General features: G+C 43.5%; 77 protein-coding genes and 1 pseudogene (1 of these 78 cut by a window edge). 5 read left to right on the forward strand and 73 right to left on the reverse strand.

What is annotated here, in order from left to right; translation table 11 throughout:
• From pgsA to gpAD87_RS18130, 13 genes are all read right to left on the reverse strand, one after another.
• Window positions 1–34: the start of a CDP-diacylglycerol--glycerol-3-phosphate 3-phosphatidyltransferase gene (pgsA, locus tag gpAD87_RS18070; RefSeq protein ID WP_064639595.1), read on the reverse strand. 536 nt of this gene lie to the left of the window's left edge; only the first 34 of its 570 coding nucleotides appear in the window; its start codon is at window positions 32–34; its stop codon lies off the left edge, out of view.
• 155 nt (window positions 35–189) lie between these two features.
• Complete coding sequence (locus gpAD87_RS18075; RefSeq protein ID WP_064639597.1) at window positions 190–2,115, reverse strand: FtsX-like permease family protein; 1,926 nt, start codon at window positions 2,113–2,115, stop codon at window positions 190–192.
• A complete protein-coding gene (locus gpAD87_RS18080) occupies window positions 2,112–2,867 on the reverse strand; it encodes an ABC transporter ATP-binding protein (protein WP_064639598.1) in 756 nt (251 codons plus the stop codon). Before gpAD87_RS18080 ends, gpAD87_RS18075 begins: the two co-directional genes overlap by 4 nt.
• Window positions 2,868–2,967: 100 nt before the next feature.
• On the reverse strand, window positions 2,968–3,972 hold the full coding sequence (locus tag gpAD87_RS18085; protein ID WP_064639600.1) for a sensor histidine kinase: 1,005 nt from the start codon (window positions 3,970–3,972) through the stop codon (window positions 2,968–2,970).
• A complete protein-coding gene (locus gpAD87_RS18090; RefSeq protein ID WP_064639602.1) occupies window positions 3,969–4,658 on the reverse strand; it encodes a response regulator transcription factor in 690 nt (229 codons plus the stop codon). The genes gpAD87_RS18085 and gpAD87_RS18090 overlap by 4 nt, the downstream gene beginning before the upstream one ends.
• A gap of 302 nt (window positions 4,659–4,960) precedes the next feature.
• Window positions 4,961–5,701, reverse strand: a complete 741-nt coding sequence (locus gpAD87_RS18095; protein WP_064639604.1) for an SDR family NAD(P)-dependent oxidoreductase — start codon at window positions 5,699–5,701, stop codon at window positions 4,961–4,963.
• Between the two features lie 72 nt (window positions 5,702–5,773).
• Window positions 5,774–6,493, reverse strand: a complete 720-nt coding sequence (locus gpAD87_RS18100; protein WP_064639606.1) for a class I SAM-dependent methyltransferase — start codon at window positions 6,491–6,493, stop codon at window positions 5,774–5,776.
• A gap of 267 nt (window positions 6,494–6,760) precedes the next feature.
• A complete protein-coding gene (locus gpAD87_RS18105; protein ID WP_064639608.1) occupies window positions 6,761–7,267 on the reverse strand; it encodes a GNAT family N-acetyltransferase in 507 nt (168 codons plus the stop codon).
• Window positions 7,268–7,297: 30 nt separating this feature from the next.
• Entirely contained in the window at window positions 7,298–7,771 is a 474-nt protein-coding gene (locus gpAD87_RS18110) for an NUDIX domain-containing protein (protein ID WP_064639610.1), read from the reverse strand.
• A gap of 28 nt (window positions 7,772–7,799) precedes the next feature.
• On the reverse strand, window positions 7,800–8,324 hold the full coding sequence (locus gpAD87_RS18115) for a YfiT family bacillithiol transferase (protein ID WP_064639612.1): 525 nt from the start codon (window positions 8,322–8,324) through the stop codon (window positions 7,800–7,802).
• 47 nt (window positions 8,325–8,371) lie between these two features.
• Window positions 8,372–8,911, reverse strand: coding sequence for a GNAT family N-acetyltransferase (locus tag gpAD87_RS18120; protein ID WP_064639614.1), 540 nt, complete (start codon window positions 8,909–8,911; stop codon window positions 8,372–8,374).
• The gene (locus tag gpAD87_RS18125) at window positions 8,911–9,453 is read right to left on the reverse strand and encodes a hypothetical protein (RefSeq protein ID WP_064639616.1); all 543 of its coding nucleotides are present in this window, start codon (window positions 9,451–9,453) and stop codon (window positions 8,911–8,913) included. The genes gpAD87_RS18120 and gpAD87_RS18125 overlap by 1 nt, the downstream gene beginning before the upstream one ends.
• Window positions 9,454–9,473: 20 nt before the next feature.
• On the reverse strand, window positions 9,474–9,722 hold the full coding sequence (locus gpAD87_RS18130) for a hypothetical protein (RefSeq protein WP_064639619.1): 249 nt from the start codon (window positions 9,720–9,722) through the stop codon (window positions 9,474–9,476).
• A gap of 517 nt (window positions 9,723–10,239) precedes the next feature.
• Here gpAD87_RS18130 and gpAD87_RS18135 point away from each other — a divergent pair.
• Window positions 10,240–11,013, forward strand: a complete 774-nt coding sequence (locus gpAD87_RS18135; RefSeq protein WP_064639621.1) for a sporulation protein — start codon at window positions 10,240–10,242, stop codon at window positions 11,011–11,013.
• A 97-nt stretch (window positions 11,014–11,110) separates the two neighbouring features.
• On the opposite strand, the gene gpAD87_RS18140 is transcribed toward gpAD87_RS18135, so the two are convergent.
• From gpAD87_RS18140 to gpAD87_RS18150, 3 genes are read right to left on the reverse strand one after another with little or no spacing between them, the layout of a single operon-like run.
• On the reverse strand, window positions 11,111–11,401 hold the full coding sequence (locus gpAD87_RS18140; protein ID WP_064639623.1) for a hypothetical protein: 291 nt from the start codon (window positions 11,399–11,401) through the stop codon (window positions 11,111–11,113).
• A gap of 12 nt (window positions 11,402–11,413) precedes the next feature.
• A complete protein-coding gene (locus tag gpAD87_RS18145) occupies window positions 11,414–11,950 on the reverse strand; it encodes an AAA family ATPase (RefSeq protein ID WP_064639625.1) in 537 nt (178 codons plus the stop codon).
• Window positions 11,951–11,979: 29 nt separating this feature from the next.
• Window positions 11,980–12,546 (reverse strand): DMP19 family protein, encoded by a 567-nt coding sequence (locus gpAD87_RS18150; RefSeq protein WP_064639627.1) that lies wholly within the window; start codon window positions 12,544–12,546, stop codon window positions 11,980–11,982.
• A gap of 241 nt (window positions 12,547–12,787) precedes the next feature.
• Here gpAD87_RS18150 and gpAD87_RS18155 point away from each other — a divergent pair, with 241 nt between their 5' ends.
• Window positions 12,788–13,948: a glycosyltransferase family 4 protein gene (locus gpAD87_RS18155; RefSeq protein ID WP_064639630.1), complete on the forward strand. Its 1,161-nt coding sequence runs from the start codon at window positions 12,788–12,790 to the stop codon at window positions 13,946–13,948.
• A 241-nt stretch (window positions 13,949–14,189) separates the two neighbouring features.
• Here the strand turns inward: gpAD87_RS18155 and gpAD87_RS18160 are convergent, their stop codons facing one another.
• The 50 genes and pseudogenes from gpAD87_RS18160 to gpAD87_RS32980 all read right to left on the reverse strand — a co-directional run.
• Window positions 14,190–14,708, reverse strand: a complete 519-nt coding sequence (locus tag gpAD87_RS18160) for an NUDIX domain-containing protein (protein ID WP_231952621.1) — start codon at window positions 14,706–14,708, stop codon at window positions 14,190–14,192.
• Window positions 14,709–14,773: 65 nt separating this feature from the next.
• Window positions 14,774–15,436 carry an HAD family hydrolase gene (locus gpAD87_RS18165; RefSeq protein WP_064639632.1) on the reverse strand — a complete coding sequence of 221 codons (663 nt, stop codon included), beginning with the start codon at window positions 15,434–15,436 and terminating at the stop codon, window positions 14,774–14,776.
• Window positions 15,437–15,723: 287 nt separating this feature from the next.
• Window positions 15,724–15,894 (reverse strand): YHYH domain-containing protein, encoded by a 171-nt coding sequence (locus gpAD87_RS31880; protein WP_094030628.1) that lies wholly within the window; start codon window positions 15,892–15,894, stop codon window positions 15,724–15,726.
• A gap of 103 nt (window positions 15,895–15,997) precedes the next feature.
• Entirely contained in the window at window positions 15,998–16,777 is a 780-nt protein-coding gene (locus gpAD87_RS18170; protein WP_064639633.1) for a Cof-type HAD-IIB family hydrolase, read from the reverse strand.
• A gap of 287 nt (window positions 16,778–17,064) precedes the next feature.
• A complete protein-coding gene (locus gpAD87_RS18175; protein WP_064639635.1) occupies window positions 17,065–18,600 on the reverse strand; it encodes a PH domain-containing protein in 1,536 nt (511 codons plus the stop codon).
• The gene (locus gpAD87_RS18180) at window positions 18,597–19,094 is read right to left on the reverse strand and encodes a PH domain-containing protein (protein ID WP_064639637.1); all 498 of its coding nucleotides are present in this window, start codon (window positions 19,092–19,094) and stop codon (window positions 18,597–18,599) included. The genes gpAD87_RS18175 and gpAD87_RS18180 overlap by 4 nt, the downstream gene beginning before the upstream one ends.
• A 104-nt stretch (window positions 19,095–19,198) precedes the next feature.
• Window positions 19,199–19,765 carry a GNAT family N-acetyltransferase gene (locus gpAD87_RS18185; protein ID WP_064639640.1) on the reverse strand — a complete coding sequence of 189 codons (567 nt, stop codon included), beginning with the start codon at window positions 19,763–19,765 and terminating at the stop codon, window positions 19,199–19,201.
• A 298-nt stretch (window positions 19,766–20,063) separates the two neighbouring features.
• On the reverse strand, window positions 20,064–20,486 hold the full coding sequence (locus gpAD87_RS18190) for a hypothetical protein (RefSeq protein WP_157258487.1): 423 nt from the start codon (window positions 20,484–20,486) through the stop codon (window positions 20,064–20,066).
• Between the two features lie 202 nt (window positions 20,487–20,688).
• A complete protein-coding gene (locus gpAD87_RS18195) occupies window positions 20,689–21,465 on the reverse strand; it encodes a hypothetical protein (protein ID WP_064639644.1) in 777 nt (258 codons plus the stop codon).
• A gap of 109 nt (window positions 21,466–21,574) precedes the next feature.
• Window positions 21,575–21,730 carry a hypothetical protein gene (locus tag gpAD87_RS32205; RefSeq protein WP_162842428.1) on the reverse strand — a complete coding sequence of 52 codons (156 nt, stop codon included), beginning with the start codon at window positions 21,728–21,730 and terminating at the stop codon, window positions 21,575–21,577.
• 223 nt (window positions 21,731–21,953) lie between these two features.
• Entirely contained in the window at window positions 21,954–22,286 is a 333-nt protein-coding gene (locus gpAD87_RS18200) for an HIT domain-containing protein (protein ID WP_064639646.1), read from the reverse strand.
• 20 nt (window positions 22,287–22,306) lie between these two features.
• Window positions 22,307–22,756, reverse strand: coding sequence for an NUDIX hydrolase (locus tag gpAD87_RS18205; RefSeq protein ID WP_064639648.1), 450 nt, complete (start codon window positions 22,754–22,756; stop codon window positions 22,307–22,309).
• A 45-nt stretch (window positions 22,757–22,801) separates the two neighbouring features.
• A complete protein-coding gene (locus gpAD87_RS18210) occupies window positions 22,802–23,398 on the reverse strand; it encodes an HD domain-containing protein (RefSeq protein WP_064639650.1) in 597 nt (198 codons plus the stop codon).
• Window positions 23,399–23,434: 36 nt separating this feature from the next.
• The gene (locus gpAD87_RS18215; protein WP_064639652.1) at window positions 23,435–24,286 is read right to left on the reverse strand and encodes a GNAT family N-acetyltransferase; all 852 of its coding nucleotides are present in this window, start codon (window positions 24,284–24,286) and stop codon (window positions 23,435–23,437) included.
• Window positions 24,283–25,083, reverse strand: coding sequence for an inositol monophosphatase family protein (locus tag gpAD87_RS18220; protein ID WP_064641003.1), 801 nt, complete (start codon window positions 25,081–25,083; stop codon window positions 24,283–24,285). The genes gpAD87_RS18215 and gpAD87_RS18220 overlap by 4 nt, the downstream gene beginning before the upstream one ends.
• 174 nt (window positions 25,084–25,257) lie before the next feature.
• Entirely contained in the window at window positions 25,258–26,256 is a 999-nt protein-coding gene (locus tag gpAD87_RS18225; RefSeq protein ID WP_064639653.1) for a phosphotransferase, read from the reverse strand.
• On the reverse strand, window positions 26,240–26,695 hold the full coding sequence (locus gpAD87_RS18230) for a GNAT family N-acetyltransferase (protein ID WP_064639655.1): 456 nt from the start codon (window positions 26,693–26,695) through the stop codon (window positions 26,240–26,242). Before gpAD87_RS18230 ends, gpAD87_RS18225 begins: the two co-directional genes overlap by 17 nt.
• A gap of 18 nt (window positions 26,696–26,713) precedes the next feature.
• Window positions 26,714–27,148, reverse strand: a complete 435-nt coding sequence (locus gpAD87_RS18235) for a cytidine deaminase (protein ID WP_064639657.1) — start codon at window positions 27,146–27,148, stop codon at window positions 26,714–26,716.
• Between the two features lie 77 nt (window positions 27,149–27,225).
• Window positions 27,226–28,029, reverse strand: coding sequence for an aminoglycoside adenylyltransferase domain-containing protein (locus tag gpAD87_RS18240; RefSeq protein WP_064639659.1), 804 nt, complete (start codon window positions 28,027–28,029; stop codon window positions 27,226–27,228).
• A gap of 26 nt (window positions 28,030–28,055) precedes the next feature.
• The gene (locus tag gpAD87_RS18245) at window positions 28,056–28,949 is read right to left on the reverse strand and encodes a PhzF family phenazine biosynthesis protein (RefSeq protein ID WP_064639661.1); all 894 of its coding nucleotides are present in this window, start codon (window positions 28,947–28,949) and stop codon (window positions 28,056–28,058) included.
• A gap of 18 nt (window positions 28,950–28,967) precedes the next feature.
• Window positions 28,968–29,606 (reverse strand): Type 1 glutamine amidotransferase-like domain-containing protein, encoded by a 639-nt coding sequence (locus gpAD87_RS18250; protein ID WP_064639663.1) that lies wholly within the window; start codon window positions 29,604–29,606, stop codon window positions 28,968–28,970.
• Entirely contained in the window at window positions 29,581–30,162 is a 582-nt protein-coding gene (locus tag gpAD87_RS18255) for a GNAT family N-acetyltransferase (RefSeq protein ID WP_064639665.1), read from the reverse strand. Before gpAD87_RS18255 ends, gpAD87_RS18250 begins: the two co-directional genes overlap by 26 nt.
• Window positions 30,163–30,207: 45 nt before the next feature.
• A complete protein-coding gene (locus tag gpAD87_RS18260; protein ID WP_082935165.1) occupies window positions 30,208–30,585 on the reverse strand; it encodes a hypothetical protein in 378 nt (125 codons plus the stop codon).
• Window positions 30,582–31,094, reverse strand: coding sequence for a nucleoside deaminase (locus tag gpAD87_RS18265; RefSeq protein WP_064639667.1), 513 nt, complete (start codon window positions 31,092–31,094; stop codon window positions 30,582–30,584). The genes gpAD87_RS18260 and gpAD87_RS18265 overlap by 4 nt, the downstream gene beginning before the upstream one ends.
• A 37-nt stretch (window positions 31,095–31,131) precedes the next feature.
• Window positions 31,132–31,698, reverse strand: coding sequence for a histidine phosphatase family protein (locus gpAD87_RS18270; protein WP_064639669.1), 567 nt, complete (start codon window positions 31,696–31,698; stop codon window positions 31,132–31,134).
• A 379-nt stretch (window positions 31,699–32,077) separates the two neighbouring features.
• Complete coding sequence (locus gpAD87_RS18280) at window positions 32,078–32,926, reverse strand: adenylyl-sulfate kinase (RefSeq protein WP_064639673.1); 849 nt, start codon at window positions 32,924–32,926, stop codon at window positions 32,078–32,080.
• A 38-nt stretch (window positions 32,927–32,964) separates the two neighbouring features.
• Window positions 32,965–33,489 (reverse strand): hypothetical protein, encoded by a 525-nt coding sequence (locus tag gpAD87_RS18285; RefSeq protein ID WP_064639676.1) that lies wholly within the window; start codon window positions 33,487–33,489, stop codon window positions 32,965–32,967.
• Window positions 33,486–34,163 (reverse strand): HAD family hydrolase, encoded by a 678-nt coding sequence (locus tag gpAD87_RS18290; RefSeq protein WP_064639678.1) that lies wholly within the window; start codon window positions 34,161–34,163, stop codon window positions 33,486–33,488. Before gpAD87_RS18290 ends, gpAD87_RS18285 begins: the two co-directional genes overlap by 4 nt.
• A 49-nt stretch (window positions 34,164–34,212) precedes the next feature.
• Window positions 34,213–34,347 carry a hypothetical protein gene (locus gpAD87_RS32820; protein ID WP_269453517.1) on the reverse strand — a complete coding sequence of 45 codons (135 nt, stop codon included), beginning with the start codon at window positions 34,345–34,347 and terminating at the stop codon, window positions 34,213–34,215.
• Window positions 34,348–34,404: 57 nt separating this feature from the next.
• Entirely contained in the window at window positions 34,405–34,740 is a 336-nt protein-coding gene (locus gpAD87_RS18295; protein ID WP_064639681.1) for a hypothetical protein, read from the reverse strand.
• The gene (locus gpAD87_RS18300; RefSeq protein ID WP_064639683.1) at window positions 34,730–35,140 is read right to left on the reverse strand and encodes a hypothetical protein; all 411 of its coding nucleotides are present in this window, start codon (window positions 35,138–35,140) and stop codon (window positions 34,730–34,732) included. Before gpAD87_RS18300 ends, gpAD87_RS18295 begins: the two co-directional genes overlap by 11 nt.
• A 47-nt stretch (window positions 35,141–35,187) precedes the next feature.
• The gene (locus tag gpAD87_RS18305) at window positions 35,188–35,544 is read right to left on the reverse strand and encodes an immunity protein Imm33 domain-containing protein (protein ID WP_231952623.1); all 357 of its coding nucleotides are present in this window, start codon (window positions 35,542–35,544) and stop codon (window positions 35,188–35,190) included.
• A 32-nt stretch (window positions 35,545–35,576) separates the two neighbouring features.
• Complete coding sequence (locus gpAD87_RS18310; RefSeq protein WP_064639687.1) at window positions 35,577–35,978, reverse strand: hypothetical protein; 402 nt, start codon at window positions 35,976–35,978, stop codon at window positions 35,577–35,579.
• Between the two features lie 15 nt (window positions 35,979–35,993).
• Window positions 35,994–36,404: a hypothetical protein gene (locus gpAD87_RS18315; protein WP_064639689.1), complete on the reverse strand. Its 411-nt coding sequence runs from the start codon at window positions 36,402–36,404 to the stop codon at window positions 35,994–35,996.
• Window positions 36,401–36,847, reverse strand: coding sequence for a LytTR family DNA-binding domain-containing protein (locus gpAD87_RS18320; protein WP_064639691.1), 447 nt, complete (start codon window positions 36,845–36,847; stop codon window positions 36,401–36,403). The genes gpAD87_RS18315 and gpAD87_RS18320 overlap by 4 nt, the downstream gene beginning before the upstream one ends.
• Before the next feature lie 187 nt (window positions 36,848–37,034).
• Complete coding sequence (locus gpAD87_RS18325) at window positions 37,035–37,544, reverse strand: hypothetical protein (RefSeq protein ID WP_064639693.1); 510 nt, start codon at window positions 37,542–37,544, stop codon at window positions 37,035–37,037.
• Between the two features lie 56 nt (window positions 37,545–37,600).
• Window positions 37,601–38,104 carry a DUF4188 domain-containing protein gene (locus tag gpAD87_RS18330; protein WP_064639695.1) on the reverse strand — a complete coding sequence of 168 codons (504 nt, stop codon included), beginning with the start codon at window positions 38,102–38,104 and terminating at the stop codon, window positions 37,601–37,603.
• 52 nt (window positions 38,105–38,156) lie between these two features.
• Window positions 38,157–38,639 (reverse strand): GNAT family N-acetyltransferase, encoded by a 483-nt coding sequence (locus tag gpAD87_RS18335; RefSeq protein WP_064639698.1) that lies wholly within the window; start codon window positions 38,637–38,639, stop codon window positions 38,157–38,159.
• Between the two features lie 64 nt (window positions 38,640–38,703).
• Window positions 38,704–39,012, reverse strand: a complete 309-nt coding sequence (locus gpAD87_RS18340; protein ID WP_064639700.1) for a hypothetical protein — start codon at window positions 39,010–39,012, stop codon at window positions 38,704–38,706.
• 16 nt (window positions 39,013–39,028) lie between these two features.
• Window positions 39,029–39,712, reverse strand: coding sequence for a hypothetical protein (locus gpAD87_RS18345; RefSeq protein ID WP_157258488.1), 684 nt, complete (start codon window positions 39,710–39,712; stop codon window positions 39,029–39,031).
• Between the two features lie 52 nt (window positions 39,713–39,764).
• On the reverse strand, window positions 39,765–40,226 hold the full coding sequence (locus gpAD87_RS18350) for an NUDIX domain-containing protein (protein ID WP_064639704.1): 462 nt from the start codon (window positions 40,224–40,226) through the stop codon (window positions 39,765–39,767).
• Window positions 40,227–40,310: 84 nt separating this feature from the next.
• A complete protein-coding gene (locus gpAD87_RS18355; RefSeq protein WP_064639706.1) occupies window positions 40,311–40,718 on the reverse strand; it encodes a hypothetical protein in 408 nt (135 codons plus the stop codon).
• A 34-nt stretch (window positions 40,719–40,752) separates the two neighbouring features.
• Window positions 40,753–41,274: a GNAT family N-acetyltransferase gene (locus tag gpAD87_RS18360; protein ID WP_231952625.1), complete on the reverse strand. Its 522-nt coding sequence runs from the start codon at window positions 41,272–41,274 to the stop codon at window positions 40,753–40,755.
• A gap of 470 nt (window positions 41,275–41,744) precedes the next feature.
• Window positions 41,745–42,233 (reverse strand): cysteine hydrolase family protein, encoded by a 489-nt coding sequence (locus gpAD87_RS18370; RefSeq protein ID WP_064639710.1) that lies wholly within the window; start codon window positions 42,231–42,233, stop codon window positions 41,745–41,747.
• The gene (locus gpAD87_RS18375; protein WP_064639712.1) at window positions 42,230–42,715 is read right to left on the reverse strand and encodes a DinB family protein; all 486 of its coding nucleotides are present in this window, start codon (window positions 42,713–42,715) and stop codon (window positions 42,230–42,232) included. The genes gpAD87_RS18370 and gpAD87_RS18375 overlap by 4 nt, the downstream gene beginning before the upstream one ends.
• On the reverse strand, window positions 42,712–43,716 hold the full coding sequence (locus tag gpAD87_RS18380; RefSeq protein ID WP_064639714.1) for a hypothetical protein: 1,005 nt from the start codon (window positions 43,714–43,716) through the stop codon (window positions 42,712–42,714). Before gpAD87_RS18380 ends, gpAD87_RS18375 begins: the two co-directional genes overlap by 4 nt.
• Window positions 43,717–43,732: 16 nt before the next feature.
• A complete protein-coding gene (locus gpAD87_RS18385; protein ID WP_064639716.1) occupies window positions 43,733–44,446 on the reverse strand; it encodes an AAA family ATPase in 714 nt (237 codons plus the stop codon).
• A 40-nt stretch (window positions 44,447–44,486) separates the two neighbouring features.
• Window positions 44,487–44,813 carry a DUF962 domain-containing protein gene (locus gpAD87_RS18390; RefSeq protein ID WP_064639718.1) on the reverse strand — a complete coding sequence of 109 codons (327 nt, stop codon included), beginning with the start codon at window positions 44,811–44,813 and terminating at the stop codon, window positions 44,487–44,489.
• Between the two features lie 20 nt (window positions 44,814–44,833).
• Window positions 44,834–45,262, reverse strand: coding sequence for a VOC family protein (locus gpAD87_RS18395; RefSeq protein WP_064639720.1), 429 nt, complete (start codon window positions 45,260–45,262; stop codon window positions 44,834–44,836).
• Between the two features lie 116 nt (window positions 45,263–45,378).
• Window positions 45,379–45,534, reverse strand: a pseudogene (locus tag gpAD87_RS32980) (IS1380 family transposase); the annotation flags it as partial.
• A 279-nt stretch (window positions 45,535–45,813) separates the two neighbouring features.
• Between gpAD87_RS32980 and gpAD87_RS18405 the strand changes: the two are divergent.
• Genes gpAD87_RS18405 through gpAD87_RS18415 form a run of 3 tightly spaced genes read left to right on the forward strand, consistent with a single transcriptional unit; the run spans window position 45,814 to window position 48,689 of the window.
• Window positions 45,814–46,698: a BglG family transcription antiterminator gene (locus tag gpAD87_RS18405; RefSeq protein ID WP_231952627.1), complete on the forward strand. Its 885-nt coding sequence runs from the start codon at window positions 45,814–45,816 to the stop codon at window positions 46,696–46,698.
• Window positions 46,695–47,201 carry a PTS sugar transporter subunit IIA gene (locus tag gpAD87_RS18410; RefSeq protein WP_064639724.1) on the forward strand — a complete coding sequence of 169 codons (507 nt, stop codon included), beginning with the start codon at window positions 46,695–46,697 and terminating at the stop codon, window positions 47,199–47,201. Before gpAD87_RS18405 ends, gpAD87_RS18410 begins: the two co-directional genes overlap by 4 nt.
• Window positions 47,202–47,231: 30 nt before the next feature.
• Window positions 47,232–48,689, forward strand: a complete 1,458-nt coding sequence (locus gpAD87_RS18415; RefSeq protein ID WP_064639726.1) for a PTS transporter subunit EIIC — start codon at window positions 47,232–47,234, stop codon at window positions 48,687–48,689.
• A gap of 142 nt (window positions 48,690–48,831) precedes the next feature.
• Here gpAD87_RS18415 and gpAD87_RS18420 read toward each other — a convergent pair whose 3' ends face one another.
• The 7 genes from gpAD87_RS18420 to gpAD87_RS18450 all read right to left on the reverse strand — a co-directional run bounded on the left by gpAD87_RS18420 (window position 48,832) and on the right by gpAD87_RS18450 (window position 54,415).
• Window positions 48,832–49,845 (reverse strand): bifunctional glycosyltransferase family 2/GtrA family protein, encoded by a 1,014-nt coding sequence (locus tag gpAD87_RS18420; protein ID WP_064639728.1) that lies wholly within the window; start codon window positions 49,843–49,845, stop codon window positions 48,832–48,834.
• 2 nt (window positions 49,846–49,847) lie between these two features.
• Window positions 49,848–50,834, reverse strand: a complete 987-nt coding sequence (locus gpAD87_RS18425) for a phosphodiester glycosidase family protein (RefSeq protein WP_064639730.1) — start codon at window positions 50,832–50,834, stop codon at window positions 49,848–49,850.
• Window positions 50,835–51,049: 215 nt separating this feature from the next.
• Entirely contained in the window at window positions 51,050–52,006 is a 957-nt protein-coding gene (locus gpAD87_RS18430; protein ID WP_064639732.1) for a radical SAM protein, read from the reverse strand.
• Between the two features lie 125 nt (window positions 52,007–52,131).
• A complete protein-coding gene (locus tag gpAD87_RS18435) occupies window positions 52,132–52,776 on the reverse strand; it encodes a hypothetical protein (protein ID WP_231952628.1) in 645 nt (214 codons plus the stop codon).
• A 14-nt stretch (window positions 52,777–52,790) separates the two neighbouring features.
• Window positions 52,791–53,360, reverse strand: a complete 570-nt coding sequence (locus tag gpAD87_RS18440) for a GNAT family N-acetyltransferase (RefSeq protein ID WP_064639735.1) — start codon at window positions 53,358–53,360, stop codon at window positions 52,791–52,793.
• Window positions 53,361–53,428: 68 nt separating this feature from the next.
• The gene (locus gpAD87_RS18445) at window positions 53,429–53,737 is read right to left on the reverse strand and encodes a hypothetical protein (RefSeq protein ID WP_064639737.1); all 309 of its coding nucleotides are present in this window, start codon (window positions 53,735–53,737) and stop codon (window positions 53,429–53,431) included.
• Between the two features lie 21 nt (window positions 53,738–53,758).
• Complete coding sequence (locus gpAD87_RS18450; RefSeq protein WP_064639739.1) at window positions 53,759–54,415, reverse strand: pyridoxine/pyridoxamine 5'-phosphate oxidase; 657 nt, start codon at window positions 54,413–54,415, stop codon at window positions 53,759–53,761.
• Window positions 54,416–54,657 lie beyond the last annotated feature (242 nt).

The raw sequence follows: 54,657 nt of genomic DNA on the forward strand, positions 1-54,657 counted from the left end.
TTCTTGCCAGGGTAATTTTGTTAGCCAGGTTCATGGAAAACCTCCCTCTACTTCACTCCAGTATGTTGTGATTTCTCCACCCTTGCACCATCCTCCTTTTTTTCACAAAAAAAGAAAGGACAGACTGTATATCATACAGCTGCCCTTCTTCCGATTTCTTTAATATATTCCTCTGTTGCCATCCTCTGTCTACAATGATTCCTTAATCACTCGCTTGTAATACCATATGGACAACAGGCCGAAGATGGAATACAACAACGTATACACTATCATAACGATTACAGTCGGTGTGGCAAGTTCTGTACCGAAGAAAAACCAGCCTGATTTCACGGCAAAATAACTATGGCTCAGTCCCACAACAAGGGGAATGCCGAAATTAAAAAACTGCTTGAACTGAATTCCGCGTAACAGATTGCTTTGCGTAAACCCGAGTTTGCGCAGAATCGTATAGTTTGATTTCTCTTCTTCGCTCTCATTCATTTGTTTGAAATAGAGGATACACCCGGATGTAATCAAGAAGGTGAGTCCCAGGAAACCAACAATGAACATAATCAGGCCCATACTGGTACGTTGATTATTTCTGAACTCGATCTGGGAGAAGCTTGGGGCCTTCAATTGCAGATCTGCAAAAATAGCATATGCATTCTCGTCTTGCCTCGAATCTGTAATTTGCACACCGTAATAATCGGTCGCTTGCCCTTTTTGAAGTTTTGGATCAAGATCCTGCGCAAGCTCCGCATAAACCGATTCATCCACAACCGCTACAGGCGTTCCTTTGGTGTAATACACGGGAAGCACGCCCTGTTTCGTGGTTCCGGTTAGCTGCTGGTCAATCGTTTTCTTCAACCCGTGAAGAACAACGGGACCTTCATCCTTAATAGAAAAGAATTGCTGAATCACATTGCCATATCCCATGAAAATAACTTCGCCTGGTTTCAGGTCGATGTTATCCACCATGCTGTCACTTAACACACTGCTGAACAATCGATCTTCCGACAGGGAGTCATTCATGACCTTCGATGCATCAATCTCAATATATAAAGGTTGTCTGTGCTTTTCTTCATACGGAATTTGTTTGTTATCCAGCTCAGCTACAAAACGATCCTTTACCTCAGCCTGAGCAAATGAAAAATCTTCCGGCAAGCTTTCCTTAGCTTGTGCCTCTGCCGAATAATAGGAAATGTAACTGAGCGACAACAAACCTATGGCGAGTGCCGATACGGTAGTAATAATGGTCAGCAGCAAGGCATTCGACCTCATGCGAAACATGATGGAGGATAACGACAATACCTCATTAATGGAGAGATAGCCTTTTTTACTTTTGCGAATCAGATTAAAGAGAAAACTGACGGAACCTTTATAGAACAGATATGTCCCCAGAATAACCGAGAACAAAATCAAAATCATGGTGTACATTAACTGCTGCATATCCAATTTCTCGACGCTGAACAGCCGTGCAGACAGGATGTAACCGAACACGATGAGAGCAATACCCAAGATGCCCATCAGAATCTGCCCCACAGATAACTTCTGTACCTGGTGCTCCGTTGTAGAAGATACTCGGAAGAGCGAAAGAATGCTTTGAGCTCGGATAAACGTGTAATTCATCAGCATGATGAGCAAATACATGACAGCAAAGACAATCAGCGTTTGCAACAGCGCCAGCGGTGAGAAGTATAGTTTCGTTATCGCATCAACGCCAATAATTTTGAACAAAATCATCAATATCAGCTTGGAACCCAGAAACCCGATTAGAATGCCTATTACCATGGAACCAAAGTAGAGAATGCAATTTTCCGCACTCAAGATGCCAAATATTCTCCCCTTCGTCAGTCCGATCAGTTGAAACAAGCCGATCTCCTTACTGCGCCGCTTGATAAAAATTGTATTGGCATAGAGCAGAAAAATGCCCACAATGACAATCAGTAACACGGACGAGGCCCCTATCGCGGCAGCCCCTTTCGTTGATTCAGCAACCTCATTCATGGAGGGATCATACTGCAATGTCACAAAGGAAAAATACAGCGCCACACTAAAGATCAGGGCGAAGACGTAAAGATAATAATTCTTTAGGTTTTTCCTCAGATTGCGAAAAATGATGTAGTTCAGACTCATGGCTGCACACCACCCAATACGCCCTGAGTTTTGATAATATCGTTGAAGAAGGATTGCCGGGACTCGTCTCCTTTATTTAATTGAGTGTAGATCTGACCGTCCCGAATGAAAATCACCCTGCTGCAATAACTTGCGGCAAACGGATCATGTGTAACCATAATAATCGTAGCCTGATGTTTCCTGTTCATATCACTCATTTTGCCAAGCAGGTCCGAAGCCGATTTGGAATCGAGTGCACCTGTCGGCTCGTCAGCGAAAATAATGCTCGGATCATGCACAAACGCACGCGCAGCCGACGTCCGCTGCTTTTGTCCACCCGAAATTTCGGACGGATATTTGTCTTTCAACTCGTATATGCCCAGTTCACGAGCGATTTGTTCGAACTTCAGGTGTGCCTCATGCTTCGGAATACTCGTAATCGAGAGCGGCAGCAATACATTTTCCTTCACCGTGAGGGTATCCAGCAGATTATAATCCTGAAAAATAAAGCCGAGATGATGTTTGCGGAATTCAGCAAGCTGTTTCTCCTTCATACCGGTGAACTCCTGACCCTCAATGTCGATCGTGCCCTGGCTTACCCGATCGATCGAAGAAAGAACATTCAGCAGCGTCGTTTTCCCCGAACCCGAAGGCCCCATAATCCCAACAAATTCGCCTTTACTTACCCCGAGATCAATCCCCTTGAGGACTTCCTGTTTATTTAGTTTGTTGCCATAGACTTTATGAATTTTTTTGGCTTCCAGTATCCACATATCCCACTCACTCCTCTTTGGTATATCTCCATCATAGGCGGGATGCTCCGATTTATCGTGCGATTCACCGAACAAAACCAAAAAGCATGTGACAATGTTGTCACACGCCTGCTAGGTGGATCATGTCATTTTTTCTCGGGAAGGTTAGTTTGACACTAGTGCCCTCTCCGGGAGCAGACTGTACTTTAACGTCTATACGAAGTGCTTGTGCCACCTGTCGGGTCAAATACAAGCCCATTCCCGTTGCCGTTCCTTCCAGTCTACCCTGAGTTGAAGTGAAGCCTTTATCAAAGATACGTGATAAATCCTGCGCTTCGATCCCTCGTCCATAATCCTGAATGGTCAATATAAAGTGCCCATCCTGTTCCTTGCTTTCAATGACAATGTCAGAGGAATGACTATATTTCACCGCATTGCTAAGCAGCTGCCGTATGATAAAACCTAACCATTTGCTGTCGGTCAGCACCTTTGTCACATCTAATGACACGTCGAAGCCAATCCGTTTGGATATACACCATGACTTCAAAGCTCTAATCTCGCCAATCAAAATCGGTTCAAGCTCTGTTTCTTCCACAAACAAATCATTATGCATAAATGGAATACGCTTCTGGTGAAGCTGCTGATCGAGCAGTTGGTGAATTCGCAGCCATTCATACGTCATCTGACCCTGCAGCTTGTCATCATGCATTCGCTCAATCATTAATTGCAGCGCGGTTAAGGGCGTCTTCACCTCATGAATCCAGGACAGCATCTCATCCTTTTCTTGCTCCAGCAAAATAAAATGAGATGAGGACTCCTTCCGATAACGTTCGGTCTGGGAAGTCACGGCATCGTGCACAATCCGTTCATAAGGACTTTCAGCGATATCCAAATCCCCTGGATCATAGGTATGATCCCAGGCAGTTAATCTTTTGTAGAAACGAGTCTCTCTTGGATATCTCGCCCAGATAAAAACGATGCATACCACCACATTCAGCACGACGATATAGGATACGGATCGGAATGGAATGGACGTGTCGATATAGGCTACAAATAAAAAGATGAGCTGCATGCTTATAAGCAACACTAACCAGCTTAGCTTTTCCCGTATGTACTTACCAATCATGTTTCCGCCTCTTCTGTTGCCATATAGCCCTGACCAACTTTCGTTTCGATATAGCCATCCAGATTTAGCGGCTCCAACTTCTTGCGAAGGCGATTCACGTTGACCGTGAGTGTGTTGTCACTCACAAAATGTTCATGATCCCACAGACTGCGAATCAGGTCTTCCCGGGTCACAATCTGATTTTTGTGCTCCACTAGCACTTTGAGAATGAACATTTCATTTTTGGTCAAAAGGACAGATTCATTGTTACAGGTAAGTGTATTTTTCACATATTCAATGGTAGCCCCACGCCATGTGCGCAGCTCAATCCGCTCTGTATTGTAGTTATATACCCTACGCAGGATCGCCTGGATCTTGGCAATCAGCACATCGAAATGGAAGGGCTTCTGGATAAAATCATCTGCGCCCAGATGCATCGACATGACCATATCCGTAGGATGATCACGTGAGGACAGAAAGATAATCGGTACATTGGAATGGGCTCGGATCATGCGACACCAATGAAATCCGTCATACTGGGGAAGCTGGATATCAATGATGACCAGCTGTGGCTGAATGGCACTGTATTCCTGCATCACTTTGCCAAAATCCTGCACGCCATACACGTCATACGACCACTGGGATAACCGTTCTTTGATTTCACTGAATAACGATTCATCGTCTTCAATGAGCATAATTTTAAACATATTTTCACCACGTTTCTGTTCTTCTTGGGTATTGCCCGAAGCATATTGTTTGACAATCTACGGGGGACCGTTCCAGATACGGATCGTTCTTCCGATCGCTGTTGTCTCCAAATTTCCTTTATTAAATTTATTTAATGTAGAAATTAGGTGACAAAGGCGAACGCTACCGCTTCTTCAGAATCGATTCCGTCTCTTCCACTCCTGCCGCTATTACATAGAACAATACAAATTGTCGAGGCAAAGTAAAATCCATAGTCTCTTACCAATTTAGATGAATCTAAACGTTTATAACTTTTAATCTGTTATCCCTCCATAGTATGGAGGACCATGCTTGGATCACTGATTTCTTCCATCCGTTCTATCAATTGCTTTGCGACTTTTTGTGGTGATCTTAATTGGCCTGCTTCATAGACCTGACCGAATACCTCAGACAGTGCAAATTCCTCTGCACTTTTGCCTCTTGCCACAGCCTGTAGCTCAGTATCTACCATCCCTGGATCGAATGCAATCACTTCAACGGGATTGGGTTGCCCGGATTGTTCCATCGCTACGCACTGGGTGAACATGTTTATTCCAGCTTTGGAGGCACAGTAAGATGCCATTGAAGGTGCCGGATAACTGCCTGACCCGGACGATACATTGACTATTTTTCTGCGTGTCGTCAGGTGGTTGGTATGTTGTATAAAAGATGAAGTCAGAATCATAGGCGCTGCCAAACTGATGTTCAGATTAAGACTGATCTCCTCTGCACTGCACCGATCTATCGATTTCAACGGTTCCAGCATCGCTGCATTGTTTATGAGCCCGATGAATTCAACTTCTTGCGGTAGAATCTGTTTCAATATGTGTGAGACAAGATCGTCGATGCTATGAATATCTGTCAGATCAAACTGAACATGCTGGTAACGCTCGTAAGCTTCCTCCAAGTCAGACGTTCCGCGTGCAATACCGTAGACGTGATCTCCCTTTTCCAATAACAATTCCGCAAGCTGTTTGCCGATTCCTTTGGATGTACCTGTAATGATAAAATACCTTTGTCCCATATTCTCCCCGCCTTTCTCTCACTCTTTGCAATATTGGTTAAACACGTCAAATCTATGATCCTTCATCTATGACTACACGTTTGGTTTTCTCCACAATGTCACCCATAAGATGGGCAAGCCAAAACAATCTTCATCCTGATCCATCGCCTTCATCGGTCGCAGCTCCACGCATTCAAAAGGATCTTCCAGCAAATAGCGAAGCTTTTCCTCCGTAAAAGCCAGACCACCTTTCATCGACTTCTCACGGTATACCTCCCAATCGTCCATAACGCTCTCCGGTCCACCCTGACCGCCAAATCCTGGAGCAAAGCAGGTCATTCCAAAATACCCTCCAGGTTTAAGTCCGTTCTGAATCTTCTGTATGTAGGGAATTCGCTGATGTGGCAGCAGATGGTGAAGACAGCCCGAATCATAGACGAGATCGTACTCTTCATGTGGCGTGAGTTCTAATGCTGATTTGCATTTGAAATTCACTTCAAGCTGTTCCTCCACAGCTCTTTCCTTGGCCCAGGCAATGGCTGTCTCTGAAAGATCATAAGCATCTACTTTATAACCCTGACGTGTTAGATATATTGCATTTCTTCCCGGGCCACAACCGAGCTCCAATGCTTTGCCCCCAGGTAATATTCCTGAGTTTACATGTGCTACCAGATTTTCATCCGGTTTGTTTGAAAAAAAGGGAATCGGCCGGTCTCGATCCTCGTAAAAAGGTTCCCAAAATTGCTTCGCTGATCTGAATTCTGAGTCAAGCATGTCATATAGATCCTGGACATTTTTAATCGTCTTCTCCATAACCACATTCCTCCTCAAATCCATATAAATTATCCTTCATATCCCCTCTTATGTTTCGCTCTCTGTGCTCACCATTTGCCCGCTTCATCACGGTTTATACCCTAAATCAACTACCCTCTATTATAACATTTTCACCCAATCCAACTCTATTTTTCTTGTAAGATTCGAGCCGAAAACAGTCTGATTATATGTAAAAAAACGCTGTTTAGAAGAAAGTAATTCCCTGTCCTCTCAACAGCGTTATAATCCTTTTTATTCAGAATTCGATCAGCTTAACTTCTTCGTTAAATAGAGCACTACATCGTCGTCGATGATCGTTTCATCGCCCCATTTTAGATAACGATCATGCTTGTGAATGCCCTGTCCATCTGGTATATATCCACGACGGGCATACAGAATTTGAGCTTTGCCATAATCGGAGAACACCCCGACACCAATCCCGGCAGTTTCGGTTCGCTCATGAATGACTTCTTCAGCCCGGTCCATCAAACGTGATCCAATTCCCTGACGCTGATACTTGATCAGCACATTGAAATCATTAATTTCCGGAATACCCTGTTCCCTGAACGAAGGGTAATACGAATTCCACAATACATTCACGTAACCGGCAAAAGCTCCATCCAATTCCGCTACCAAAGTCACCCGCTCACCATTCTGCTGTTCTGCAAGATATTGAATGTACTGCTCCGCCGATTTCGCCCAACCCTGTTCCTGGAATGCCTGCGAAATTACGACCGGATCGCTCTCATCCAAAAGTCTGATATGTATATTCATCGATGTAATCTCCTTAATATTATTAGATACTTAAATGTTATATTTACAAAAAGTCAGATCTACAAAGTGTTCGCGTGTCCCTTTGGCAGAATATATTGACCATCGGTGTAAAAAAGAATAAAACATGTCGCCAAAATTCATGCCCTCTGGTAGTGTATCTACCATTTTCATTGCACCTATTTCGGAGTTAGGTTCCAGCGATAGAGCACGGAATTTAGTAATATTCGCATAATAAACCATGCCGAATCTTCCATTCATTTGATAGATTCCGAAGGGTTCCAGGGTGAACTTCAGTGCCCCTGTCTCTTCGTACAATTCTCTTTCTGCAGCCCTAAGAACTGACTCGTCAGATTCACGATTACCTCCGGGGAATTCCCAGCCTCTGCGTTTAAGGTTATGAATAATGACGTATTTTCCCTGAAACTGAGTAACCATGATGACATACTGAATCTCTTGTTCCAATTCATGAAATCCACTTAGATCCAGCCACTGTTTCTCTATCATCAGAAATCACACCTCACATATTTCACTGCTAGATTCCCAACCTGCTTCTAAGCGACGTTATATGGGTAACGTGGTGTCTGCCATGCCATGCATATACGCCCAAATTATAGTCCAGTCTGGTCGTTTCTTTGGATGCAGGGTGATAAAAGGTTTTGGCATAGTCTGCATCCGTTAATGTGTTTAATAGCGCTACCCAACGTCGATGCATCGCATCTAGGATTTGCAGAGAAAACTCGACATCCAGTTCCCGTGAATCACTCAGTTCAGCCCATCGTTCCTCGTAATATGGTCTTATCGTAGGGTTATCCTCCGTCAGTGCCAGCTTGAAACGAACCAAGCTATTCATATGGCTATCTGCCATATGGTGTATGACCTGTTTGAGCATCCAGCCACCTTCCCGGTAGGGTAACCTCAATTGTTCTTCACTCAATCGGTTAACCGCTTTGCGGGCGCGCTCCGGCAACTCCGCAATATCCTGAATCCACTGCTTCCGCTGCTCTGATGTAACCTCGCCTGTATGTTCAAATGTTCCAATCGGGTACCTCAAATCCATCAATCATTCCTCCTTGGTTAAATGGTTTAAATATACACATTGCACTCCTATGGGGCATACTCCATCAGCCAGCAGTCTCTCATTTTCCCTTCGTGCAGCTCATGTTCTGGTAACAGTCTGACCTTCCTGAAGCCACACTTCTCGTAACAGGATATGGCTCGTTCGTTCCATGATTGCGGGTCCATGACCACTTTCCGAGCTTGCTTATCATTGACCAGATAGGTCATCATGGATTGTACTAGTTGTGTGCCAATACCGCGGTTCCAATAATCAGCTTCTCCAATAAACTGATCTGTTCCATAGATGATTTCATCGGTGTCTCCATAACCATACTCATTCCGTTCTTCCTCCTCCAGTTCATAGAACTGGATATAGCCGATCGGTTTACCTTCGTGTTCAACCATACAACGATTTGCCGTATCCTCTTGTCTATAAAAGTGATCTCTGACCAAATTCAGATCATGTGGCTGATCACGGCCTTCGTAATATTGAAGCACTACTGGGTCAGACAACCATTGAACAAGGAACTGCTCATCTTTTTCATCCAGTAAACGTACCGTAATCTCATTCCATTGATAGATTAGCATCACTCTGCGTACTCCTTAATGATTTCCAGAGGCTCTCCTGAGACCCAGCTCAGGTCTTTGCCCAGTAATTTTTCCTGATGAACATAATAGATCATCGGTTGCCGAATCAGTTCTGCCTCATCACCCAAAGGATGAATGGTAAAACGCACCTTGTACGTGCCCACCGCATCAGGTATGGAGAACCCTGCAAATTCAGTAATCGCTGTTGATGACTGCCTCTGTAACACTTGACGAAGAATCTCTTCCATTGCACCTGTGCTGCCGACGGAAGTAGGTCGAATAAATCGGTTGTCCTGTTTGTCATAAAAAGATATTGAACCCCAGCCAGCTACAAGGGGATATATAGTGTGCTGACCTTTATCTTCTTTTGTGCGTGTAATGGCTAATTGCACCTCGTATTCATCCGTAGCTGTCTGCCGAATCGTGCCCTTCATGTTAACATCCTGCGCTGTAATGCTTGGAGCCAGATTATTATATACAAGAAACACTGCTACAATAATAATTGCAATACCAGTTAGCCAAAATATCGTACTTTTTCGCATGTTTTTAACCCCCAAGCTGGTTAAGCGTAAGTCTGAATTAATTCACTCTCCATTAGCTTCTGTGTAACGCTGTCCAGTTCCGGAGAAGCAGACCAATCACTATCTGTATTCAAACCATATTTAATCGTATGGATAACGCTATTAGCTGACATATATAAATTATGGTGTACTCCTGGTTGCACAATGATGTGATTTCCTTCGCCCATAACTCTGATTTCAAGCGTCTGATCATTCGTAAAATTTGCATAAGCGATCCAACCAGACTGCACAACATAGAACTCGGTTATATGGTTATGGAAATGGCTATTTTGCCATGCTCCCTGAGATGAAGCTATCGTTCTGCAATATTAACTACCATCCTCTGAAACCATTTTGTATTTCCGTTCTCCATTAGCCATCTGCTCGAAGGTGGTAATCACGTTATCTGGTCCTAAATTTCGTTCTAAAGTTTCTCTATCCAAAACACAACCTCCAGATCTGAAATACGAAGTCAGGCATTCATATTTTATAATCTTTCTTTAACGCCTTACGGCCTTCCAGATATATTTGTGCTCACGCACAGCAAGTCTCCCATCCCCCGAGAAGAAAATCCCATATTAAACAACATTCGACACAGACAAGTCGATTTTCCTGTCCATAGGTTAACTTTTTTCTCACTTAAAGAGTTTTATCTATCCTCATCTTGTGCTTGTTAAAATTTGAAACGCTTCTCTCGTAGGCGCCGTATTATGCTCGAAGTCGTATTTTGCCACTTGGATAAACCAATAGGATGTGGAGGTTGAATGAATGTCTTTTTTTAAGAAAATGTTAGCCAGTGTAGGTGTTGGAGCAGCCAAAGTAAATACAGAATTACATACACCTGAGGTTACGCCTGGAGGAGTCATCTCTGGGATCGTGTACATCGAGGGTGGAGACGTGGAACAGAATGTAGACCGAATCTACCTTACGATCAAAACCCATTACATACGGGAGCACAATGATCGAAAAGTAAATGAAACTGCCGTTGTAGCCAAATACTTGCTTACAGAAGGTTTTATTTTACAGCCTGGCGCCAAACTGGAGAAATCCTTCTCCTTTGATCTACCTGAAAATCTCCCAATTACACTGCATCGTGCAGAGGTATGGGTTGAAACGGGCCTCGATATCTCAAGCGCCATGGACCCCTCAGACCGGGACAGACTCCATGTAGTTCCTACAAAAGATATGAACACTGTGCTTGATGCGATTGATCTCCTTGGTTTCAAGCTGCGTGAAGTGACCAACGACTATGCTCCAAAGCTTGGTGGTAATCTTCCATTTGTACAAGAATTTGAATTCGTGCCAACGAGCAAGTTCCGTGGTTATTTGGATGAGCTGGAAGTACTGTTCTACCCGATGGGAGATTCACTGGAACTGTTGCTTCAGATCGACCGCCGCGCACGTGGACTCGGTGGCATTTTCTCGGAGGCGATGGGGACGGATGAGAGCTTTGTCCAACTGCATCTCTACGAGAGACACCTTGCACGGGGGGCGCATTCGGTTGCCCAAGGTCTGGAAGAGGTCATCTCTAAGCATCTATAATCTATTAAAAATAGACCCAAAAACAAAAAACAGTTCTCCTACCAACTTTCATTGGTGTAGAACTGTTTTTTGAATATGTTCTTCTTTTAATAAACAATCAGGAACGCTGTGTCCAGCGCTGTATCCCCGATCGAAGTCCGTAGTATGCAGCAGCAAGCAAGAGAAATCCAACAGCAGCGACCAGAATCGAAGTAGTATCCCAACGGGCAATGGAGCCAAAATCAACCTTCGACTCCAACGATGTGACGGATGAAGCGTTGTTCAGCATTTCAGGTGTATGATTCAGCGTCATTAACATTCCTTGAATGACATTCCAAACCATAAAACCCAGTGTGAATAGCAAAGTTACCAACAGGGACTCCATACCTAATCGTTTGTTGATACTCATTATTTTGCCTCCTCATTTACGGTTTGACAACACTTTGGAAGTTATAAAATTCACTACATCATCTGTTGTTTGGCCATCCGTCTGAATGTGCTCTTCAAAGCGTGCTCCATGGAATGCTTCGACACACTTAACCGCTTGTTGAAAAGTCCATCCATCAGGCTTATCCCCGCGCTTCAACAATCTCTCATGTAATGTTTCCATAGATGTCATCAGGGTAAAATGAAAAAGGTCGGCGTCGAGCTCTTTCAGACCCCGATGGATATAACTGAACTGCTCGGACTTGTAGATGGTCATCGGAACAATCAGATGTTTGTTATACTTCTGCCTGATTTCACGGGCGACTTTCACGGTAAGGACTTTCCACAGCTCCATATCCTGAAAATCGTCCGTTTTCTCCACTTCCATTCGAACGTCATCCGCGATCACGTTTCTTAACATGTATCCAATCTCTTCAGGATCGTAGATCATACTGTTCGGAATTAACGGCTGCAGCTTGGTTGCAGCAGAGGTTTTACCTGAGCCAAATGCCCCATTAATCATCACAATCATAGTGACGTCCTCCTGCGTGTCAGATTCAATTAGACAAAGAGGTGCTCCAACTCCTGTTTCAGGCGATCTTTGTTCGTATCCACATATTGATAAAGGAGTTCAAATACCTCTTCATTATCCGATTGCATGCTTAAATTACCCGCTTCCAGCTCCACCTGTTGCAAAACCTCATGGATCTGTTGTCCATGCGTATTCAGGGTCGTCGTTACATCCTGTTCGGAGAGTGCATTCACATTTTCTCTTAACTGCTCAGGTGTTACACCAGTTTCGGATAACATATGCTGGATGTTCTTCAGAATCTCTGCATCAGCATCATTGCCTATGCGCTGCATCGCTTCCGTCGTTTCACCCAGAAAACGCCCACTCAAATTTTCAAGAAAACCAGTAATGCCGCTCATGGATAGCTCTGTATCCAGATCTATGATCAGGATGGTATCTCGCAATACCTGTGGAAGTTCAGGTCCACACTCCCGAATGGTCGCAAATTCCGCGCGATACAGATCCATGGCAACACTCCCCACCACTTCCTCACCCGACATGCTGTCAAACTGATCCAAGGGTAATAATTGCTGCAATTCTTCCTGTAATTTGTTCATCTCTCTGCCTCCTGTATCTCTCTATCTACATAAGTTGGACCAATGATTTCACACAGGTCCACTATAACTAAACGCCTATACATCATAGCAGAATATGTTATATAAGTTTATCCGATGTAAGTTTGCACCAGATCACTTCCCCGCACACTTTACACGGAATATGGATAAAGTTAACCTTCACTTGACCTTTGGAAAATGATCCGCTGTTATGATCTTCTCATCAAGAGTCTTGGGAGGGGTTATGATGCGCCTGGCCTTGTTCACCGACACCTATGTTCCGGAAACCAATGGTGTTGCCGGTACGCTGCACCGCTTGAGTAATCACTTGAACCGCAAAGGCATTGAGCATCTGTTATTCACACCACAGTCTGTTATTGAAGGCAACGATGCCGCTCCGGTCCGTTCGGTTACCAACATCCCCTTTTTCCTCTACCCGGAATGTCGTATTGCCTTACCTAATCGAGCAGCCATTCATCGGGAGTTAAAGACTTTTCAGCCAGATTTGCTGCATATCGCCACTCCGTTCAATATGGGTCTTTTCGGTCTCAGATATGCGCTCAAGTATCAGCTTCCACATGTCATCTCCTACCATACTCACTTCGATCGGTACCTCGAATACTACAAGTTGAAAAGCGTCATTCCTCTCTACTGGAAGTATATCCAATGGTTCCACCGAGCCTGTGATGCAACATTGACACCGTCTCAGGAGACCTTAAACGCATTGCAATCAAAAGGTATTCAACGTCTGAAGTTATGGTCCCGCGGGATCGATTGCAGCCTGTATTCACCTGATAAACGAAGTTCCGATATCCGTACTCGCTACAATATAACGGCTCCTCTAATTCTGCTCTACGTTGGACGAATTGCCCCGGAAAAAGATATCGCTACCCTCACCCTTGCCATGCAGCAGTTGCCAGAACATATGCAAGCCCGTGTACACTGGATCATTGTAGGCGATGGGCCATTGCTCCCCAAAATGCGTATGCAATCCCCACCCAATGTCACCTTTACAGGGTATCTGCATGGTGAAGAGCTTGCTGCTATGTATGCTTCGGCAGATATCTTTGTGTTTCCTTCCTCAACAGAAACATTTGGCAATGTGGTGCTGGAAGCGATGGCTTCGGGATTGCCGGTTCTCGCTGCGAATGGTGGCGGTGTAAAAGACTTGGTCACACATCATCGAAGCGGTGTTCTGTTCAAGCCAGGCCATGCGGATGCATTGATTCGGGAGATATGCCTCTGGGGAGATCATATGGATCAACTGAGGAATATGGGTCTTGAAGGCCGAAAACTTGCTGAACAGCGTTCGTGGGATCACATTTTTGACAGGTTGGTCAGAGATTATGAGGAAGCCATTGAGAATCGGAGAAGACGCACGAAAGATCGAATCATCACAGCTTGATTTTCATTAAATAAACCGAATTGAATAATGGATGATCACTGCTGCTCCAAGACCCACCTGTTGAAGTTTGGATATTCATATCCATCATCATTCCAAAAAGAGAATTTATATTCAATACGAGGTATTAAAAAAGAGCGGGGATGGTTAATATCCTCGCTCTTTATAACAGTCGCCTACAGACGTTAAACGTATAGCTTTTTCGATCAGAGATATGTCCCTTTCCCGGTCAAGACGTCTAACATTACACAACGGGTTCAAAGGATATCGTATCTTGCATAATACTCCATTCTACCCTTGGTTTAGCCGTTGCCCCTTCTCCATTCAGGACATTCCCGATCCATATCTCGTCGGTCTCCTGATTCTGCAAAAAGTGCCGGATCGCAGCTTTAATCAGAATGGATGTATGTAAATCCAGCAGTTCATCCAAAGGAATCCAAAATAAATCCCCTTCATCTGATGGAATAAAGGCTCGATGTGTCGTCTCACCAAAATATACAAACTGCTGCCGAACTTCACCGTCGCTATACTGCATCAAAACATATCGAAGACGGAAATTTTCAATTTCCGCTTGCTTGAACCCCGTCTCTTCTTCAATCTCCCGGTAACTAGCGGTCATTGGTGAATTAAGCTCGCCGTGCTCCAGATGCCCGCCAATACCACCCCAGAACTCAAAATCAAACAGCCTGCTGCCTGCCTTCTTCATCATTAACATGTCGTTGCCATTACTCAAAAATGCCGTAGCCATTTGTCTGATCTCCATGTGCACCTACCTCACTGATCTGTTATGTAATATTGTGTGGTTTGAATCTAATCTGACGATATTTTCTAGAGTAGGCCTTTTAATTCACCAAGATGCTCAATAGCATGTAATGGTTTGGTTGTAATGCTGTCCTGCCAAGGCTGATTGACCTTCATCCAGATCGTGCTCATGCCTACTTTTGCCGCTCCTTCAACATCATTGACGGGATGATCTCCAATGTAGATACACTGCTCGGCAGAGAGGTTGAAATGATCCAATGCCAATTTGAAAATACGAGGATCGGGCTTTTTGACCCCAGCCTCTTCCGAAACGATAATATGATCAAAATCATCCCGGATTCCGAGTTGATCGATTTTGCCGTACTGAATCTCAGTTTTACCATTGGTGATTAAACCTGTTTTATATTTTCCTCTTAGATGCTGAACCACTTCTCGCGCCTGCTCCATCAGAACAGCACTTCTCACATACTCTCTGCCATAGAACTTCATAAGCTCCGCGTGAGGCGGATTTTCAGCCCAAGGTAATTCATGGAGCAACTCGTTGAACAACACATCTTTGTCCTTGTAACCGTCCTCATCCAGCTCAATAATTCGTTTAAGAATATCATCTGTAGTCTGAATATGAGCAAAATAAGTGTTGATCAAGCTCTGGCTGAAGCCTTCAAAGGTACTTGTTCTGTTGAGAATTGTATTGTCTAGATCAAAAATAATTGCTTTAATATGATCCATCGTCATACTCCTCCTGTCTGGTCTTAAAAACGTTCTTTCCTTAATAGTTGCTCCAGTTTCCGATTGGTTTCGGCCTGCTCTTGAATTAAGCGTTTCGTATTACTTTCTATGCTGATGAGTGTGACCGTCATAATAATTACACAAATGATCCCAATAAACCCCATAATACTACTCACCTCTAACGTAATGTTTATTGTATTCTGTTAGCTGCGACTACCATGAATTATAAACATGCAAACCCAACCATAGATTAGACCAGGGCTGGGTTTAGCTTGTAAAACTCAATTTCATTTCTTCTTTTTGTGATAATGGTAGCCTGTGCAAAGGCCCTTTTGTTTGGATTTCGCGGAACAATTATGTCCACCATTTTTGTCCAGTCTACCTGGATGGGCATAAGCTGAAGAAGATACACCAATAAGTACGACAAAAGACAAGATTACAATGACAACCTTTTTCATAAGTCACCCTTCGATCACACCCTATGCTTTAGGGCTTAATTCATCCTCCATCATTCTACATGAAAACCCATAATTAGGATATCCTTATTACTCCAAAATTTGCTTATTCTATGATTTTAAACTTCCTCAACGCATGTGTGATGCCATCCTCACTTGCTCGCAGCGTGACATAGTCGGCACTTTGTTTGACGCGTTCTCCTCCGTTTCCCATCGCAATGCCAAGACCCACGTACTCTAGCAAATCAATATCATTTTCACCATCGCCAAAAGCCATTGCTTCCTCTTTCGATATTTTCAGGTGGGCGAGCACTTTTCCTGCCGCTATCGATTTGGATACTTCGTTCTCTTCCAGTACGTTAGACACGTAAGGATGAAACCTCACGAATTTTAATGCAGGGAATCTGGATTGGAATTTCTCCACTTCGTCTTGATCGGCATATAAACAAATGCAATACACTTCCTGTTCCAAAGAACTGGTGCTCAAGGGGTACTCCATCAGACCAAGCGTATCTCTCAATGCATCGATGACACGCACATCCCTTGTACATAAACCATTCATCTCAAATGACTCTGTAAAATAAGAAATACTGCTGCCGTTCAGCTCGGCAAATTCACTGAATTCTCTTACCACTCGTTCAGAAAGCACCGACTTATGTATCACTTCTTCACCGCTCTTGATCAATGCCCCGTTAGCCGAAATCATGGTATCAATCCCGAGTTTTCTGAAATCTCCGCATAAATTGTACGGTCTGCCAGTGACCAGCACGACCTGTATGCCCCTATGCACCAATTTTCGAATGGAATCCTCTGTACTTGGAGAGAGACTTCGGTCCTTCTCACTGAGTAACGTACCGTCCACGTCCATAAATACGATTTTAATCATAGGAACACCTCCTAAGTTATATCAATTGAACTAAAGCATATTTACACCTGCCACTCCGATGACAGAACAACCTTCCGATCGCTGTTATCCCAAGATTTTTTTGATTTCTATTTTCAAAGGGAAAAATCCGGGGATAAAGGCGAACGCTTCGCTTCTTCAGGTTATTTCTGACCTCTCCGTTCTCGTGTAAATGTTTAGTTCAATTGATATAGAAATTAAAAATCAAACTTCCATACAAAGGGCAAGTGTACAGTTAACTTAGTAGTCTTCCTGCACTTGCCTTTACATTAACGGGTCTGGACGTTCTGGCTCCGCTCCATGTACCACAGCTGAAACGCCTCTACCGCTTCAAGCGGTATATCGTTTAGCGTATGATGCAGAACAGGTTTGGCACGATTCACGGTTTGAATCGAAGCAACTCCAAACCAACGTTGCAGTAGATTCCGGGTGATCTGTACCTCAATGACTTTCTCTCGCTTGGAGATGTATAGTGTCGAGGTTAATGCACCCGTTCGCAATTGGATAAAGTTCTCATTCAGGATGTATCGTGTATGGAGAAAATCAGTTATTCTGCATATGCCAATCCACAGTAACAGAATAGCGGAAATCATCCACCATGCCTGATTCTGTCCCAGAATCGGCGGTTTGAAATAAAACAGTAACCCTGTTGCAATGATCCATACCCAGCTTGGTGTCAGCATGCGTAACCATAATGATTTGCGTGGAAGCTTCTGCATCTCCTGCGTAACCTGATAAGATGGCAAAATCTCCGAAATCATATCGTATGCTTGCTTCACAGGCAAAAAAGGATAGAGCGAGTTAACTTCCTGTTCGGATTCTCCCACACCACCTGCTGTCGTTAGTTCCACTTCTGCCAAGCCTAGCAGTCTTTTCATCGGAGACTGTGTGATTTTCACCGCCTGTACTCGTTCTTTCAGGATTGAAAATGCGGTCTGTTCCAACATACCCTTCGTAATGTAGATACGTTTGCGATCAGAGGAGATTTGGAAATCGCCATACTTCACAAAGGTTCTGACAATACCTAGCATAATAGTAACAGCAATAAGTCCTGTGATGATCAATGCGGTAATCCACCAGGTATCCAGCCATGTCAACAGGATGCTCTCCGTTACTTTTTCATCGGGAAAGAAATCTTTCACCGACGAATAGAGCGATCCCAGAATCGGAATAAGTACCAGAAAGCTGAGCGAGGTAAACGAAGCTTTGAATATATCTTTTCGAGTGGACTTGTAATGGACAATCCGTTCAAGCTCTTCTTTTACAGGTAGTTGAATATCTTCTTCCAGTGTTACGTGTTCAAGTGGTGTCACGTGTTCTTCATTTGGTTCTACAGCATCACTGACGACATTCGCTTCCGATATATGCCCTGCTACAACCTTTTCAAGCCTATCCGATTCCGTAAGTGAAACGACTTGCAACTGAAAAGTAGCATCTTCTCCCTTGATACCCGTCTCAAAACGAATGGATGTGACTCGGAACAAACGATGAAACAGCGACGTATGCCGGTTTACGTTCTGAATTTTGGTATAGGGTATCGTTCTTCTTGTGCGATTAAATACCCCACTGTAGATCTGAAAAGCCTTATCATCAGCGGTATAACGGAGCGTAAACCAACTCCAGATGATGCTTATCACACTAAACGCGATAGCCACATAGAAGACGATTCTGCCATACATAATCCACGTGGACGCCGAGCCATGACGGAGAATAAATAAAAAAACGATAAATGCAAAAGAATTTTTCACCAGTTTCCACAAACTCCAGAGCATGGCTAACGGGTGTTGTCTTTTCATCTCGTTCATTCATCCACCTCATTAATCCTTGCATAGGACGCAATCTGATTACGCAATTCAAGCGCCACTTCCTCTGGCAGCGCAGGGATCGTATGAGATGAACCCATCGTGCCAATCGATACAGAATATAGGCCATATTTTCTCAAAAGAGGACCTTGGTTCGTCGTGACGGATTGTACTTTGGCCATGGGAACGATCTGATGTACCTTTTTCAAAGCGCCGTGTTTCAATTGCAAGAACTCCTCATTCGCATCGTAATACCAATGCTTGTATAACAATGAAGGCCGGATAAAAACCTCCCACACCGCATACAGCACTGATATGGCAGTCACTCCCCACAGCAACCAACCAATCCACGCCCTCCATCCAAAGACGGAATCCAGAATCAGCAGTGCTGCAAGCACAATCAACCCTATTCCGTTCGATATAATCGCACTGATTCTCCATATGGTTATGGCATCCGGCGATAAACGTTGCTCGGGTGTACTCTGTATGTACTGCATATCTTCACTCCTTTTTCTTACTGTACGAAGAATAGTCCTCTATCGATGCAGAAAGATTGACTTAATAAAAGAGATGACCCCTGTTCAGTACAGGTCGTCATCTCTTAGTCATTTATTACAGCAAAATCCTTCACATTACATAACCACACCATATGGTCCGTGCCTTCACCCCAGTAGTTCTTTGCCACGGCATAGGGTTCTCCAAACTTCCGCTGCCATTTCTTCTGGGCTATCCGGTATCCACTATCCAGGCAAAATTGCGTAATCTCACGTCTCTGAAGTTCAGTAGCCAAGGCATGAATGAGAGCAGAGCCAATTCCCCGACCCTGAACCTCTGGCAGAACGTAGAGACTACCCAATTCCCCTACGTAGTTCAGTTGGTGGTCGGTGCATTCTTGAATCTCCTCGCCGCAAGGTCCATACGAAATAGTGCCTACGACGGTATCTTCCCTTTTGGCCAGCAAGAAGAAAACATTCGATTCCTGTTTGTTGTCAGGATGCAAAGCTAAGTAAAGCATCGCTTTTTTGTGTTCAATTTCATCGCGTATGTCTTCGTGCAGGGAACCCAGCCCTTCCTGTGTAAATGCATTCGTTATGGATGTCTCGAATACCCGACAGGCACCCTCCATATCCGATGCTGTTAAAGGTTGAATGGTAATCAGGTGACTCATATGACCGTCTCTCCGTTTCAATAGATATATAAATTAAACCAAAGAATATTTACACTTGCCACTCCGATGACAGAACAACCTTCCGATCGCTGTTATCCCCAGATTTTTTTTGATTCCTATTTTCAAAGGGGAAAATCCGGGGATAAAGGCGAAGCTGATGCTTCCGATGCAGCTTTCTTTCAGAAAGCTTTTAGCTTCGCTTCTTTAGGTTTTTTCTGTCCTCTCCGTTATCGTGTAAATTTTTTTGTTAAACCTATATAGTAAATTGACTTACCGATGTAATCAGTAGGCTTCTATGTTAATCCGTATGACTCTGGATCAGTTTCCTTATTTGGTTTGCATCCTCGATGGGTATGCTGTATCCTACGTGGGTATCCTCATGGTTAACCAGAAGGGCTGACTGCTTGGGATCTTTGCCTATGGAAAAATCATACTTCGTTAAGGACCCATCTGCATCTGTTAAGATCATCTTGTACTCCGCGCTATAATCAAGACTTCCCGATATACGCTCCGCTTTGTTTATAGCCTCGATTACGATTTCAATCTCAACAGGATCTTCAATTTTGACATCCTCGCACGCTTCAGTTATGAAGTTTGGGTTGCATGTTAATGTAATGAGCGAAGGTAGAGCTTCTTTCGGATTAGAATTAGTTCCAATTGGATGGTTGCACCCTGCAAGGAGCACCGCGAAGAGAACTAAGAGAATCCCTGCTTTTTTCATTAGCATATATACCTCCCGGCTCGACTAAACACATGGTACTCACTCTCTAAGCAATCATCTGTATCTAGCTCTAGATGCTTATGCTCGCATGCTGCAACTCGGTGTCCCATCCTTGGAGCAGGACTTTTAAACGCTGTGCAGTATCGGCCACGAAAGCACTTATCTTTACGTCCGTAATGAATTTGGGAACTATACCCGGTGTTCAACCCTGCACTCGCTCTGTTTGTATCCTCTCAAATAACTGCTCCAAATCCGTATGAAGATCCGGCTGTTCGTTAACGAGCAGGCTTATGTATTCCGACCCGCATTCATAGAAAACAAGACGATTAAACGGAGCTGAATCCCCCATACGATTGATTTCCAGTCCCAATTTCTCCCAAATTCGATTCTCCAGATAGCGCGCGTAACCTTCGTTCCATTCCAGCCAGTTGAAGTACTCACCTTGTTCTTCACTCAAAGAGCTGAACAGGGCCACTCTCGCCTCTTTCACTTGCAAGAGATCCTTACTCTTCAAGGCTGATAGCAACAAAGTGATCCGCTGGACAACCGTCTCATTGTCATAAGGAAACTCATAATCTAGTTCCCATGTTACACGTTTGATTTGCTCCATCTTACGTTTGATCTCAAGACGGTCACCAATGTCGGTATACTGCTCATAAACGTAACAATGGACAAACTCATGAAAGAGGTAGATTTTCTGCTCAAAATTTTGGAACGCCGCATCCGTCACCACTGCGCACATCCGCCCACCCATATGATGCACCGGGAACGCTGCAAGGCACTCATCGGGAATGTTCAGGTCATCCGGTACGGTTTTTACCCATTCATATTGCTGCGTCTTGGACGAATAATCATAGATATATAATAAAGTTTCAAATGCCACAACCACGGGATAATAGTCTGCGAATAAAGGATGTATACTGACCAAATCTTTTTGAAGCTCCTGCAATTCGTTGATTTGCTCTAAAAAAGTATCCATGTCATTTACCCTCTCTTTAGTTGAATGATGAGTTAATCATATCAATAGAACAACAATAAAACACTGAGAGAAAAATGATAATTCTATTGTTGAGTGAGATTTCTACAGCTTAGAACCGTTCTCCTCGTTTCTCATATAGATAAATGTCCAACGCCTGAATCCCGAGTTTAGCAAGTTTGATAAATAAAATGAGGGCATATACACCCAAACCGAATAACACCAAGTTAAATAAAACTGCGAATGTTGAAATGAATGAAAAGCTCATCACAATTCCTCCTTTTTTATCAACGTACTGAATTCATAATTCATATGATCATCATGATTGATAAATAGTTCAATTTATTAATTCACCAAACTATTTTAGCATATTTTACCTCCATTTACTTTCTCCAATCAAATTCCTCATTCTTGATAGAGTGAATTCTAATCATTAAATTCAAAAAGTCTTCCCCGAACATCCGGCAGGAAGACTCTACTTAAGACTTATTTTATTGGATACGTTCACCGCTTACCACATGCCAGTGTTGATGCTTCGAATCCTGGAAAGTGCCCAGGTTAGTTACGATTTTGGAAGAACCCGTCTGGACAACCATGTCCGCAGCAACCTTTTTGATAACGCGCATGATCTCCAGTAATAGTTCATCATTATTAGCTTCTTCCTGTGAAATGAACGATTGGATATGGATCTTTGGAATAACAACAATATGATGCTTGTAGTATGGTCGGGTATGATGATAAGCCAGCACCTTGTCTGTTTCCATGACGATATTTACTTTGGTATTACCACTAAGCACTTCATCACAATAAAAATCCTGTGTCATATACGATCCCCTTTCACTACTTAGTTAATATATCCCGCTTTTTTCAGCACATATTCCGTGAACGGGTTAATCTCTGGGATGGGTATACTCAGATCAAAAAAACGCAGTTCCAGTCCTTCATCATCCATGACGGTTGGTTCGCCCTGAATTTCAGTAGCTTCATAGACTGCCATGACATTATACACTTCATCTCCATGCGGATACTTGTAATACATGTCCTGACCTGAGAAAACGGTAATGAGTTTATATGCACCCGCTCTCAGTCCGGCTTCCTCATATAATTCACGGGCAGCAGCTTCCTCCAAAGATTCTCCCGGTTCCAATGATCCGCCAAGGGTTCCCCAATCCAGGCTATCTGTACGTCTTTGCAACAACAGATGGCGCTGCTCATTGAAGACCAACACACATGAACCAGCCATGATTAGAGGGCGTGAACCCACCAGCTTTCTCAACTCCATGATATATCCCATAAAGATTTTCCCCCGTCTGTAATCAGATAAATTCAGCAATGTGCTCTAAGACTTGGATTTAGTCAAGATTCCCTTGTCTACGGAATTTTGGATAATCTGCTGTGCGTACGTCCACAATGTTTCGGAACCGTTCTCAATCTCCCGATTTCTATTTAACACCTGCTCACTTGTAATATTGTATTTCTGCCACGTATCTCCCTCATTCTGATGATTGTGGATCAACGGCTGCAACCGATCCATCGACGAGGCAAACTGCGCTTCGTTGGTCTCCTTTGCCTCAAACTCCAGCCATAGGTTCAACAGTTCTTCGGCTTGTTCCTCAGGTAAAATCCCAAATAGTCGATGCGCAGCCTTGATCTCTCGGTCATATTTATCCGCATGCCCTACCGTATCGTAGGCAAACGTATCTCCGGCATCGATCTCAACGAGGTCATGAACAAGAAGCATCTTAATGACTTTGAGAATATCCACCTCCTTGTTGGAGTGACTCTGCAAAATCAAGGCCATCATCGCCAGATGCCAGGAATGCTCCGCATCATTTTCAAGTCTGTCGCCATGGATGATTCTCGTTTTTCGTTCAATCGTTTTCAGTTTATCAACCTCAATTAGAAATTGAATCTGCTCCTGTAATGATTCGTTCATCAGTTCATTCTCCTTCCAGTACTTTTTCCAAATCCATCAAGAGAGATTGTACCAGTAAACTCTGTAATTAAAGTTCAGTGACATACCCACACCCTCAGCCAATCGGATTGAACCCGCATTATCTGGGGAACAGTCCCAGTAAGGATGAATACCTTTAATCCTGCATTCTTCTACAAATGCTCGCGCTACCCGTGCACCGTAATTCCTTCTCTTGTAGGCTTCGATAGTTTCAATATCAATTGCTTGCCACTGATCTGATATAAACGCCGAAAAGCAAACACTCGCGATATCCTCTCCGTGTATTGCAATGTATCCGAAGCCATGTTCCAAGAACTCATCCATGTTATCCCAAAAGCGTGAGACTTTGTCCTTCAGAAAAGATAGATTGTTGAACTTCCCAGCTTTCAGTAATGCCTCGTCTAATTCAAGAAGCCTGACCACCTCATTCTGAGAAGCATACCCTTCATGACTACCCGGATGACGTAGATGTTCAGTCATTCCTTGGTCTGAATCCAATGTGAATACATGCTGAATATCGCTATAGAGCTCTTTATTCACGGCCATATGATGAAGCACATCTTCCCAGCTTTCATCCGCCACACCTACCTCGACTGTGTGGATATTTAATCTTAATAACTCAGGTTCTATGTGTTCTTTCATGAAATCTTCCAATTCATTCAGGAAGGGTTCACTTCGAGCGTCTCCGACCAACTGAAAACCGTTTTGTCCCTTCACCCAAATTAACGCTGCTGTGATATTTGCTGCATCATCAACGTAGATTCGGCCAGGATTCAACCCAGATACCACGGCCTTCACCTCAATATTTCTGTATAAGTCCGTGAAGTGCCTCAACTTACAGAATTCATGCTTATTAAGCTCGCTAATCATGAGTTCATTCCCTCCCGAACGACACTCAGGAAATACTCACGTTGATCCGGATGGCAGGCAATCAGATATGGCTCTGAATTCATGCCTTCAAAGGGAATCCCTTCAAAATCCATAACAATGGCACCTGCTTCTTTCGCCATTAATATGCCTGAATACAAATCGTCTCCTTCCGAATTGTAGAGCACAATGCCGTCAATATCCCCCTTAGCTAACATGCACCACTGTAAGGTTGGAGCCCATAATCGCATCATTCGTTTGAAGCAAACATCCAGATGTTGACGTAGCTGTACAGCCTTCTCCTCATTTTGCACCTGATGTCCCTGAATCCATCCAATGGTCCCTTTATGAATATGCTCTTTCTTTTGGACTTTCATGGGGTTCTGATTACAACTCGCCCCATTCCCACGTGATGCCACAAACAAACGATCCACCAGAGGTTCGTAAATAACTCCGAGGACGGGTTCTAAACGATACAATAATGTAATGGAAACGGAAAATATCGGTAGGCCAATGGCAAAGTTGTTTGTTCCGTCTAACGGATCAATCATCCACAGCCAGTCACTCTTCTGTCCGTTATGGCCCCTCTCTTCACTATGGATCTCATGATCGGGAAAACTTATGCTAAGTTCATCACATATCATCCGCTCTGTTTCATGATCTACTTCAGTAACTATGTCGCCAAAGATGCCCTTCTCCTCTGCACAGGTGATCTGATCAAAATGATCTTTGGCAACTTTTCCGGCTCTTCCAATGACTCTCTCGGCAATCGCTTGGGCTAAACGAATGGTTTGTTCGATGAATATCACTCCGTTCGGTTACTTGATCTGTATTTTCGCATTCTGGACAAAGCTCTTTTGGCATTCGTCTGTACATCGGGTGATCTGCTAGAGCATATGTTTTTCATTCTTATTGGGTATAAGTTGATCCCTAAGGATATCCTCAGTCTCTGACTCATAGTAATCGTTATTGAATCAGACCAAGTATCTATGAAACAATTCTTGAATTTTTAAATCATGCTTATGTAGCCAGTTTATATTCCGCTCAAATTGATTAAGCATAAAGTTAAAGTTTTGCTCAATCGTCACTCCCGCATAATGCTGACCAATATAAAAATGAAGCACCGCTATAAAATAGATTTGGGTAAGTAACGGTAAGTAATTGATTTCCAGAGTGGAGTGTTTACGTTCAGTTGAATACCCTTGAAGAAAAGCCTCAATCATATCCAATGCACCTTCGGATTCCTGAATCATATGATTGAAGCTAATCGCCAATTCCATGAACGCAACATCCATCCCCATAAAATCAAAATCCAGTACGCCTATGATCTCATCGTCAAGAGAGAGCAAATTATATATCAACAAATCATGATGAACGAGTTGACTCGGCAGCACTTCCAAAGAAAGGTTGGATGTCTCCACATCAGTAATCATCCTTTGGTAAAAAGAGTACATTTCATCTGATAATTCAAGAGGTGTATTTTCAAAAAAAGTCTTAATTGACTGACGATTAGCTAAAGGATGAATATCATATATTTTGCTAAATGATATCCCATGATAGCCGTCTTTTTTGGTTTGAAGCTTACTCATCTCAGAAGAGAACGTTCCCACCAATCTACCAAAATGTTTAGCTTTTTTCAGATCAGACAAAGGAGGTATAGAGCCCTCTATAAAATTAGTAATAGCTGCAAGAGACCCATCGTTTAAAACGACGAAATTCTCTCCAGATAAAGTATGAAGAAAGACAGGTACCTGAAACGATAAATGTCTGCCATCAAGAAATGTCGTCACTTGAGTTTCGAGCTCAATACTATCGATCGTTTTCATGTACTTATTATAGATTCGAACGATATACTTCTGCCTATTCATTTCAAGGACTTGGGTTGTATTGGTCAGTCCAAATGGGACGGCTTTCAAGACATACTTCGCTTCACAGAAATAATGTTGAAGAACTTCATCAAATTTGATGTTCATAGATCCGAGTCTCTTCATCATCGAGCAAATATCCTTTACCGATATACGCCCAGTTATTTTTTTCATAATAGTCCGTCAAATCCGTACATAAATACAGCTTGTCGTAACCCTTCGTCTTCACCTCATTGATCGCATGATTCTGTAGTTGCCCACCAAGGTTCTTGCCTCGGTATTCTGGATCAACATGAAGGCACGCAAACCACGGGAACAGATCCTGGCGGCTATTCAAATCACTCCTTAACAGAGCATATCCTCCAACAATCCTGTCCCCATCCAACAGTACATAAAATCGGGGTACATCACTCTCGGTTTCCACGGAACGCTCAATGCAATCCCGGTAAAAATGATAACTTGATTCCGAGCCCCACTGCTTCCAAAAGTATTGTACAGCTGTCTGCAGCATGTCCGGCTTTTGCCGAATATCAACTATCTCAAACATCACAGTCTACCTTCCTTATTATGTTCTTGTATATTTTTGTGGTAATAGCTGCCCAATCGTTGTTTTAGAATAACCCTCTTCTCCCTGCAAGATGACCTGTGTGTCCTTCCCATAATCACTAATCAGTTCTCTGCAAATACCGCAAGGAGATACCACATCTAACTGGATTTCCGCTCCGTTCGGTGCATCATTAGGATCAACTTCGGGATGTCTTACGGCCACGATCGTTTCGAATTCATGTTCCCCTTCCGAAATGGCTTTACCTATAGCAATCGCTTCCGCGCATACTGAGACACGACCGATATAGGCTTCCAGATGTACCGCCGTAAATATTTTTCCAGATCGAGTTCGTACTGCTGCCCCAACGTGATGCTTGCCCTCCTGATACAAACGCAAAATTACGTTCTTTGCTGCTTCAATCAGTTCCAGATCCTCTGTCGTTATAGTCATCATGATGTCTCCTTTATTAATAGATCCTTTATTGTGCGGTATCGCACCTACCCTTTAAGCTTTGCTTTGCTTTGTTCTACTCAACCTTGTCCTTCATCGCTTTCCACGTCATGCTCCAAACCAGACTCCGCCAAACCTTTTATTTCATCCAACATGTACTTCGCATAATCCAGAAGTAAATCATCACTTAGATTCACGCTTTCCAGCTCTCCGTTATATTTTGCTAGACATTGTGAGATGACTTCTTTGTACTTCGGTAAAATATGAATGAGTGCCCACTCGCCTGCTTCTCGCTTGGAGTATATAACCGACTCTTTCACATACAATAGAACCCGTGATAGGTTCAAAACATAGTAGACAGGATTCTCCGTTATTTCTTCCATAGCTGAACCAACGTCAGATGTAATAGAGGCCAACATATATTCACGTTTTATGGGCTGGAATAACTCCTTAATCGGTTTGCCGACAAGCACAATTCCACGGTCAACAATAACGGCCAGGTGTGCTACCAGATCTGGATCTTCGTATCCACCGCAAAGATATTGATTATCAGTTCTATACTTTTCCCGGTGATACGCGGAGTAATGAAATTCAAATGGAGTAGGAAACGTCAGTTTAGCAACCGTAGACTCCAAAACAATACTAAGTTCAAATCCTGTGACAATGTGCATTTCATCTTCGGTGTGCATCAATCTCTTCGCAATCCTTCGATAGGTATCAGCAGACAGCTGCTCCCGGCATACCACCAGAATATCGATATCGCTTTGATTGGGATGGAAGCACCCCATAGCCATGGACCCGTGCAAATAAATTCCTACCAGGGAATCCGAACATTCTTCTTGTAACAAATGAGAAACTGTATGTAGTACCGCCTGTTCATCCACCTAAATCCACTCCTTTATTTACGTTGTTACGCATCCAACTCCACTTTCATTGCCTCCACAAAAACAGCCGTTCCTCGTATTCTGACATCCATGTCCTGTCCATTTCTGACCACACTGACATGAACTTTCCCATCTCTGCCAATCTCGTGTCCTTGTTCCACAACAAAATGAGTCTTATCCAACTCAGGATTTAGATACTCCATATAATAGGCACCCATCACACCGGATGCTGTTCCCGTAACCGGATCTTCCGTAGTACCCGAAAAAGGCGAGGAAAAATGTCTGGCATGCATTAGCGCATCTGAATCGCGGGTTTCCAAAGCAAATGGATGCAGAGAAGCTTTCGGATTTTCATCTAATATCTCAGGAAATAGAGAAGAATCCGGTTTCATTTGTTGGAAAGAAGTCAGTTTGCGAATCGGTATCAACAAAGTCCAGGTGCCTGTACTTCCATAAACTATAGGTGTGGATAGATCAGTATCATCCGTGGTTAGATTAATGGATTTTGCCAGCTTCTCTATGTCACCTTGGAATGGCATGAAACGGGGTTGATCCTGCTTCATCTCAATGTTGATCGTATCGCCATCCTGCTGGAACTGAATCGGCAATATGCCTACATTAGTCTCAATAGTGATCGACTGTTTATCCTCCAGTAGCCCTCTAGTCTTTAACCCATACATGGATGCCATTGTTGCATGGCCACACAGATTAATCTCATGACCCGGTGTGAAATATCGTAATCTAACGTCTGCAACTACTGAACTCATCACGAAGACCGTTTCATTAAAGCCGACTTTATGCGCAATCTGCTGCATCGCTTCTTCACTGAGGGAATCGGCATGAAAGACGACTCCAGCCGGATTTCCTTTACCAGGAACTGTCGAAAAAGCATCATAATGATATACAGTGATTACACTCATTAGAGACCCACCTTTTTTTCAATTTATACGCCGTGCATCGCCATATGACTCTACCACTTCACCATCAATAACAATCCCGCTACCATCTTTGCAAGCATAGATTGTTGTAGAGTTGGCACGCGCGTAATCTCTTAATGATTCCAGAGCTTCTTCCGTTCCATCCCAATGTGGCGAAAATTCAAAATCAACGAGCGCCAAAGCCTGCTTGTCCATTAATCCAACATGGTTCTCGTCTGCATCTTTACCATATCCGGCCACTTCAATCGTTGGTGTAGTTAGAATACTGCCTGCGCTAACCCCAATCAGAATGCCACCTTTAAGCACATAGGAACGCAACAATCCCATTGTATTTCTCTTCTGCAATAAACTTAGAAAATAAAATGTATTACCTCCAGATAAATGAATCGCGTCAGTTTCAAATATGGTATTAATTCTGTTTTCCTCGTATTCTAGATCGAGATCATAATAATCAATCGTTTCGATTCCCAGTTGATTATAGTAACGTCTCGTATGCTCGAAATATTTCCTTCCCGGGTCGGAACACGAAGGCACATAACCGATGGAAGGCTGGTCAGAGTTGAACAAGCTCAAAATTTTCTGATTTAGTTCGTGGTTAGATTCGAAATATAAATCACTTAACAAGACCAACTTGGTCATCTGAATTTCTCCCTCTTTGTTCACTAAATTCTTTTTCTAAAATGGAGAAGAAATATTGATCCGTCCATTGATTGTTCCACCAAAGTTCTTGCTTGAACACGGCTTCCCGTGTCATACCCACATGCTGCATCAGCGCAGCCGATCGGACATTCTGAGCATTGCACATACCTATCACTTTATGGGCGTGTAGCCCGTTGAATGCAAATTCTAATATAAGATTCGTAGCCTCACTCCCGTAGCCCTTCCCTACATAATTCGGAAGCAGCGCGAATCCGAGTTCCCAGCTTTTTCTATAATCCACATAGCTCCACATTTGGATAAGACCAATTGGTTCACCTTCTGGATCTTCCAAGCGACGAATAATGAAATCATAGGCATACGGTTTTTCATCCGTAGCGAAAAAATGACTACGATATTTATCGCGAACTTTCTCCGTATCCGTTTCAACGGTCTCCTCGAAACTCCATATACTCGCATCACATTCAAGTTTGCTTATAAAGTCGAGGTCCTGTTCTGTGACAGGTGTTATTCTTATCTTCTGTCCCGCGAACTCCATTTCAAATTCTCTCCTTTGTTTGTCTAAGCAGTCGTTCCCCTAGGACTATTGCATCTGCCCATTAATATATCTTCTATGACTTGAAGATGCGTCCTGAGCCCACAATTCCAACTCGATTCTACTAACCAAAAATTGATCTTGAACCTTGATGAAAGGAAACATTGTTCCTTCAAAGAAACCCGATGCCGAGAAACTTCCTTGTTCGGCCTTAATAATGTCCATCACCTGTTCTTTAGTCATACTCAGATACTCCGCCGTTTCTTGGATCGTCATTAATGTTTTGTTATTGTTCGGCACAGTCTGCTCCACTGCCTGAGTCGATTCACTAGCTCTCCCCTGATTGGATAGCAGTAGGCAACCAACTATGAACGATATTCCCAGAATAACACTGGCTAGTAAAATAGAGATCGGAATGGATTTCATTGTTTGGGAGTCTCCCACTCTGTATTAAGCAATCCTCTACCAATATTCCATTGGGCAAGCAATGCCCGCTGTCTATTTTCCAAATCAAGATATGGCGCTGCAACACAGGATAGTGTGTCGAACAGATGGATAAAATGAGGGCCCTCCTTAAAACGTCTAAGCCCGCCATAACCTTCATCATCCGCTGCCCATACAATCTTCTTAATTCCCGACATTAATATAGTGCCTGAACACATGGGACAAGGTTCACAGGTGGAGTAGAGGGTCAGGTCATTCTTCGTGTATCGCTTCTTACTTACATCCAGCAAATGTTGCCCTGCCTGACGGATAGCATCGACTTCAGCGTGTGCGGTGGGATCACATTCAGAGAAGACTCGGTTTCTTCCTTTACTCACGACATCCCCATCCGCATCCACAATTATCGCTCCAATCGGATATGTTCCTTCTATTAGCGCCTGATCTGCCTCTTTCAGAGCCAAAACTAAATATTCATAGTCCGATAATCTCACGAAAAATCCCCCTTAGTGTAGATATTGACCTTCTATATTACAGATCTCTAATCGTGTAATGACCCGCTTCACCTAGAAAGTCAGTTCTGGTTAACCCCTGCTCTCCAAGAAAAGCTCTATAACTCGTTATCGTACCATCATGCGAAATGATAAAAGTACTCCCGCTCTGCTCTCTGCACCATTGAATTAGCTGTCCAGCATAAGCCTCAAATACACGTTCTTCAGTTCGATTAATCCCATCCAACCAGCAATCAAGTTCAAAATCAAGAATTCGCAACCCCGTATACTGAGCATTTAATTCGTCTTTCGAATAGATCTGATCACAGCGCAGAACGGGGAACTCCGGGTTTTGAGGGAACATTCTCGGGCCAACGAGTGGACAGACTGTCAGTTTATCGCTTGATGTTAAGAGGAATGCCGTTTCTATCGTTCGTTTCGTAGGACTCACCAAAACGATGTCTTCCGGTAAGAATTTAATCTGCTTTCGCAATGCAGTTGCCTGCCTCTTTCCTTGTTCAGTAAGTCCCGGATGCAACTGGTTTAGCTGATGAGGATAATGAAGCAAATGTTCAGCATGACCATGACGAATAAATGTGAGATCCACAAGCTCCTCCTATTTCTAAACGTAATGCTTAAGGGTATCTATGTCACGCTGACTACTCCAGATCCTTTTTCAAGAACACCGGATAAATCTCCATACCTTTTGAATGTATCCAGGTTTACTTTGCCGACCAGCCAGAGGATAATCCCTCCATAAATCCATTAACAAACGATGGAATAAAAAGTACAATCAACAAAGTTAAACTCCCTATCCCCCATCTGATCCATGGTTTGCGTTTGCTCCTTACACCTACGATGAACAATATAGCGGTAATGAAGATTAGTGTTGCCTCAAGAAATAACATGAAAATAAACCTCCGTTATGTATTGTATTGCCGTGCTAAGAAATCTTGTACTTGTACTTGTACTTGTACTTTAGTATCTCAAAGTGAAACTTTCAGGATCTTATCCAGTTCCTCCTGGCAAGCAGCGCGGTTATATTCCGAATTGTCCAGCCAGTGTTTGTCCATCTTCAGTAACTGATAAATCTCGGTCTCCAACTCTTTTCTTGCCTGAAGAACCTTCACCGTGCCTTCAACACCATGATATCCTTTCGCGAGTCCCCATCCTTGATTTGTGTAGTATTGTATGAATCCATCTGACCATTCCTTGGGTCTTTCCTGGATTGCCTTGTCAAAGGTATGTGCAAGATCCTGCTGATGTACATAAATTAATAGCGGATTTAATGGTTGAACGATGCGCTCCAATTCCAAAACATATTGCACGTTTTCTTCTCTGGATTGATTGTATTTCACCATACCTATGGTCAATGGATTTTGAATGAAACAACATTCGAATATGGTGATGGAATCATCATCCGTACTTATCACGCTTTCGGTAAAACTCCGCCATTTTTCGGTGATCAGCTTCACATTTTGTTCAAAAGGCAGTTCATAAATATCTTTGCTAAATATCTCCTGCACCACATGATCGGGGAAATCCACTCCAAATTCCTCTTTCATTTTGCGATAAGGAATCAGGAAACCATCCTGATAGGCTGTTGCTCTGCTCTCCAATATATGTTTACACGTCTCGTGAGCATCCACCAAAGACCTGAACTCTTCCGCATAATAAAAGGCCACACCATCATAATCAGCAGGATGATCCAGATTCCCTTCCTGGATGAGTCTCACCTTTTTGCCTTGCTCAATCAGAATCTCGGATACCATCTTGGCAATCGTCGACTTTCCTGCACCCGGTAATCCCTCAATAAGTATCAATTGTTTTGTCATGATTTCATCACCCTTAACTTCATTTCATTCAGTTGTTGTTAATCGATGTCTGCAAAAATCCACTTCGCAGCATCGCCATCCGCTTTCTTTTTCCAAAACACCATGCTAGAGCTGGCCTCCTCCTCGTTCTCTCTTAATTCAGTAACCATCACAAGTGCTTCATAAAGCTTCTTTTGCTCTCGAATATTGATATCACTCATAGAGATGATCTTGCGAACTTTAAAACCTGAAAATCCTGAGACTGGCATTCCTGAGACTGGCGATTGTGGATCAAAAAGGCTCATATAACCCTTCTCATCCTCTTCCCACATATAACGCATGCGATCGTTCATCAGTTTGACGATTTCCAGTTCATCACCTGTGTACTTCGTTTCATCAAGGTAAATAGGAGGGATGCCTTTGTCTTTTTTGGGTGCTTCTGCTTCATCGTCCTTCTGCTCGAGTGCTTCATCAGTAACGCTTTCCGTCACAGGAATCGTTGGTTTCTGTACTTCATGGGTTGTTTTATCCTGACAGGCGATTAAGAAAAGAAATAATAACGACAACACGGTTAACTTTTTCATATCCAAGCCTCCAACATATGCACAACTTCGCCAAGATCTTTGCACTCATAATCCGGTGTAATCTGTTGCGGTTTGAGTTTTCCTTTTCGATTCAACCAGATAGCCTTAATTCCCGCATTTTGCGCTCCTTGTACATCACTGACCAGAGAATCCCCTATATGGATCACCTCATCGCGCTGCAAACCATACCTGTTGATCGCTTCATCAAACATCTCTGACCTTGGTTTATAAGAACGAACATCCTCACTGGTAATCACTCCGGCCACTTCAATGTTATGTGCCTTCATTGCAGCTTTCACGTCATCAGTGTCGATATTGGACAGGATATATACCGGAACTTCAAGAGAATGAAGAAAGGGAACTGAATCAGCAAATATGCCAGGGTTACGCCAATGTGCCAACTGTTCCTGATTAAGCGACTCAGCTTGTAGCTCCGATTTGAAATGGAGAAGCGTTTCTGCCAGAGATTGCACATTCAGCATTCTTTGCGTGGTGAACTGGCTGCCATGGCTTGCATAAAACAACGTTGAAAAAGCCTTCCACCAATATGCACCAATCTCATCCATCGTACAATCAACCTGCGCAGATGCTTGGACCTTTTTATAAATCACTGGAAGAATATCATCATCTTCATGAACAACTGTCCCATAAAAATCAAGAAAAATGGCTTTCATTCTATCCCTCCCACTGGAATGCGCTAATCCGAAAAACTTCCTATGTATGTTAAATTTTCTCTGTAGGTACATCATAACCCATAATGTGGAATTTGCGAATGAACCAAATAACGTAATCTGCCCCTTCCTTACGGATTCTGCTCAACACAAAAACCACGCTGCTCTGCATGTTTGCATCATACAAAAGCGTGGTATGTCGATAATCCCTTTCCAACTTCCAACATCATAGAACAGAAACCAACTATCTTTTAAAGAACATGTTCATTACACCAATGGCTTTAATGTTGATCTCATTACCCTCAGCATCCATAAAAGTCTCAGTATACGTAGTAAAGATTCCCACATGCTGTATATGTCCGCTTCTGAAATTAAGACTTCTTTCCTGGCCATTCGTGATCTGTGTATACGTCGTTTCATTGATGTCGTAGGAGACATGTATACCATACTCGCTTTCCAGCCATGTATAAAAATCGGTTCTGGTTGGATTGGTAATAATCATAATGACAACTAAAATGACAAGACTCATAACTAGTATTTTACGGATCAAGTTCGGTTCATAACTAAATCTATTCTTCATCTTTTTCATTCCGTATCTTTGTTATCATTTCAAGCTTTTTAGCCAATACCCAGCCACTTAATCCATATGATGATGTAATGACAAAGTACAGATATTCCCTCTCGAGCAACTTGGTTTCCAGTTCTTCATCAGTTTCATACATGATAGGCCAGCCCTGACCTTTCCCTTTCTCCAACAAATCGCGATTGTAACTAATAAAATATTCCAAACCAACGTCGTCAATATCGAAGATAATGCTGCCTTGCAACGGAGTATCAAATGAATGTGCCAATACATCCGAGAAAAGGATATCCGTATCACCATGCAATTCAGGATGATGCGAACGTGTACGCATCCTAATCTTCTCATTCTCCAAATCGACTTCGTAACTTAATATGATGTTATCATGCACACTTGCCATTTTATGACCCCTTTCAAAGTTCCATTTCAACTCATTGGTTGCTCTGCTTATGACCTGTTAAGCAACTGCTCGTCAAACCATACATCCTCATAATCTTCTGCAATCACAAACCTCCATCCCGGCGCAAGTCCGAGATACTTCTTAATTTTCGGGTCCCAGTCATCGATGTGTGTTACATGTAAAGGTACAAAAAAATCATCTGCATCAGAGTACTTTTCTGCCCAAATATACCATCCGGTTGTATCTCCCTCGGGCTGAATACGCATTCCGTCGATCCGTTCCACCTTCTCTTTGACGTTCCAGGCGATTCCAATCTTTTGGTGCAGTTCGCTGGTTACATATTCGGCGCTATATTTCTGGCACATCTGCATCTGTTCCTGGATGGAAGCAGCATTTGTCATCATTGATCATCTCATTTCTCACATGTTGGATATAGCTAAGGTACTTCATAATATTTTTTATAGGTAGAGACCCATTCCTCTTTGGAAAAATCAATAAAATCATATAACTCACACTGTCTAAGATAGTTCAACTGCTCTCCCGCTGAGTCCTTGAGATTCTGCTCCAGATAAGTCACTGTCTTCTCATAACCGGCACCACACAGAAGCTGCACATCAATATAACTGCCCGTATCCTGATTCTTGCGTTTTGCCTGCCAGATCAGCCCAGTGTCCTCTACATTGCCGATGCAGAATAACAAAATACATAAGGTTTTGAGATACTCATGATCTACTGCTTCTTGATTCTCAATCTCTTGCTGCAACAACTCTCTGATTTGCTGCCTATGTTTGGTATCTGGATCTAAACCATACAACTCCAAAACCTTTTCTTCGTTCATTTCAGTACCCCTTGCTTACTTCAGAATATTATTTAATTCTTCCGCTTTTTTCCTGCTATCTATTCTAGCATAGAAATAGAAACCAATAATGTGCAGTACGATGGATAGGACCCACATTCCAGGGAACCAGGGAGCAATCAATAGGAACATGTCTGTAGAAAATAACCATACGATCGCCATTCCTCCTGCAATATTAAATGTGGAAGAAATGACGATATTCCACACCGGTTTCATCGTAAAGTAGTTCCAAAGTGCATTGTACATTACGCCAAACAGTATAGCGGCAATAGCTGAAATCCCGGCAATATTCCATAGGTAACCCATTTCAAAGGACTGACTTTTAGAGAATAGTGTCAATAACAAGGTGACCCACAACGAAGTTACTGTAAAAACCTGAAAAAATGAATGCTTCAACTGACTAATCATGATAATTTCCCCCTAAAGTTTTTAATATAGAATCGGCTAACAAAGTAACTGGAACCATCGTTCAGATCAACCTGAATCCTGGCGTGGTCTGTTGATGAAAATTCCCTAATACAACGTGTGTTGATGATCGTTTGATTGTTAATTTTCACAAAATGGGATGATCCCAAATCCTGTTCCACAAACTTCAGACGTTTGTTGAGCAAATACCTTTCGCCTGTGATGACACGTACACAGCACAACCGATCCTCTGATTCAATCGCGACCACCGAACTCAACTCGATTTGCACATTGCGATTGTTCTTGGCATTGATGACAACAAGTTTTGTTTCCGATTGGCAGATCGCTTCTTGGATACTGTCCCAATGGGACTTCTCATCAGGATGGGTTATGACCTTGGCCATGCTTTTTTCCATTAACAGTTCCTCTTCAAAAATGACTTTCATTTGCTGTTCCTCCTCTCACAACTCATATTACAAGCAAAGCCACGACAAACCCACAGTATTGCGTTTTGTTGCATGAAATTGCAGGTTTGTTACATCGGTACTGATTTTTCAGCGTATAGACACGATAAAAAGGACTACTCATTCAAGAGTAGCCCTCCGTGTCTCTCTTTCAGACTGTCATCTGAAATCAGGTTACCGAACTGTTCTCCAGATACATCTCCTGATTTTGCCGAATTATTTCATTCATGTGTAAAATAGCTTCCTGAGCCGCGGCTCGATATTTAACGTATAGTTCTTCCGTTCTTTGCAGCAGGTTCGGGTCTTGCTCCAAATCCGTGGGCAGAACCTCACGCCACGAGTCTCCATCTTTATTTTTATCTGTAATCAAACGCTCAATGTCGTCCAGGAGAGTTACCATTTCATCTTGGTTAAAATAGCGCATCCCGTTTTTAATTCCATTCCAGCTCTTCATGTCGATAATGTTGTACGCCGAAAACCAATAAAACTCCGCCAAACTCTTCGTATGGTTATGATAGGAATAGAACAAAAATATCGCTTGTTGTCCTTCATGTAATTGCCGATATACCTCTACCTTTGCTGCAACATCTTTACCACGAACGGAGATCAACATCGGTTGGACGCACAGCCAGCTAAGCTGCTCAGAACCCAAATCTTCTGGTTTGACTTTAACTTTCAATAACATGCTCCTCTCTACTTGCGATGATTGTACATTCGAACTTCACTAATCATATGTTAAGGATTCTTTGGTGTTTCTACTGCCGGATCACTCTCTCCACCCATTCTACGTCTGGACGTTTCTTTCCTGCCTGTCGCTGGAGCATGGTTAGACACTTTAGCCAATCCGAATTTGGGCATATTCGCATATATGGTCTCATATGAACCGGATTGAGCTTTGTACGTTTCATGATAAATCCCCACGCTTCCATCCGATCCAACGGATTGGTTAAATCGTTTCCAAGCCTCCAAGTGTAGGCCACCACGTGCGTATTTCTCCAATTCATCATAAGATCTCCAATATTGCAGCAGAGTCACTCCACGCCAGCTCATAAAAAATTCCGTTCCCAGAAACCCGGTATCTGGGTTCATGTACAGTTCTTTGATCATCGGGCCCATGGATTTAAAAACAGGCAACCACTTATGTATGGCCCACAGGCGATTAACTCTCATTCCAATAATAAAAACAACAAACTCGCCATCGATCTCAGCCGAATATCTTCCCTTGTGTATGTTCGCCACATTAGTCCTCCTTTTCATCAAATAAGCCGTCTTGTTTGCCGTAATTCATGCCCTACACCATTCTATATTGCAAAATCAGTTGAAGACCATTGATGCCCATTTTCCGCTCGCCCATATCCAAAAAACCTGCTTTTAGATACAGCCTTTGTGCTGCAATATTCCCCTCATTCACAGCTAAAATAATTTCATCTACTTTCGGATCAAGCTGCTTAACCAGTGTAGGCAGTTCCCTCATGGCAGTGAGTGCATACCCGTTCCCCTGATGTTCCAACGTAATGGATAATGCACGTACCAGTATTGTACGGGAAGTATCTCTTTCCTCTACGTATTCAGAATTTTTATGTAATATGAAGAAACCAACTGGAGTCTCATCATTTAAAATCACTACCGGATATTTGTTCGGATTTTGCGATGCCTCCTCAATCACTTCCGCAGGCATTGCAGTAAATTGAATTTGTTCATCACTTAATGAAAAACTAGCCAAGTCTTGATGGTACTTCTCATTATATGGGGCCAGGCTAATCCGTTGTTTCATTTAGAATACCTCCCACTTTCCTTGTTAAAGTCTTCTAGTGAATCAGATGGTATAACCCACATCATCAAGCTTCTTTCTTTGCCATTAACACTCTTATGATACTTGTCGCGTTGTCGAATTTCATCCGATTATTTTTCTGGCGGCAGTCCCATCCTTGTTCTAATGCATGTCGAATGAGATTAGAAATCAGCTTGGGTTCATAGACAAATATATCCCATGTATCTTCCCAAGGGACAACAAACTCCACGAATGTAGATTTATACGTATTCGAAAATATACGGATTATAATGTCTTGTGCTTGCTCGTCTACAACGTACAGGAACAAAATATCTTTTATCACCATTTTACGGATTTGTTTCTTGTATACCTTCACAAATATCACTCCTTGCTCAAGCAATGCAGCATAAATCTTCAAACACATCCCACTTTGTAAACAATTGTCTAAGTCTTTGGGCCGTTGTTTGTATAAACTCTTCTATAGCTTCCATAGATAAAATGTTCAAATCATCTAAGGGCTCATTTTCAAGGTTTTTCAAAAAGTCTACTTTTTCTTTTCTATACTGGTACACCTCTCGCTCCAGCAATCCACCCAAATCAAAAGCTTTACCTGCTTCCAGCTTATTCAATAAATCATGGCCATCAGACTCTTTTCTCAAAATCATAAATTCCAGCTTCGTAACATCCTCCGTATAAATACTTCGTCCACTGGCATGTTCCTCATATGCGGGATAAATCTCGAAAGTCCAATCCCGATCCGTATATACATGAGCAATGTACCCGCACAAATATTGCATGAACTTAGGCTCACTCTGCGCACGTTTCTTGTTTGAATTGAAAAATGCCCTGAGCTCTTCGTCTGTTGCGAAACGTCCTGCCTCTGGCATGAGATGAGTTTTTGCCTTTTCGGCTCTTTCATTCGTTCTCACATGAATGGCGTCAGGTGCAATACTTCCCACTATAAATTCAGGGGTTGGATCAGATAATAATTCAGACGTGATTGCAAAATGAACCATGGGCCAAGGCATAATAAATGCTCCTATCTCTATTAAAATCGGGGATTTTAATTTACTCACAAACTATATTTTCCCTATTCCCTCTCAAAATCTTCTTTATATCCTCTAGGGCTTAACGCAGAATTGTGAGTTCCCCTTGTATCAAATCTACCAACATAGGCTTCTGTACCTTGTTGATTGTGGAAATATCAATTTCATCTAGACTTTTAAAAACAAGCTCTAGCGATTCATTCTGTTCATCTTTAAATAAAAGGGTTGTTTGATCATGATCAAGTTTCCCACCCAACTCCGCGGTGACGTTGAACAGGAACATTACAAATACAACCTCGTTGCCATCCGGATATGTATATTTCATTTTCTCACCTGTGTAGATGGATGCCAGTTCATATGAACTCACGTCAAGCCCCGTTTCTTCTTTTACTTCTCTAATCATAGTTTCTTCAATACTCTCACCGGGCTCCATACCACCTCCAGGTAATCCCCAATCGCCATAATCAGATCTTTTTTGCAGTAGAATTCTCCCTGTATGATCACGAATAATAGCTCCGCCAGTAACGACAATCCGACTTGTCATTAGTCATGCTCCTTTCTAATGGCTTACGCCCCGACTAGTAACCCTTTGGATTCATCATAACCCATGTATGGTAAATGCGAATATCTAAAAGATCCTTTTTCTGACCAGAATCTCAATTCCTTCTTCATTGTACTTCTCAATAAATTCATTGGTCACATGGTCATGATGAAGTACGCCCATATAGTCTGTGCCCGGCTTCTTCGGTCTGTAATCGGAATCAACTGTATAGATATTGAAGTGCACCTCATCTTCGTCTTCCGACACGTCCGTATTATTGAAAAGTACAATCACTTCGTCTTTAGGTAGAAACTGAAAATCCCCTTGACTCTCAATAATATAAAAAGGATATTTCATCTCCTCTACATGAATTAAATTTTGGTATTCTTTCAGCTCTTCGGGAATTTGTTCCATGTAATGTAGCGCTACCTCTTCTGCTTGAAATATTCCTGAAATCCACTTAAGCCTGCCTTTTGAAGCTACTATAACAAACAAATAATCATCCTTCCTAATTACGATTCACATAAATCTAGTCCGTTCTTGCACGTACAAACGTCTGCGACAGAATCCGATGGCTGCCAGCGATGTTTTCAATTTCAATGCTATACTCAGACTCTACATATTCAATGTGATGTTGTTCATAGTATTTTTTCCAGAATGAAACAGCTGATCGGTTATCGGCCAGTTGCTCCACTTTAAATCTGCCCTGAAATTGTGCCAACACCAGATCAACCGCTTGAGCCGCCAATCCTTGCCCACGATACTTTTTGACCAGAAATAGCTCTTGAACTGTATAGTCGGCATCATCATCTACATATGGAGGAGAGCAAACCAGCACAAATCCGATTATCTTGCCTTCAAATAGAATAAAAAACGGATGTAATTCTGCCCGTTCCAGATAGAGATAGGTATTCGTTGGATCGAATTTCCCCTCTTCTAGCAAATCCTCACCCGAGAATTCGGAAAGATCATATAAATACAAGTTGTACAGGTTAAGAAATAATTCCTTCTTTTCTGCCAAAATACTCGTGATTTGTACATTCATCATCATTGCATATCTCCCTTATCATGTGATTTACGCTCATCCTTATCGATATACACAGTATGCTTGCTGTGTCCTGCTCTCAATATATCGTTTCAACTACAGCAGATATAGGCAAAGTTTGATTTAAATCGTGAAGTCTCCAGTCATGAAGAAATACTTATGTAGAAAAAAATAGACCCTTTACAGAGTCTGTTTAAGCATATTTGTCGTTTGCCTTTTCTTCCCTAGGTATGCAATAGCAAGTGCAACGGGATTAACAAAAGGTAAAAAAGTCAGCCAACCTATAAACGTAAGTATGGGAGCCAGGATCGATATCACACCGAAAAACAGCATAAGTGGCGATCCTTTCTTCAACCCCTGAACGAAAAGTACTAACCCTACTGCAATCCACATGACCAATGCGATGCTAAGCATATTTATAACCATCACCTCCATTTTACAGTAATCAATGATATCTGTAATTAACCGATCGACACTTATTTGATTAGATAATTAACTACAGGATAAGAAATCACGTTCCGGTCTCTGTAGGTTGAAATCACCGCTTCGGAATGCGTACTTAGAATCCCATTTTGCAACATGACCGGTCTAAATCCTCGCTCCATCGCGCCATTATAGGTAAACAGAACACATTCCTCGGCGGCAAATCCCGATATGATCAACAGCTCAATACCGATACTCTTCAGAATCTGCTCCAAGTCTGTTTGCCAGAATGCGTTGGAACTCTCCTTCGTAACTGTCAGATCCTTCTCATTCACATCAATCTCAGAAATAATACGATGCGCCTCAGCATTGGAATCCTCCATCCCTTCCACGTCTTGTACATGAACAACCACCTGGTCGTTCGAACGGAGTACGTCTGCAACATGATTAATATATTCACAAGCGCGGTCTATTGCTTTTTGATCCAACTTATCTCGTACAACACTCTCTTGCATATCCACGATCAGAAAACCTATTTTCATATCATCTCTCCTCTTACTTTCTTTCTCAGCATCATGATCTGTCCAATATGATACGCATTATGAATACACAGATTGGATATGACATTCCACCATGGGGCATTGAAGTACGATGGGATGGTCATCCCTAATTTTGCATCATCACTTTCCTCTACAACCTGTATCCAGCGACTAAATGTTGCACCAACGCGTGCAATGCTTTTCTGCCAATCTTCTTCACTTACCTGGGATGGGTTAATAATGAACGTCTCATCATTATTTATGCTATTGTCCATAACCACTTCACCCTTAATGAACCGATCCAACCAAGTTTCATTCCAGAAAGTCAGATGATTCACCAACCTCCAGATGGATTGCCCCTCATCATTCAGCGATAAGGCCTGCGTAGCGGTTACATCACGTAACATCTCGTCCAGCGGGACAAACCAGCTTTTGTCATGATGACAGGCAGCGAGTTGGTCCAACAACACCAATTTTGTACTCATATTCGACTCCCCTCCTCCCAAAATGTCTCTACGAAATCGTTCAAATACCTTTCCTCGTTTTCCTTGCCCCACTTCTCCCAGCCAAACAAATCGGTATAGTACGCATCTTCTAGGTTTGATTCTTGGATTATTGTTTCGTAAAGATGCACTGGAACTACGTCGTAATATCCAAACTCGATTGAATAATGATCATTTGTTACAGGTAATTCATGACATTGCTCATGGAAACTCAACCATTCTTTTAAAGGAATATCTGCCGTGATTATGCTCTTCCCATTTTCAGAATCAAAGTTTATGTTTCGTGCTCTAAGTGAAGGTAACACTTCCAAGTAAACTGGAATTTGGCTTTTCATAGTAGTCATGGATACCTTCATTACAGGTTCAAGAAGTACGGGGTTGGCTCGTTTAAAACCATCACGGAATGCCAAGGATGCAGCAATTTTAAACGACATTACTTTCGAATCGAATGAATGAAACGATCCATCGAACAGCGTTACTTTTACATCTACCACTGGAAAATGGCCGAATATACCTCTGATCATCATTTCTTCGATTCCGCTTCTGACCGGGGGAATATATTCATCAGGTATGACATAATCATCGATAATTTTATTTATAAACTCAAAACCGCTATCCCTTGATTTGGGTTCAAGCTCGATCCAACAGTGACCGTACTGATGTATCCCTCCCGTCTGTCTAACATATCTTCCTTCGGATTGAACTGTTTCTTGTATCGATGTCTTATAGAGAACCTGCGGTTTCAGAGCATCTATCTCCAAACCAAACTCATCTCTTAGACGTCCGATTGTTCCTTGCAATTGCTGTTCCCCTTGTCCCGCAATAATGATCTGCTTCCGAGTATCCTGGGTATATACCACGAAATCTGAATCTTCTTCTGCACACTTTTTTAATCCCAGCAATATTTTCTTAACCTCTTCTTTGGTCTTCGGCTGCTGAATGATAACTGTCATATATGGATCAGAGAGATTAATTGTACGCACATGAGTCACTCCTTCACTAATCCTTGAACAACTCATTCAGCATCCGGTCGCGATTTTCCAGGAAACTGCGGGTGATCTGATAATGTTCTGTATCTTCATACTCTACGTCCTGAATACCACCATCGTCGAAGCTCAGGATGCATGCTCCCGGATATCCCAGTAGAATCGGCGAATGCGTCGCGATAATAAATTGGGAAGTGCCTGATAGATCATGAAGAATGCGTAACAAGGAGAGTTGACGGGCTGGCGATAAGGCGGCTTCGGGCTCATCGAGCAGATAAATGCCTTTGGAATTGAATCGGTTCACGAACAGATTGAGAAAAGACTCCCCGTGGGATTGTTCATGCAACGAACGCCCACCATAATACTTGAGCGACTCCGGCCCCAATTCATCTACATGCGATGCAAATTGATAAAAGGACTCCGAGCGCATGAAGAAACCATTCGTGATTTTGGGCAACCAGGATAGACGCAAATAGTCACCTAATGATGATTCAGCAGCATCAATCTCAAATGCATTATTTTTCCCGCCCCCTGCTGTGTTAAATCCACATTGATGAGCGATGCCCTCCAGCAGCGTGGACTTACCCGATCCATTCTCACCAACAAAGAACGTAATGTTATTGTTAAATTCCAATCGCTCCAGAGACTGTATGGACGGTATGTGAAACGGATACTGATCCGGATTCTCGACTTTAGCAGACAGTAACTCCACACTTCGAAGATACATAGACACACTCCTATTTTATAAAGTTCGACTCCTGCTGGTTTCAGTCCTGTTTATTGATCCACGGATGGATGATTTCTTTGCGGGTGATGATCTCAATGGTCCTGATAAAAAACCAGGTGAAGCCGGCATAAAAACCGATATGCGGATATCGGAATGCTGCCGGTTTGTTGCCTTCGAAATAGAAGTGCCCAATCCAGGAAAGGGCGTAATGGATAAGTGTCAGAACCAGCATGACTTTAAAATTAATAAACAAGAAAATCCAAGCCGCAAACGCCGATAAAAATGCGAAATAATGCAAGATGAGGTTGTTCCGATCCTGATGTTCCTGAAGATAATAACGCAAATCTTTGCGAACACGATTCAACATCCGGTCACACTCATTTCACCCTAAAATGTGATCATGGCTCCTTTTTCATCAAATACGGCGGTTGGATTCCAAGTGACTTCCCAGCAGTTATTCTCCGGGTCCAGGAAATAAGCGATTCTCCCGCCCCAGGCAGCGTCATATGGCTCTCTGATTACATTGCCTCCGGCAGCGCGGATATTCACAATGGTATCGTCAACGTCTTCCGCTTGATCCACATTGATGGCCAGCAGCGTTCCTTTCAACCCATCAGATGCACTGAATATCATCCCAGTATCTTTCTCCAGCTCCTGAATGGGATATAACGATAGCAATACACCTGTTGTTTCAAAAACACTGTATTGATCTGAACTGATTGCGTTCTCACTCCACCCAAGCTTCTGATAGAACGAACGCAGCTCAGGCAGATGCATTGCACCAATGGTGACCAGACTCACTCGTTGTGGAACCATAAATTATTCCTCCCATATCTTTTTAACATGAATTCGGAATGTGGATGAGTTCTCCCGTTCCTGCCACACCTTGTACGAAGGACGACCTTGATAGCAGGGATTGAGGCCGTTCGTCACGTGCTTTCGTCCGGGAATCGCTCGATTTCTTTGACCATCTGATAGCCTGGATCGGATTGCAAAGCGTTCATATGCAGAAAGCGGGTGTGCCCGAGAAGCGCGCAGTCCGTCAGATAATCCATGAGAATCGAAGCCGAATAGACGCAGTTGCTTCCCCTCATCAGTCTTTCATGGCGAAGGTACCTTTTCATTTAACATCCCCTATATTAAACGACGAACAGACGGATGACAAAATTATGGTTGACGGCGGCAGATCAGCTTCTATATTATGTAGGAAGAACGTACTGCATAAAAAACATAAAATGAATTGGCGTGTTACCATTCCAGAGGGCATGAGCCAAGAAGCGAACATGAGACTATACTCGCTTCTTGGCTCTTTTTGCCGTTTCCGGGACCTGGAAGCGCTAACTTTAGAGACGAGGAGGCGGTGAACCGTGAGTAAAGGAATGCTGCTGCAGGTGGAGCGGGTCGTCGGCAGCAATATTGTCCTGGCCCGGTCGCACCAGAGTACCAAGGAGTACGTGCTAATCGGCAAAGGCTTGGGATTTGCGTTCAAAGGGGAAAGCACCATTCAGGCCGATGATCCGCGGATTGAGAAAAGGTTCCGGCTGGAGGACCGGGAGGAGTGGGGGCAGGCGCAGGAGCTGATGAAGGACTTGGACCCCAATGTCATCGAAATCTCTGACCAGATTATCCGTCTCATCGCTGATCAGTTTCCTGGCAAGCTGAATGACAAGATCTATCTTGCTCTTCCAAGTCATATTCAGTTCACCTTATATCGGCTCCGCAACGGCATGGAGATTCTGAATCCTTTCCTTACGGAGACAAAGCTCAGTTTTCCGAAAGAATTCAAAATCGCTTCGGAAGCGGCGGCCATGATCGGGGAGGCCTTTGCCGTAGAGGTTCCGGAGGATGAGGCGGGGTTCCTGACATACCATGTGTACTCCTCCGTAAATCACGTCCCTGTCGGACAGCTGGTTAAGGTATCAAATGTAATCAGGAAGCTTCAGTCCATTATTGAAGAGCAGGGTGGCATTCGCTTTGGGCAGGGCAGCCTTGGCCAGGCAAGACTCCTGATACACCTGCGCTTTTCCATGGAACGCCTGTATCAGGAGCCGATAACGTCCCCCACCTTCGCACAATATGTGCAAAATGGTTATCCATCCGAATACCAGCTGGCCAGAAAGCTAAGTGCTGTCATGGCCGAAGATTTGGGTACAGAGGTACCCGAGGAAGAAACGGCTTTTCTCGCCATGCATTTATACCGGCTTTTTCAAACCCATGCCAAAACCAACAACAGAGAGGACAACACACAATGATCTGGAAATGGAAAAACAACAAATCTGCTAAAAATTCTGAGACAATATCCATCGTCTCCCCGCTCACCGGAACCTGCGTCAGTTTGGAAGAAGTGCCTGACGAAGCGTTCGCACAAGGACTAATGGGTCCAGGAGTTGCAGTGATTCCCCAGGAGGGCAGGCTGGTCGCCCCTATCAACGGCACTGTAGTGCACCTGATTAAATCGCATCATGCCGTCATGATTGAGCATGCTTCCGGGCTGCAGCTGCTGCTGCATATCGGTATGAATACTGTCAGTCTGAAAGGACAGGGCTTCACCCCCCAAGTGCAGATCGGGGATCAGGTCGCTGTCGGTCAGACCCTGATCGAATTTGACCTGAATGCTATCGCTTTGGCTGGTTATCCGGTCATCACCCCTGTCATCGTTGCGAATGCGTCAGAACAGCCGTGGGAGTCACACCCGACGTATGGCAACGTAGAAGCAGGCTTGGGAACTATCATGAAAGTCAGCTTGCCCAAATAACATGAATCTAAAAAAGAAAGGAAGAACAATATGCTGAAAGCATTGCAAAAGCTAGGGAAATCCCTGATGCTTCCTGTAGCAACCCTGCCTGCAGCAGGTATTCTTCAAGGCTTGGGTCTTCTTAATTATGAAAAGGACATTCCGCTTGGACCCGTGATAGGGGGATTTCTCAATCAGTATGTAGTTCCATTCATGAATGAGGGAGCGGGGGCGATCTTTGGCAACCTTGCGCTCATCTTCGCCATCGGGGTGGCTATCGGACTGGCGGGGGATGCGGTCGCCGCTCTTTCCGCCCTGATCGCTTATATGGTGCTAATACGGATTCTGGGAGCCGTTCCAGGTGTATTCGGTTATATTCCTGACGATGTCAAGCTGGATACGGGCGTTTTGGGCGGGATATTTGCCGGACTGCTTGCAGCCTATATGTATAATAAATACCACAATATCAAGCTTCCTGACTGGCTCGGCTTCTTCTCCGGCAAACGCTTTGTGCCGATGGTCACCGCCGGCTCCATGCTGGTGTTGGCCATCCTGATCGGCATGATCTGGAGCCCGATTCAGGATGCCATCGGCGCTTTCGGCGCCTGGATTGTAGGCTTTGGCGGCTTTGGCTCCATGGTGTTCATGATCGCCAACCGCCTGCTCATCCCGCTCGGTCTGCATCATGTCCTCAACTCCATCGCCTGGTTCCAGATCGGGGATTATACCAATGCAGCCGGGGAAGTCGTGCACGGCGACCTGACCCGTTTCTTCAACGGAGACCCTACGGCAGGCATGTTCATGTCTGGATTCTTCCCGATTATGATGTTCGCTCTTCCGGCGGCGGCGCTTGCCTTGATTCATACAGCCAGACCTGAAAAGCGCAAAATGGTCGCTTCGATCTTTATCGGCGCAGCGGTGGCTTCGTTCTTAACGGGTATTACCGAACCGCTCGAGTTCTCCTTCATGTTCGCGGCGCCTCTGCTGTATGTGATGCACGCTATTCTTACCGGTGCAGCGGCCCTGATCATGTATCTACTGAATGTTAAGCTTGGCTTCGCCTTCTCGGCAGGTCTGATTGATTACCTCGTGAACATGAAGCTATCGACCAATCCACTGCTCATGATTCCAGTCGGACTCGCATTTGCAGTCGTCTATTATTTCCTGTTCCGGTTCATGATTCTCAAGTTCAACCTGAAAACGCCGGGGCGCGAGGATGACGCTTATGATACCGATGTGGCCACTAATGCTTCCGCCGTGGCAGCGGCGTCTGCCGACACCAAGGCTGGAAAAGTGCTCGCCCAGATCGGTGGAACAGATAATATCGAGAGCATCGATGCCTGCATCACTCGCCTCCGTCTTGTTGTTAAAGACGACAAAGCCGTCAACGACCAGGCGCTCAAACAGCTTGGCGCTTCTGGCATCATGAGGCTTGGTGGCGGAGCTGTGCAGGTCATCTTCGGCACCCAGTCCGAAATTCTGAAGGATGAGATTAAGAAACTGATGTAACGCTCGTCCTCCTTTGAGTTTAAAAGGTCGAGAACAGGGGTATCCTTTACCCTGTTCTCGACCTTTTTTATTACCAAGAAGCGCATGATATTCTTTTGAGTGGCCGTGTCTTCTTTTGGTCTATGAGTTTTAATATACAAAGTTAATATACAAATCTGCGCTGCGCCCAATAGCTGAACACAAAGATCGACACCTCTGTTAACAGCTTGGCTGCAATCAGTGGGATAATCAGTTTTTCATTGTAGAAGTACAACAATCCGTAATTTAATAGCAGCACCAGAATGACCAATGAGAAGTATTTCGGTAAAGATTGACGGACCCTGGTCGTTTTCCCGGCTGAAAATACATACTTCCGATTGATCGTATAGTTGAAGATGGAGCTGCAAAGTCTCGCTGCAACGACCGATAGGAACAGATTATGCGTGAAGTACTGGATCACGAACAGTAAGCCAAAATCGATCAAGGCCGATAACACCGAAGACGTACTGAACATCAGAATTGGCATATAAATACGGAATGAATCTATCAATGGGCGAAAATGAGAGGATTTGTTATGATCCAGATAGACCGTATCTATAAACTCCTCTGTGATCTCATACCCTTCTTTATGCGCTGTTAGCAGCATGTTCATCTCGTATTCAAATCGTTCTCCAGGGATCTGGCACAGCCAGTCCAGCATCGAGAATGGAAGACCTCGCAGGCCTGTCTGGGTATCATATACTTTCGTACCTGTCGTGAGAGAAAAGACGCCTCGTGTGACCGTGTTGCCAAAACGACTGCGCGCTGGAATGGTTCCACTGAACCGACGGCTTCCCAGTACAATCCCCGGGGTCGTTTGCTCCAATAGTACATCAAAGATGCGTTTGATATCATGCGGCAGATGCTGTCCATCGCTGTCTGCGCATACAATACCGCCCTGTGGGCCATGTTCCTTGATATGTTGGAATCCTGTCTTGAGCGCACGTCCCTTGCCCAGATTGACCGTATGTGTCAGGACTGTACACCCATAAGCTTCTGCCGTCTCGAAAATCCCCCTGTAACCTGAACCGCTGCCATCATCTACAATGACAATGGGTCCTAACTGAAACGTCTGCAACTGTAACACGAGATTTAATAAACGAACATCCGGTTCGTATGATGGAATTAATATGGTCATGATCATTGTCCCTCTTTCAGATAAAGGATGTCACTTACGCCGCGTTCCTGGTTTCTCCCCAGCGGATTATTAACAACCCGACCCATGAAATACATTGTGGATGAACCGCCGCCGTCCAGATTGTAGGCTTCCGTTGCTCCAAGACCTTTCATGACATCGGCAAGCTCTGCCAGCGTCATGCCACGGCTATCATCCTGCCGTCCGTCAACCACAACAAATACATAATGATTCGGGGCGATCATGCCGATTGCAGTTCTCGGATTGGCATCCTGGATCGACCGGTTACCAAAGTTGTTATCGATTTTCACACTGCTGAAGTCACTTACAATCTGGCCGTCTTGAATCAGAATTGGTCCAAAAGATAACGTATTGGTCGCGCCTTCCGCCAGCAGTTCCGATGAGGATACTTCCGTCTCGTTATATGTCTTCATCGTGCCATCACTGAACAATGCCATCGCATCACGCACCGGATCATCCCGATATACCGTACCATTGCGGATAATCACCCCGTCATCACGGAAGCCGTAGTAGTCACCATTGATCGCAAAGATGGCGTTGTTGGCCGCTGCTATCTCTGAGGTGTTTTCGGTAATATTCGTGCCAAAGCTGTTATCTGCCAGAGCCGAGCCCAGGCTGCTCGCATCTGTCAGCTGTACATCTGCGACGTAATACGTAATCTGATCTGAGCCGGACCCAGTCTGCACCTTATCGATTTTGACCTGCATATCATCGCTGGAATAGTTCCAGTCATCTGACGTTGCATTCACTTCAGTCGCCTGTGTTGAAGTATCACTGGAGGTGCTGGTTGCTGATGTATTGTCATCCGCTACAACAACCTGCACATGCCGGATTAAGTAGCGATCTGCTAGGCTGTATATCACGGTACCAAGGCCCAGAACAATAACAAGGGTGATCATCAGCCATTTGCGCCTTGGTTTTGAATTTTTATATGGGTCGTTCTCGTTGGTTTTTGGATAGATCTTCATCATGTGAAGTTCACCTCTTCATCTAAGTTCTTAAGGCTCATCATAGGCGGGCTAGCTTAAATGAATCTGAAACAGGCGAACGCAAAGAAAGAAGGTCATCCTTTCCCCCGAGAGGAAATCAGACAACCTTCCATATGAGTGATAATGATGGATCTCAATCTATATATGTACCCCGAATAGGGACAAGTACGATGCTAAACAGCTTTCTATAAACGTGACTATTCACTTACAAAGAGAGCATCGTATGCAGGGCAGGGCTGCTTTTCTAGATAATTCGTTAACACTTGAGGCTGCTTGGTATAGATATCCTTTAAAGATGTACCCTGATAGATATTACCAATCACGACTGGATGGCATAACTCACAGATGAGAATATCCCCATTGCCGTGCAAATGCAGCTGTTTGGTCCCATCCACACAATTGGAGAAGTAGACACCAGGCTGTTCACGCAAACCCAGTTGTTCAGCAAAACGATCCATACAGGTAAAATATAACGTCGTCTCTTCCTTCTTCTGCTTAATGAGCTCGTTTACGGAGTGGATGAGTGATTCTTTGGAGACGATCTTGCTCCAATGACTGTGTGGCATCACGATACTGTTCTGTATCTCATGGATGCGCACACCCAGTTCATATACTTTATCGCTAATAGCCTGCATGTTCGCTTGGGTGCCTTCAAATAGTAGCGTCTCCAAGACGGTCTCCAGCCCCGCTTCAGTACAAAGACGAATGTTGTGCTCCAATCGCTCATACATGCGGGGGTGTACACGGTAATACGCAGCATATGCATCCCGATCTGTATAGTTGAACGAAATATGAATGTTGGACAAGCCGGCATCCCGCAAAGCATGAATTCGTTCTTCCGTTAGCAGGCTGGCATTGGTATTTAATTGCGTGTCGATACCGTGTTTCCCGCAATACGTCACAATCTCCAGACAATCCTGATATTTCAGGGTCACCTCTCCCCCGGACAAACGCACTCGCTTGAGCCGCGGAAGCTCACTAATGATCCGAATCACTTCCTGACCGCTAATGCATTGCCCATCGTCTCGATTGTAGGCGCAGCAATAGTCACATTTGTAATTGCAATTGGAGGTCACGCCGACCTCCAGTCCTTCCAGTTCATATACGCCGGGTGTTTCAAGTTCAAGTGATTTATATTTGTTTTTAGCTGTCAATTCAATGCACCTCCCGATTCCTTATCCATGTTTTTTCAACTTGGAGATTATAGCGGATCTCGGTAGATGCACGATATGACATTATGTACGTTGGGATGTAAAAAACAGAGTAAACCCCAGCCATTTTATTGAGTTTCAGTCCATCTATGCTCAGGATGATATGCAAATTCATAGTCTGCAATCATCAAGAATGACACACGACTTTGCTGATCGAGCACCATGGATAAAATCATCAAATTTTCATAGCCACCTTCAAGTACGAATTTATCAAATGACGTTATTACACTGTAGTTTCCTTGTTTATCTCTCTCCATGAGATACGTAATTGAGCGTACTTTTCTTTGATTAGAATCAATAAAGGCTTTCTTTCCGTATTGCTGGATTACTTCTTGAATTGTACTTCCATAACCTATGCCACTTGGCGTTTTATATTTTTTTGATTTTGCTGCCGCATCATCGATCACGATTCCATCCACAATTCCTTCTTTGTAATGAATCCACATACCTTTATACTGGTAAACATTCGTATGATAATAATAATCCACGTGTTTCCCCAACTGCTGCTCAACCTCTGCTCGAGTATCTCCGATTTTAACGGTGATATTCTTTGCTTTATTCTGAACTTTAAATTCTTCTTCTGTAAATATCGTAGGCGCAGGAGACAGATTAGAGACTTCGGACAGACTATCGGATACTTCAGAGGTACTTAAAAGAGTCATAAAAAGGACAACAAATAGCATTCCTTTGGTCAACATTAACATTCCTTTCAAACATGTTCAGCAGGTTATAACGATTGAAAATCTTCTCTGGTCATCGCATACAAATTCAAATCCTGCATTTCGTTTTTAATTTTCATATAACTCCGTAAAAGCCCTTCGAATTTCATGCCTGTCTTTTCCATGACCTTTGCGGAACCGATGTTACCCACCAGACATTTAGCCTGAATGCGTTCCAACCCGATGTCTTCAAATCCAAATTGAATGATTCGGCTAACCGCTTCCGTCATGATTCCTTGGCCCCAATACTCGTTGGATAACACATAACCCAATTCCACCCTCATACTGTTACTGTCACACCCCAAATAATTGCAGCTGCCAATCAACTTCTTTGTTTGTTTATCCTCGATTCCCCATGGCCCCAGCTTATCCACCTCATATCGACTCATGACAAAATCAATAAAGGCTTTCGTATCCTCCTTGCTCTGATGTGCGTCCCAAGTTGTGTACTCCGATACAGCAGGAACCGCGCAATAACGGTACATCTCATCCAGATCAGCATAGGTAATGGGCCTAAGGAGCAATCGTTCTGTTTCCAATACCGGAAATGGGTCAAAATAACTTTCAATGGACTTCATATGTATGCCTCCCCGGCTTATTCAAATTAGTTTAACAACCGTTATTGATAAGGAATCACACTATCCAGTTATTCTGTTTTGTTCTGGCTTGGCGCTTCTTGATCTACAGTTTCATAACTCACAAAACGCTTGAGACTTTCTTTGGTTTTGGAGCTGGTTGCTTCATATTCCGCCCATATTAAATAGAACAAGCCCAGGATTAAAGCAAACACACTCAAATTTCGCGGAGCTGTTCCAACATAATTCAGCATCTCCTGAAACAATTCCGAATTCCACGAAGCCACACCAGAACCAAAAATGGCAGCACTCAAATATCGAACACCGTACAGAAATGCCGCTATGACAAGCAGCAGTGTCCCTGTAGTTCTACGACTCACACAATTTCCCCCTTTATAAAATCACGGCCATAACCTCTGGTGCTTCCATTGCCCTTGATGCAGAATATATTGAATTCGCACATGCTTTCGTTCCGAGTCTCCCTGCCAGAACTCAACTTCCTTTGCGTTCACGGCGTACAGTCTCCAATTCGGTGTCACAACATCAGGATCTCGGCTGATCCGCTCTTTCTGAGCGGCAATGGCGCGTTCCAATTCTTCCTCACTCTCCAGCTCCTGACTCTGTCGTCCTGTCATCGCAACTGCGCGCGCACCTGCCGATCTTTTCCGAAAATCCGCTGCACCTGCTTCCTCGCCCATATCCACGGCTTCTCCCCTTATGCGGATCTGTCTGCCCAATGTAGGCCAGTAAAAGGTCAGTGCCACATGCCGATTGTTCTCCAGCTGCTGTCCTTTTCGACTCTCCGAGCCAGATGCAAAATAAAAAGCTTCGTCAACTACGTCTTTCATTATCAATACTCTTGCATCTGGAAAACCATTCGAATCCACTGTCGAAATCGTCATCGCATGAGGTTCTTTCACCCCGTAATCTATAGCCAGTCTCAGCCAATCCAGAAAAAGATCCCCTGGTTGATCCGGTAAAAGCTCGGTATTCCAAGCTGGAAAAGGTCCAGACAAGGACTTCAACCCACGCAACAAATCACTTGGTTTATCACTCATATCGGCAACCTCCTTATACTTCCATTTCATTCCATTGTAGCGTAGTAGGCCATTTTCTCACTATTTGTTTTGAAATGATTGATATGTTCAATCTATTTTCACTGATAAAAGAAGGATATATTAAACAAAATAGCAAATAACCTACTAACCTACATTAGAGTTTTTTCATTTCGAAAGGAGTGATGTGGTATGAAGAATAACCATGTTGCAATGATTTTTAGGAAGGATACGAAGTAAGTGCA

It is taken from the genome of Paenibacillus sp. AD87 (genome assembly GCF_001659845.1).
Taxonomy (GTDB): Bacteria; Bacillota; Bacilli; order Paenibacillales; family Paenibacillaceae; genus Paenibacillus; species Paenibacillus marchantiae.

Excerpts from the sequence above, each read along its gene's own strand:
- gpAD87_RS18290 (WP_064639678.1), bottom strand. The coding sequence starts at position 34,163 with ATGAAAGCCATTTTTCTTGATTTTTATGGGACAGTTGTTCATGAAGAT.
- gpAD87_RS18160 (WP_231952621.1), bottom strand. The coding sequence starts at position 14,708 with ATGGAGATCAGACAAATGGCTACGGCATTTTTGAGTAATGGCAACGAC.
- gpAD87_RS18245 (WP_064639661.1), bottom strand. The coding sequence starts at position 28,949 with ATGAGTGTAATCACTGTATATCATTATGATGCTTTTTCGACAGTTCCT.
- gpAD87_RS31880 (WP_094030628.1), bottom strand. The coding sequence starts at position 15,894 with ATGAAAAAGGTTGTCATTGTAATCTTGTCTTTTGTCGTACTTATTGGT.
- gpAD87_RS18120 (WP_064639614.1), bottom strand. The coding sequence starts at position 8,911 with ATGCTAATCTATCAATGGAATGAGATTACGGTACGTTTACTGGATGAA.
- gpAD87_RS18315 (WP_064639689.1), bottom strand. The coding sequence starts at position 36,404 with ATGATTAGTCAGTTGAAGCATTCATTTTTTCAGGTTTTTACAGTAACT.
- gpAD87_RS18195 (WP_064639644.1), bottom strand. The coding sequence starts at position 21,465 with ATGGATACTTTTTTAGAGCAAATCAACGAATTGCAGGAGCTTCAAAAA.
- gpAD87_RS18250 (WP_064639663.1), bottom strand. The coding sequence starts at position 29,606 with ATGACCAAGTTGGTCTTGTTAAGTGATTTATATTTCGAATCTAACCAC.
- gpAD87_RS18350 (WP_064639704.1), bottom strand. The coding sequence starts at position 40,226 with ATGACAAGTCGGATTGTCGTTACTGGCGGAGCTATTATTCGTGATCAT.
- gpAD87_RS18185 (WP_064639640.1), bottom strand. The coding sequence starts at position 19,765 with ATGAGTCACCTGATTACCATTCAACCTTTAACAGCATCGGATATGGAG.
- gpAD87_RS18370 (WP_064639710.1), bottom strand. The coding sequence starts at position 42,233 with ATGAAAATAGGTTTTCTGATCGTGGATATGCAAGAGAGTGTTGTACGA.
- gpAD87_RS18105 (WP_064639608.1), bottom strand. The coding sequence starts at position 7,267 with ATGAATATACATATCAGACTTTTGGATGAGAGCGATCCGGTCGTAATT.
- gpAD87_RS18425 (WP_064639730.1), bottom strand. The coding sequence starts at position 50,834 with ATGATGAAGATCTATCCAAAAACCAACGAGAACGACCCATATAAAAAT.
- gpAD87_RS32205 (WP_162842428.1), bottom strand. The coding sequence starts at position 21,730 with ATGAGCTTTTCATTCATTTCAACATTCGCAGTTTTATTTAACTTGGTG.
- gpAD87_RS18375 (WP_064639712.1), bottom strand. The coding sequence starts at position 42,715 with ATGAGTACAAAATTGGTGTTGTTGGACCAACTCGCTGCCTGTCATCAT.
- gpAD87_RS18140 (WP_064639623.1), bottom strand. The coding sequence starts at position 11,401 with ATGAGTATCAACAAACGATTAGGTATGGAGTCCCTGTTGGTAACTTTG.
- gpAD87_RS18280 (WP_064639673.1), bottom strand. The coding sequence starts at position 32,926 with ATGACAAAACAATTGATACTTATTGAGGGATTACCGGGTGCAGGAAAG.
- gpAD87_RS18305 (WP_231952623.1), bottom strand. The coding sequence starts at position 35,544 with ATGATGACAAATGCTGCTTCCATCCAGGAACAGATGCAGATGTGCCAG.
- gpAD87_RS18085 (WP_064639600.1), bottom strand. The coding sequence starts at position 3,972 with ATGATTGGTAAGTACATACGGGAAAAGCTAAGCTGGTTAGTGTTGCTT.
- gpAD87_RS18090 (WP_064639602.1), bottom strand. The coding sequence starts at position 4,658 with ATGTTTAAAATTATGCTCATTGAAGACGATGAATCGTTATTCAGTGAA.
- gpAD87_RS18215 (WP_064639652.1), bottom strand. The coding sequence starts at position 24,286 with ATGATTAGCGAGCTTAATAAGCATGAATTCTGTAAGTTGAGGCACTTC.
- gpAD87_RS18230 (WP_064639655.1), bottom strand. The coding sequence starts at position 26,695 with ATGTTTGAGATAGTTGATATTCGGCAAAAGCCGGACATGCTGCAGACA.
- gpAD87_RS18165 (WP_064639632.1), bottom strand. The coding sequence starts at position 15,436 with ATGGATCATATTAAAGCAATTATTTTTGATCTAGACAATACAATTCTC.
- gpAD87_RS18205 (WP_064639648.1), bottom strand. The coding sequence starts at position 22,756 with ATGGGATATATCATGGAGTTGAGAAAGCTGGTGGGTTCACGCCCTCTA.
- gpAD87_RS18395 (WP_064639720.1), bottom strand. The coding sequence starts at position 45,262 with ATGGTTCCACAACGAGTGAGTCTGGTCACCATTGGTGCAATGCATCTG.
- gpAD87_RS18135 (WP_064639621.1), top strand. The coding sequence starts at position 10,240 with ATGTCTTTTTTTAAGAAAATGTTAGCCAGTGTAGGTGTTGGAGCAGCC.
- gpAD87_RS18145 (WP_064639625.1), bottom strand. The coding sequence starts at position 11,950 with ATGATTGTGATGATTAATGGGGCATTTGGCTCAGGTAAAACCTCTGCT.
- gpAD87_RS18390 (WP_064639718.1), bottom strand. The coding sequence starts at position 44,813 with ATGTTGAATCGTGTTCGCAAAGATTTGCGTTATTATCTTCAGGAACAT.
- gpAD87_RS18295 (WP_064639681.1), bottom strand. The coding sequence starts at position 34,740 with ATGAAGAATAGATTTAGTTATGAACCGAACTTGATCCGTAAAATACTA.
- gpAD87_RS18440 (WP_064639735.1), bottom strand. The coding sequence starts at position 53,360 with ATGAAGTCCATTGAAAGTTATTTTGACCCATTTCCGGTATTGGAAACA.
- gpAD87_RS18170 (WP_064639633.1), bottom strand. The coding sequence starts at position 16,777 with ATGATTAAAATCGTATTTATGGACGTGGACGGTACGTTACTCAGTGAG.
- gpAD87_RS18255 (WP_064639665.1), bottom strand. The coding sequence starts at position 30,162 with ATGGAGTTCGCGGGACAGAAGATAAGAATAACACCTGTCACAGAACAG.
- gpAD87_RS18155 (WP_064639630.1), top strand. The coding sequence starts at position 12,788 with ATGATGCGCCTGGCCTTGTTCACCGACACCTATGTTCCGGAAACCAAT.
- gpAD87_RS18310 (WP_064639687.1), bottom strand. The coding sequence starts at position 35,978 with ATGAACGAAGAAAAGGTTTTGGAGTTGTATGGTTTAGATCCAGATACC.
- gpAD87_RS18080 (WP_064639598.1), bottom strand. The coding sequence starts at position 2,867 with ATGTGGATACTGGAAGCCAAAAAAATTCATAAAGTCTATGGCAACAAA.
- gpAD87_RS18385 (WP_064639716.1), bottom strand. The coding sequence starts at position 44,446 with ATGTATCTTCGAAGTGTGGAGTTACTGTCTGCTAAAGTCGAGAATCCG.
- gpAD87_RS18225 (WP_064639653.1), bottom strand. The coding sequence starts at position 26,256 with ATGAACATCAAATTTGATGAAGTTCTTCAACATTATTTCTGTGAAGCG.
- gpAD87_RS18125 (WP_064639616.1), bottom strand. The coding sequence starts at position 9,453 with ATGCGAAAAAGTACGATATTTTGGCTAACTGGTATTGCAATTATTATT.
- gpAD87_RS18415 (WP_064639726.1), top strand. The coding sequence starts at position 47,232 with ATGCTGAAAGCATTGCAAAAGCTAGGGAAATCCCTGATGCTTCCTGTA.
- gpAD87_RS18410 (WP_064639724.1), top strand. The coding sequence starts at position 46,695 with ATGATCTGGAAATGGAAAAACAACAAATCTGCTAAAAATTCTGAGACA.
- gpAD87_RS18175 (WP_064639635.1), bottom strand. The coding sequence starts at position 18,600 with ATGAACGAGATGAAAAGACAACACCCGTTAGCCATGCTCTGGAGTTTG.
- gpAD87_RS18110 (WP_064639610.1), bottom strand. The coding sequence starts at position 7,771 with ATGATAGAGAAACAGTGGCTGGATCTAAGTGGATTTCATGAATTGGAA.
- gpAD87_RS18285 (WP_064639676.1), bottom strand. The coding sequence starts at position 33,489 with ATGAAAAAGTTAACCGTGTTGTCGTTATTATTTCTTTTCTTAATCGCC.
- gpAD87_RS18210 (WP_064639650.1), bottom strand. The coding sequence starts at position 23,398 with ATGAACGAATCATTACAGGAGCAGATTCAATTTCTAATTGAGGTTGAT.
- gpAD87_RS18235 (WP_064639657.1), bottom strand. The coding sequence starts at position 27,148 with ATGATGACTATAACGACAGAGGATCTGGAACTGATTGAAGCAGCAAAG.
- gpAD87_RS18150 (WP_064639627.1), bottom strand. The coding sequence starts at position 12,546 with ATGAACAAATTACAGGAAGAATTGCAGCAATTATTACCCTTGGATCAG.
- gpAD87_RS18335 (WP_064639698.1), bottom strand. The coding sequence starts at position 38,639 with ATGAAACAACGGATTAGCCTGGCCCCATATAATGAGAAGTACCATCAA.
- gpAD87_RS18075 (WP_064639597.1), bottom strand. The coding sequence starts at position 2,115 with ATGAGTCTGAACTACATCATTTTTCGCAATCTGAGGAAAAACCTAAAG.
- gpAD87_RS18095 (WP_064639604.1), bottom strand. The coding sequence starts at position 5,701 with ATGGGACAAAGGTATTTTATCATTACAGGTACATCCAAAGGAATCGGC.
- gpAD87_RS18200 (WP_064639646.1), bottom strand. The coding sequence starts at position 22,286 with ATGACACAGGATTTTTATTGTGATGAAGTGCTTAGTGGTAATACCAAA.
- gpAD87_RS18300 (WP_064639683.1), bottom strand. The coding sequence starts at position 35,140 with ATGGCAAGTGTGCATGATAACATCATATTAAGTTACGAAGTCGATTTG.
- gpAD87_RS18190 (WP_157258487.1), bottom strand. The coding sequence starts at position 20,486 with ATGAAAAAAGCAGGGATTCTCTTAGTTCTCTTCGCGGTGCTCCTTGCA.
- gpAD87_RS18100 (WP_064639606.1), bottom strand. The coding sequence starts at position 6,493 with ATGGAGAAGACGATTAAAAATGTCCAGGATCTATATGACATGCTTGAC.
- gpAD87_RS18420 (WP_064639728.1), bottom strand. The coding sequence starts at position 49,845 with ATGACCATATTAATTCCATCATACGAACCGGATGTTCGTTTATTAAAT.
- gpAD87_RS18115 (WP_064639612.1), bottom strand. The coding sequence starts at position 8,324 with ATGGATTTGAGGTACCCGATTGGAACATTTGAACATACAGGCGAGGTT.
- gpAD87_RS18260 (WP_082935165.1), bottom strand. The coding sequence starts at position 30,585 with ATGAAATCCATTCCGATCTCTATTTTACTAGCCAGTGTTATTCTGGGA.
- gpAD87_RS18450 (WP_064639739.1), bottom strand. The coding sequence starts at position 54,415 with ATGAGTGATAAACCAAGTGATTTGTTGCGTGGGTTGAAGTCCTTGTCT.
- gpAD87_RS18320 (WP_064639691.1), bottom strand. The coding sequence starts at position 36,847 with ATGAAAGTCATTTTTGAAGAGGAACTGTTAATGGAAAAAAGCATGGCC.
- gpAD87_RS18180 (WP_064639637.1), bottom strand. The coding sequence starts at position 19,094 with ATGCAGTACATACAGAGTACACCCGAGCAACGTTTATCGCCGGATGCC.
- gpAD87_RS18360 (WP_231952625.1), bottom strand. The coding sequence starts at position 41,274 with ATGATGATGAATGTACAAATCACGAGTATTTTGGCAGAAAAGAAGGAA.